Source organism: Lacibacterium aquatile (assembly GCF_042683105.1).
GTDB lineage: Bacteria > Pseudomonadota > Alphaproteobacteria > Elsterales > Elsteraceae > Lacibacterium > Lacibacterium aquatile.
Genome location: NZ_JBHUIP010000014.1, coordinates 57,317 through 114,987, shown reverse-complemented (window position 1 = coordinate 114,987; position 57,671 = coordinate 57,317). Strand labels below are relative to the sequence as shown.

Annotated in this window: 52 protein-coding genes, 1 tRNA gene and 1 pseudogene (1 of these 54 cut by a window edge); 28 read left to right on the top strand and 26 right to left on the bottom strand. The window is 60.1% G+C overall.

Features of this window, described 5'->3' with window-relative positions; translation table 11 throughout:
- The first annotated feature begins 86 nt into the window (after positions 1-86).
- Together ACFSM5_RS17620 and ACFSM5_RS17615 are read left to right on the top strand one after the other, a co-directional pair.
- Positions 87-683, top strand: coding sequence for a TetR/AcrR family transcriptional regulator (locus ACFSM5_RS17620; protein WP_379877847.1), 597 nt, complete (start codon positions 87-89; stop codon positions 681-683).
- Between the two features lie 275 nt (positions 684-958).
- On the top strand, positions 959-1,687 hold the full coding sequence (locus ACFSM5_RS17615) for a class I SAM-dependent methyltransferase (protein ID WP_379877846.1): 729 nt from the start codon (positions 959-961) through the stop codon (positions 1,685-1,687).
- Here ACFSM5_RS17615 and cysC read toward each other — a convergent pair.
- The 6 genes from cysC to ACFSM5_RS17585 form a co-directional block, all read right to left on the bottom strand.
- Positions 1,663-3,453, bottom strand: a complete 1,791-nt coding sequence (gene cysC, locus ACFSM5_RS17610) for an adenylyl-sulfate kinase (protein ID WP_379877845.1) — start codon at positions 3,451-3,453, stop codon at positions 1,663-1,665. The genes ACFSM5_RS17615 and cysC overlap by 25 nt on opposite strands.
- A complete protein-coding gene (gene cysD / locus ACFSM5_RS17605; RefSeq protein WP_379877844.1) occupies positions 3,453-4,352 on the bottom strand; it encodes a sulfate adenylyltransferase subunit CysD in 900 nt (299 codons plus the stop codon). The genes cysC and cysD overlap by 1 nt, the downstream gene beginning before the upstream one ends.
- A 4-nt stretch (positions 4,353-4,356) precedes the next feature.
- Complete coding sequence (locus ACFSM5_RS17600; RefSeq protein ID WP_379877843.1) at positions 4,357-5,121, bottom strand: hypothetical protein; 765 nt, start codon at positions 5,119-5,121, stop codon at positions 4,357-4,359.
- A gap of 70 nt (positions 5,122-5,191) precedes the next feature.
- Positions 5,192-6,250, bottom strand: coding sequence for a glycosyltransferase family 4 protein (locus ACFSM5_RS17595; protein ID WP_379877842.1), 1,059 nt, complete (start codon positions 6,248-6,250; stop codon positions 5,192-5,194).
- An 11-nt stretch (positions 6,251-6,261) separates the two neighbouring features.
- Positions 6,262-7,509 carry an O-antigen ligase family protein gene (locus tag ACFSM5_RS17590; protein ID WP_379877841.1) on the bottom strand — a complete coding sequence of 416 codons (1,248 nt, stop codon included), beginning with the start codon at positions 7,507-7,509 and terminating at the stop codon, positions 6,262-6,264.
- Complete coding sequence (locus ACFSM5_RS17585; RefSeq protein WP_379877840.1) at positions 7,494-8,792, bottom strand: hypothetical protein; 1,299 nt, start codon at positions 8,790-8,792, stop codon at positions 7,494-7,496. Before ACFSM5_RS17585 ends, ACFSM5_RS17590 begins: the two co-directional genes overlap by 16 nt.
- Positions 8,793-8,836: 44 nt before the next feature.
- Between ACFSM5_RS17585 and wecB the strand changes: the two genes are divergently transcribed.
- Both wecB and ACFSM5_RS17575 read left to right on the top strand, forming a co-directional pair.
- Entirely contained in the window at positions 8,837-10,054 is a 1,218-nt protein-coding gene (gene wecB / locus ACFSM5_RS17580) for a non-hydrolyzing UDP-N-acetylglucosamine 2-epimerase (protein WP_379877839.1), read from the top strand.
- A gap of 236 nt (positions 10,055-10,290) precedes the next feature.
- On the top strand, positions 10,291-11,400 hold the full coding sequence (locus tag ACFSM5_RS17575; RefSeq protein WP_379877838.1) for an O-antigen ligase family protein: 1,110 nt from the start codon (positions 10,291-10,293) through the stop codon (positions 11,398-11,400).
- Here the strand turns inward: ACFSM5_RS17575 and ACFSM5_RS17570 are convergent.
- The 4 genes from ACFSM5_RS17570 to ACFSM5_RS17555 all read right to left on the bottom strand — a co-directional run bounded on the left by ACFSM5_RS17570 (position 11,397) and on the right by ACFSM5_RS17555 (position 16,614).
- The gene (locus ACFSM5_RS17570) at positions 11,397-11,945 is read right to left on the bottom strand and encodes a hypothetical protein (RefSeq protein ID WP_379877837.1); all 549 of its coding nucleotides are present in this window, start codon (positions 11,943-11,945) and stop codon (positions 11,397-11,399) included. The two genes, ACFSM5_RS17575 and ACFSM5_RS17570, sit on opposite strands and share 4 nt — an antisense overlap.
- A gap of 40 nt (positions 11,946-11,985) precedes the next feature.
- On the bottom strand, positions 11,986-14,229 hold the full coding sequence (locus ACFSM5_RS17565; RefSeq protein WP_379877836.1) for a polysaccharide biosynthesis tyrosine autokinase: 2,244 nt from the start codon (positions 14,227-14,229) through the stop codon (positions 11,986-11,988).
- A 25-nt stretch (positions 14,230-14,254) separates the two neighbouring features.
- A complete protein-coding gene (locus ACFSM5_RS17560) occupies positions 14,255-15,622 on the bottom strand; it encodes an outer membrane beta-barrel protein (protein ID WP_379877835.1) in 1,368 nt (455 codons plus the stop codon).
- An 86-nt stretch (positions 15,623-15,708) separates the two neighbouring features.
- Positions 15,709-16,614 (bottom strand): metallophosphoesterase, encoded by a 906-nt coding sequence (locus tag ACFSM5_RS17555; protein WP_379877834.1) that lies wholly within the window; start codon positions 16,612-16,614, stop codon positions 15,709-15,711.
- Here ACFSM5_RS17555 and ACFSM5_RS17550 point away from each other — a divergent pair.
- The 11 genes from ACFSM5_RS17550 to ACFSM5_RS17500 all read left to right on the top strand — a co-directional run bounded on the left by ACFSM5_RS17550 (position 16,604) and on the right by ACFSM5_RS17500 (position 27,577).
- Positions 16,604-17,206 (top strand): polysaccharide biosynthesis/export family protein, encoded by a 603-nt coding sequence (locus ACFSM5_RS17550; protein WP_379877833.1) that lies wholly within the window; start codon positions 16,604-16,606, stop codon positions 17,204-17,206. The two genes, ACFSM5_RS17555 and ACFSM5_RS17550, sit on opposite strands and share 11 nt — an antisense overlap.
- A gap of 2 nt (positions 17,207-17,208) precedes the next feature.
- Entirely contained in the window at positions 17,209-18,141 is a 933-nt protein-coding gene (locus ACFSM5_RS17545) for an NAD-dependent epimerase/dehydratase family protein (protein ID WP_379877831.1), read from the top strand.
- Positions 18,138-19,847, top strand: a complete 1,710-nt coding sequence (locus ACFSM5_RS17540) for a WecB/TagA/CpsF family glycosyltransferase (RefSeq protein WP_379877829.1) — start codon at positions 18,138-18,140, stop codon at positions 19,845-19,847. Before ACFSM5_RS17545 ends, ACFSM5_RS17540 begins: the two co-directional genes overlap by 4 nt.
- Entirely contained in the window at positions 19,844-20,782 is a 939-nt protein-coding gene (locus tag ACFSM5_RS17535) for a class I SAM-dependent methyltransferase (protein ID WP_379877828.1), read from the top strand. Before ACFSM5_RS17540 ends, ACFSM5_RS17535 begins: the two co-directional genes overlap by 4 nt.
- Positions 20,783-20,785: 3 nt before the next feature.
- Entirely contained in the window at positions 20,786-22,600 is a 1,815-nt protein-coding gene (asnB, locus tag ACFSM5_RS17530; protein ID WP_379877827.1) for an asparagine synthase (glutamine-hydrolyzing), read from the top strand.
- A 68-nt stretch (positions 22,601-22,668) separates the two neighbouring features.
- Entirely contained in the window at positions 22,669-23,700 is a 1,032-nt protein-coding gene (locus tag ACFSM5_RS17525; protein ID WP_379877826.1) for a nucleotidyltransferase family protein, read from the top strand.
- Positions 23,697-25,043, top strand: coding sequence for a polysaccharide biosynthesis protein (locus ACFSM5_RS17520; protein ID WP_379877824.1), 1,347 nt, complete (start codon positions 23,697-23,699; stop codon positions 25,041-25,043). Before ACFSM5_RS17525 ends, ACFSM5_RS17520 begins: the two co-directional genes overlap by 4 nt.
- A 41-nt stretch (positions 25,044-25,084) precedes the next feature.
- Positions 25,085-25,378: a PqqD family protein gene (locus ACFSM5_RS17515; RefSeq protein ID WP_379877823.1), complete on the top strand. Its 294-nt coding sequence runs from the start codon at positions 25,085-25,087 to the stop codon at positions 25,376-25,378.
- Positions 25,375-25,806 (top strand): lasso peptide biosynthesis B2 protein, encoded by a 432-nt coding sequence (locus ACFSM5_RS17510; RefSeq protein WP_379877822.1) that lies wholly within the window; start codon positions 25,375-25,377, stop codon positions 25,804-25,806. Before ACFSM5_RS17515 ends, ACFSM5_RS17510 begins: the two co-directional genes overlap by 4 nt.
- Positions 25,803-26,744: a hypothetical protein gene (locus ACFSM5_RS17505; protein ID WP_379877820.1), complete on the top strand. Its 942-nt coding sequence runs from the start codon at positions 25,803-25,805 to the stop codon at positions 26,742-26,744. Before ACFSM5_RS17510 ends, ACFSM5_RS17505 begins: the two co-directional genes overlap by 4 nt.
- Positions 26,741-27,577: a sulfotransferase domain-containing protein gene (locus ACFSM5_RS17500; RefSeq protein ID WP_379877819.1), complete on the top strand. Its 837-nt coding sequence runs from the start codon at positions 26,741-26,743 to the stop codon at positions 27,575-27,577. Before ACFSM5_RS17505 ends, ACFSM5_RS17500 begins: the two co-directional genes overlap by 4 nt.
- Here the strand turns inward: ACFSM5_RS17500 and ACFSM5_RS17495 are convergent, their stop codons facing one another.
- The 4 genes from ACFSM5_RS17495 to ACFSM5_RS17480 form a co-directional block, all read right to left on the bottom strand.
- Positions 27,578-29,500 carry an asparagine synthase-related protein gene (locus ACFSM5_RS17495; protein ID WP_379877817.1) on the bottom strand — a complete coding sequence of 641 codons (1,923 nt, stop codon included), beginning with the start codon at positions 29,498-29,500 and terminating at the stop codon, positions 27,578-27,580. It lies immediately after the preceding gene.
- A gap of 25 nt (positions 29,501-29,525) precedes the next feature.
- The gene (locus ACFSM5_RS17490; RefSeq protein ID WP_379877815.1) at positions 29,526-29,687 is read right to left on the bottom strand and encodes a hypothetical protein; all 162 of its coding nucleotides are present in this window, start codon (positions 29,685-29,687) and stop codon (positions 29,526-29,528) included.
- Between the two features lie 65 nt (positions 29,688-29,752).
- On the bottom strand, positions 29,753-30,544 hold the full coding sequence (locus ACFSM5_RS17485) for a hypothetical protein (protein ID WP_379877814.1): 792 nt from the start codon (positions 30,542-30,544) through the stop codon (positions 29,753-29,755).
- Positions 30,545-31,190: 646 nt separating this feature from the next.
- A tRNA-Val gene (locus tag ACFSM5_RS17480) sits at positions 31,191-31,265 on the bottom strand.
- 157 nt (positions 31,266-31,422) lie between these two features.
- Between ACFSM5_RS17480 and ACFSM5_RS17475 the strand changes: the two genes are divergently transcribed.
- From ACFSM5_RS17475 to ACFSM5_RS17455, 5 genes are all read left to right on the top strand, one after another.
- Positions 31,423-32,328 carry an N-formylglutamate amidohydrolase gene (locus ACFSM5_RS17475; RefSeq protein WP_379877813.1) on the top strand — a complete coding sequence of 302 codons (906 nt, stop codon included), beginning with the start codon at positions 31,423-31,425 and terminating at the stop codon, positions 32,326-32,328.
- Between the two features lie 266 nt (positions 32,329-32,594).
- The gene (locus ACFSM5_RS17470) at positions 32,595-34,220 is read left to right on the top strand and encodes a PAS domain-containing sensor histidine kinase (RefSeq protein WP_379877812.1); all 1,626 of its coding nucleotides are present in this window, start codon (positions 32,595-32,597) and stop codon (positions 34,218-34,220) included.
- 3 nt (positions 34,221-34,223) lie between these two features.
- Positions 34,224-34,718 (top strand): GNAT family N-acetyltransferase, encoded by a 495-nt coding sequence (locus ACFSM5_RS17465; RefSeq protein WP_379877811.1) that lies wholly within the window; start codon positions 34,224-34,226, stop codon positions 34,716-34,718.
- 8 nt (positions 34,719-34,726) lie between these two features.
- Positions 34,727-35,383, top strand: a complete 657-nt coding sequence (locus ACFSM5_RS17460) for a LysE family translocator (RefSeq protein WP_379877810.1) — start codon at positions 34,727-34,729, stop codon at positions 35,381-35,383.
- 228 nt (positions 35,384-35,611) lie between these two features.
- Positions 35,612-36,151: a hypothetical protein gene (locus tag ACFSM5_RS17455; protein WP_379877809.1), complete on the top strand. Its 540-nt coding sequence runs from the start codon at positions 35,612-35,614 to the stop codon at positions 36,149-36,151.
- 159 nt (positions 36,152-36,310) lie between these two features.
- Here the strand turns inward: ACFSM5_RS17455 and ACFSM5_RS22205 are convergent, their stop codons facing one another.
- The 4 genes and pseudogenes from ACFSM5_RS22205 to ACFSM5_RS17440 all read right to left on the bottom strand — a co-directional run bounded on the left by ACFSM5_RS22205 (position 36,311) and on the right by ACFSM5_RS17440 (position 39,420).
- Positions 36,311-36,826, bottom strand: coding sequence for a (deoxy)nucleoside triphosphate pyrophosphohydrolase (locus ACFSM5_RS22205; protein WP_417498534.1), 516 nt, complete (start codon positions 36,824-36,826; stop codon positions 36,311-36,313).
- A pseudogene (locus tag ACFSM5_RS22200) lies at positions 36,818-37,273 on the bottom strand (GNAT family N-acetyltransferase); the annotation flags it as partial. The gene ACFSM5_RS22205 and the pseudogene ACFSM5_RS22200, both read right to left, overlap by 9 nt.
- A 10-nt stretch (positions 37,274-37,283) precedes the next feature.
- Positions 37,284-38,516 carry a bifunctional glutamate N-acetyltransferase/amino-acid acetyltransferase ArgJ gene (argJ, locus tag ACFSM5_RS17445; protein WP_379877806.1) on the bottom strand — a complete coding sequence of 411 codons (1,233 nt, stop codon included), beginning with the start codon at positions 38,514-38,516 and terminating at the stop codon, positions 37,284-37,286.
- Positions 38,517-38,556: 40 nt separating this feature from the next.
- The gene (locus ACFSM5_RS17440) at positions 38,557-39,420 is read right to left on the bottom strand and encodes a peptidylprolyl isomerase (RefSeq protein ID WP_379877805.1); all 864 of its coding nucleotides are present in this window, start codon (positions 39,418-39,420) and stop codon (positions 38,557-38,559) included.
- 133 nt (positions 39,421-39,553) lie between these two features.
- Between ACFSM5_RS17440 and ACFSM5_RS17435 the strand changes: the two genes are divergently transcribed.
- The 7 genes from ACFSM5_RS17435 (at position 39,554) to ACFSM5_RS17405 (ending at position 49,626) form a co-directional block, all read left to right on the top strand.
- The gene (locus ACFSM5_RS17435; RefSeq protein ID WP_379877804.1) at positions 39,554-40,999 is read left to right on the top strand and encodes a squalene/phytoene synthase family protein; all 1,446 of its coding nucleotides are present in this window, start codon (positions 39,554-39,556) and stop codon (positions 40,997-40,999) included.
- Positions 40,996-42,162, top strand: a complete 1,167-nt coding sequence (hpnE, locus tag ACFSM5_RS17430; protein WP_379877803.1) for a hydroxysqualene dehydroxylase HpnE — start codon at positions 40,996-40,998, stop codon at positions 42,160-42,162. Before ACFSM5_RS17435 ends, hpnE begins: the two co-directional genes overlap by 4 nt.
- 135 nt (positions 42,163-42,297) lie before the next feature.
- On the top strand, positions 42,298-43,476 hold the full coding sequence (locus ACFSM5_RS17425; RefSeq protein WP_379877801.1) for an efflux RND transporter periplasmic adaptor subunit: 1,179 nt from the start codon (positions 42,298-42,300) through the stop codon (positions 43,474-43,476).
- The gene (locus tag ACFSM5_RS17420; RefSeq protein ID WP_379877800.1) at positions 43,473-46,547 is read left to right on the top strand and encodes an efflux RND transporter permease subunit; all 3,075 of its coding nucleotides are present in this window, start codon (positions 43,473-43,475) and stop codon (positions 46,545-46,547) included. The genes ACFSM5_RS17425 and ACFSM5_RS17420 overlap by 4 nt, the downstream gene beginning before the upstream one ends.
- 49 nt (positions 46,548-46,596) lie before the next feature.
- Entirely contained in the window at positions 46,597-47,658 is a 1,062-nt protein-coding gene (locus ACFSM5_RS17415; protein WP_379877799.1) for a quinone-dependent dihydroorotate dehydrogenase, read from the top strand.
- Between the two features lie 8 nt (positions 47,659-47,666).
- The gene (locus ACFSM5_RS17410; RefSeq protein WP_379877798.1) at positions 47,667-48,800 is read left to right on the top strand and encodes a M14 family metallopeptidase; all 1,134 of its coding nucleotides are present in this window, start codon (positions 47,667-47,669) and stop codon (positions 48,798-48,800) included.
- Between the two features lie 409 nt (positions 48,801-49,209).
- Positions 49,210-49,626 (top strand): hypothetical protein, encoded by a 417-nt coding sequence (locus ACFSM5_RS17405; RefSeq protein WP_379877797.1) that lies wholly within the window; start codon positions 49,210-49,212, stop codon positions 49,624-49,626.
- Positions 49,627-49,657: 31 nt separating this feature from the next.
- Here ACFSM5_RS17405 and ACFSM5_RS17400 read toward each other — a convergent pair whose 3' ends face one another.
- The 8 genes from ACFSM5_RS17400 to ACFSM5_RS17365 form a co-directional block, all read right to left on the bottom strand.
- Positions 49,658-49,792, bottom strand: a complete 135-nt coding sequence (locus ACFSM5_RS17400) for a hypothetical protein (protein WP_379877796.1) — start codon at positions 49,790-49,792, stop codon at positions 49,658-49,660.
- Between the two features lie 119 nt (positions 49,793-49,911).
- Positions 49,912-50,343, bottom strand: coding sequence for a GNAT family N-acetyltransferase (locus ACFSM5_RS17395; protein WP_379877795.1), 432 nt, complete (start codon positions 50,341-50,343; stop codon positions 49,912-49,914).
- A gap of 4 nt (positions 50,344-50,347) precedes the next feature.
- Positions 50,348-51,037, bottom strand: a complete 690-nt coding sequence (locus ACFSM5_RS17390) for an ABC transporter permease (RefSeq protein WP_379877794.1) — start codon at positions 51,035-51,037, stop codon at positions 50,348-50,350.
- Positions 51,037-51,711: an ABC transporter permease gene (locus ACFSM5_RS17385; RefSeq protein ID WP_379877793.1), complete on the bottom strand. Its 675-nt coding sequence runs from the start codon at positions 51,709-51,711 to the stop codon at positions 51,037-51,039. The genes ACFSM5_RS17390 and ACFSM5_RS17385 overlap by 1 nt, the downstream gene beginning before the upstream one ends.
- A 78-nt stretch (positions 51,712-51,789) precedes the next feature.
- The gene (locus tag ACFSM5_RS17380) at positions 51,790-52,539 is read right to left on the bottom strand and encodes a transporter substrate-binding domain-containing protein (protein ID WP_379877792.1); all 750 of its coding nucleotides are present in this window, start codon (positions 52,537-52,539) and stop codon (positions 51,790-51,792) included.
- Positions 52,540-52,663: 124 nt separating this feature from the next.
- Entirely contained in the window at positions 52,664-53,476 is an 813-nt protein-coding gene (locus ACFSM5_RS17375; RefSeq protein ID WP_379877791.1) for an ABC transporter ATP-binding protein, read from the bottom strand.
- Positions 53,477-53,654: 178 nt separating this feature from the next.
- Positions 53,655-54,920, bottom strand: coding sequence for a hypothetical protein (locus ACFSM5_RS17370; protein ID WP_379877790.1), 1,266 nt, complete (start codon positions 54,918-54,920; stop codon positions 53,655-53,657).
- A gap of 152 nt (positions 54,921-55,072) precedes the next feature.
- Positions 55,073-56,077, bottom strand: a complete 1,005-nt coding sequence (locus ACFSM5_RS17365) for an aspartate-semialdehyde dehydrogenase (protein ID WP_379877789.1) — start codon at positions 56,075-56,077, stop codon at positions 55,073-55,075.
- Between the two features lie 277 nt (positions 56,078-56,354).
- Between ACFSM5_RS17365 and ACFSM5_RS17360 the strand changes: the two genes are divergently transcribed.
- A protein-coding gene (locus tag ACFSM5_RS17360) for a DUF1800 domain-containing protein (RefSeq protein ID WP_379877788.1) crosses the window boundary here: on the top strand, positions 56,355-57,671 show its 5' portion. It continues 114 nt past the right edge of the window; 1,317 of the gene's 1,431 nt are visible here — the first part of the coding sequence; the start codon lies at positions 56,355-56,357; the stop codon falls past the right edge of the window.

Genomic DNA, 57,671 nt, shown 5'->3' with positions numbered 1-57,671 from the left:
CATTACTATATCGATAGGTATGAAATTGGACATCGGCTGTCAATGGGTTTAATAATGATCGTTATGAAACAGGAGAAATTCAGCTGATGGGCCGTCCCCGCGCATTTGACGAGGAGAAAGTGCTCGACGCCGCGCTCTGCGTTTTCTGGCGCAAGGGGTACGAGGGCGCGTCCTACGCAGACCTGACCGAGGCCGCTGGAGTGGAGCGGCCCGCGCTCTATTCTGCGTTCGGCAACAAGGAGGCGCTCTTCCGCCTGGCCCTGGTCCGCTATTACGAGCGCTACCTGGACTATGTTCCGAAGGCGCTCGATCTGCCGACGGCGCGCGAGACAGTCGCCCATATCCTCTACAGCGCCATCGACCTGAACACGCGCTACCCCGACCATACGGGCTGCCTGGGCATCAATGGAGTCCTGGCGGGATCGGATGAGGCCGAGCCCGTGCGGCAAGCGCTGGTAGAGGCCCGCGCGGCGGGTCAGGCGCAGCTTCGGGAGCGGTTCGAAAAGGCTAGGATCGAGGGCGACCTGCCCGAAACCGCCAAGCCCGATGTCCTGGCAGCCTTCGTGATGGCAGTGCTGCACGGCATGGCGGTCCAGGCCAAAGCAGGCTTCAGCAGCGATGTGCTGAAAGCCGTGGCAGAGCAGGCACTCGCCTCGTGGCCGACCGGAAGCGCGGGCGCTTGAGTACCCTGATCGGTATCCACCGAGAAGAACTGCGGCTTGCACTGGTGCCGGACAACTCGACCTGTCGTCGATCCTTCTTCCCATTCCGTGAACTGTGAGGAAGAGTCACAAAAAAACTCGCGTTCCACGTTTTGGGGCTGGCTTGTCGCGTGTCAACGCTGCAGCTATAGAAGCCCGCTGCCCCCTATAAGCCGAAGACAGCGATGCATGGGTCATTAAGTCTATGACAACAATTGGACGGGGTCTGCCAATTGGCGCTTCGTGGAAGGCTGGAAATGACGGATGACTGGCGCCTTCGGCTTCGGGCCCTACCGTTTTTCGGAGCACTCCGCCTCTTCTATCATCTGATCAAAAGTTTCGAGACTAGGCGCTCTGCCCTGCTAATGCTGCGGCGACCACCGGGGCTTTTCCAACCCTATGGCAATACTCGGGAAGATCGCTATCCCAAGATATTCTCGCATATCCGCGCCATGGTTGCCGATAGAAGGGAAAATCATATCCTGTCCTTCGGCTGCTCCACCGGGGAGGAAGTCTTCACACTCGCCCACTACTTCAATCAGGCCCACATCAAGGGGATAGATATCGACGCCACCCGCATCAAGGTGGCGCAGCGGCGTGCGGCAGATTTGAACCTTGGTGACAGGATTAGTTTTATCAACACCGCCTCCACCAAGAATGAACAATCATCCTCTTATGATGCAGTCTTCGCTATGGCGGTGTTTCGCCACGGAGCCCTGCAGAATGCTCCGGAAGCCTGCAGCCCATGGCTACATTTCGACGATTTCGAGAGAGCCGTCACCGATCTGGCCCGCGTGATAAAGCCTGGAGGGTATCTGGCCTTGTCTTATTCAAACTTTCGTTTCACGGACACGGCCGCCTCGGCTGATTTTGAGCTCGCCTTTGCGTCCCCACCCGACCCTGCCACTCCGATCTATGGCCGCGACGACCGACGGCACCCCGCTCTGGCGGATGGCGGCATCTATCGTAAATTGCCATTCAGGTAGGAAACGACTCGGTCAGCAAGTTCGTCGGGTGTCCTGCCCACCGTTTGCAGATGGATCTCCGGTGCTACCGGTTCCTCATAAGGAGCGCTGATGCCGGTAAAATGCGTGATCTTCCCCTGTCGTGCCTTGATATAGAGGCCCTTGGGGTCCCTCTCTTCACAAACCTCAAGAGGAGTATCGACAAAGATTTCAATGAAGTCCCCGGTTACCATGCGCTCTCGGGCAGCCAACCTGTCAGCGCGATAAGGCGAGATTAGGCTGACAAGTACAATCAGCCCCGCATCAAGGAACATCCGGGCCACTTCCGCCACCCGGCGGATATTCTCAACGCGGTCGGCTTCACTAAACCCCAGATCTCGGGTCAGGCCGTGACGCAGATTGTCACCATCCAATAAATAGGTAAGCCGTCCCGCTGCATGAAGTCGGCGCTCAACCAGATCGGCCAGGGTGGATTTTCCTGCCCCAGAAAGGCCGGTGAACCACAGAACGCGCGGTCGCTGATCCGTCAGCTTGATACGAGCCGCGCGGTCAACACCCATAGTCTGCCAAGGGATATTGCGCGTACCATGCGCCTGAACAATCACACCAGCGGCGATTGTTTCCGCCGTTATCGGGTCGATTAGGATGAAGCTTCCCGTAGCCTTGTTATCGCAATAGCGATCACACGCGACCATATTTTCGAACGCCAGCCGGCAAAGCCCGATCTCATTGAGGCCGAGGCGATCTGCGGGAGTTTCTCTCCCGCTTTCTGGGTCAAGGCAGCACAAGATCTCGCTTACCACCGCTGTGATTGTGCGAGTTGCAAGTTTCAGACGATAGCGACGCCCCGGCACCAGAGACGCATCACCCATCCAGATTAGAAAGGCATCCACTCCCTGACTGACGGTCGCTGGACTATCAACAGCGCTGATAAGGTCGCCGCGACCGACATCGACTGTTTCATTAAAACTGATGCTGACGGCCTGCCCTACGAAGGCCTCGTTTACTGCCTCCCATCCCACGGCAATGCGCTTCACCTGGACCAGTCCCCCTTGAGGCTGGACCAACACCTTGTCTCCGACTTTCAGATTTCCGCTGCGCAGGCTCATGCCATAGAAGCGGGTCTCATCTGCCCGTCCAACCCATTCGACAGGCATCCGTAGAGCCGCCTGCGCCCTCGATACGTCAGCCACGGCGAGAGCATCAAGCAGGGTTGGCCCCTCATACCACGGCATTTCCGGCGCTGGGTGACGAAGATTACCACCATGGGGCGCCACGGTTGGAACGACCGTCAACCTGCATTCAGGGGTGAGCCAGATCGCCAGCTGCTCCGAAAGCATCGCGAACCGGGCTCCATCATAAGCCACGCGATCCATCTTGTTGATCGCAACCAGGAACTGCCGCACCCCTAGCAAGCGGGCAATAAAGAGATGGCGGAACCCCTGCAGGGTCACACCTTCGGTCGCATCGACGACAAGCAAGGCCAAATCGGCGGTTGAAGCCGCATGCACCATATTGCGGGTATAGCGATCATGTCCCGGAGCATCTGCCAGCAGATAGACCCTTTGCGCCGTGCGGAAAGAGCGGTGAGCGACATCGATGGTGATCCCTTGCTCCCGTTCGGCCAACAAACCATCGGTTGCGCGGGAGAAATCGGGATCGGCCCCCAAATCGCCCAGCCGGTCCGCCTCGATCCCTCCGACTTCAAATAGCAACCGACCAATCAGACTGGATTTTCCGGCATCTACGCTGCCGCAGGCGACCAGTCGCAGCGTATCGGGTCCCATCAGAAATATCCTTCGCGCTTCTTACGCTCCATCGCCCCGGCTCCATCCCGGTCGATCAGGCGTCCTTGACGTTCGGAATATGGGCTGAGGACGAGTTCGCTACGAATATCTTCCACCGTAGAGGCGACCGACTCGATGGCTGCCGTTAACGGGTAACAACCGAGTGTCCGAAAGCGAACCGATCGCATCTCTGGCACCTCGCCTGGTTCAAGCGGCAGGCGAGAATCATCCACCAAAATCCAACGCCCCTCGCGTCGCACAACCGGTCGCAAAGCCGCGAAATAGAGTGGCACCACCTCGACCCCCTCTTCGGCGATATAGTCCCAGACGTCGCCTTCGGTCCAGTCGGAGAGCGGGAAAGCTCGCGCGCTTCCCCCAGGAGGCAGCAGGCAGTTGAACAGGCCCCAGGGTTCGGGTCGCTGACCGCGAGGGTCCCAGCCGTGACTGCGGGACCGTAGTGAAATCACCCGCTCTTTTGCCCTGGCGGAATCCTCGTCCCGCCGGGCACCACCGATTGCACAGGTGAAACCATGGGCATCAAGCGCTTGTCGCAATGCCTGCGTCTTCATCACATCAGTATAGAGTACTGCCCGCTCGCCAAAAGGAGCGAGCCCCTGCGCCAGCCCGTCGGCATTGGTATGCACGATCAACCGCACCCCTGCCGCAGTAACAGCGGCATCCCGGAAAGCTATCATTTCCCGGAACTTCCAAGTCGTGTCGATATGAAGTAACGGAAAGGGCAAGGGCGCCGGATAGAAAGCCTTGCGCGCCAAATGGAGTAGGACCGAACTATCCTTGCCGATTGAATAGAGCAGGACCGGCCGCTCGAACTCGGCCGCCACCTCACGCAGTATCCTTATGCTCTCCGCCTCTAACCGGCGAAGATGGGAAAGCGCCATAAGATCAGGTCGGGCTCGCCTGGTTGCGTTCCGTTTCGATCCGGAGCGGGCTTTCCGATGGGTTGATGGCCCCCGTCGCGCCGTCGTTCAGATTGCGCCGAACATCATCACCGCCCTGCGCCAAGATCTGCTGGATCTGGGCATTATTCGCGGCATTGGCGCTATTGAGCGCATTAGACTGCGAGGCAGTCGATAGAAGCTGGACGACATTGGCCTGCAAATTCGGCACGTTAGCCAGCAGAACGGCAGACTGTGCAACGCCGTAAAGGGCACTCATCGCCTGGATAGCGGCCTGTGGACTTGCCGAATAAACTGTTGGGTTCGCGACGATCTGGGTTGCTTTGACCGTATTTTGGGCCACTTCCTGCGGCGCGACCTGCTGGGCCTGGGGCGCTGCGAAGATACGGGCAGCCGTGGTCACCGTTGTCAGGGTCGCCTGGGGACCGGCTGTCTGCACTGGTAGGGCCGCCACAACGTCGAGCGCTGCCCCGGCCGCAGCCACCGCAGCCTGCGGGTTGGTCGCAAGCAGTTGTTCGGCGCGGGCGACAACAGCAGCAGCCAAATTAGCCGCCTGGGTGGGATTGCCAGCGCTTAAGGTCATGATAGCTTGCTGGATCGCCTGGGCATTGCCCGACTGAACGGATGCCTGCAAGGCCGGAGGAAGCTGGATCTGAGCGGTCTGGGCCAAAACGACCGAGACACTCGAACCGAACGTGGCTGACGCCAGAAAGGCGACCAGCGCCGAATGCCTCAAGACCCGCATCACCATGACAATCCACCCTTCAACTCGATGCCCACCATTGTGAGGGCATAGGACCCGGAAATAAACAGAAAACCGTTCATGCAGGAGGCTCTTTTCCCCGCTGATAGAGCGCCACGATATCTGCCGCTCGCGCCTCCCAGCTATAGAGGGCCAGCAAGCGACTGTGCACCGCCTCCGTGACCGGCAAGGGCAAGGCTGTCAAAGCAGCAGCCCAAGCGGATATATCGCCAAGAGGGACCAAACTGCCCGTCGCGAGCTTCGCTAGAATCGCGCGGGTGCCTGGTATATCGCTGGCGATCACTGGACAACCGAACATCAAGGCCTCGATCACAGCCGTCGGACCACCCTCGCGCTCGGACGGCAGTACGAAAACATCCGCCCCCAACGTCATTCTGGCGGCCACCAAATCGTCGCAGCCGCCATGAAAAACGACCCGATCGCCAACTCCAAGATCAATCGCTTGCTGTTCTAGCTCCCGTCGCGTCTCCCCCTCTCCAATAATATGAAAAATCGTCCCCTCCAGCCCCGGCAAGGCAAGGGCCGCGATGATATCGCCGAGGCGCTTCACCGGAACCAGCCGGCCGATGGATAGTAGAGCCAGGCTCCCGGTCAATTTCCCCGATGCTTCAGCGGGTCGCCGCGCCAACACATCCTCGGCCAGGACGCAGTTCGGTACGATCACGGGATGGGCGACGGGCAGATGACGGGTTGCCAGATACTCCAGCCACACCTCATCCAGCAGGATGGTCGCTCGCGCCCCGATCAGCAACCGGCGCTCGATGATCCGATCCCATATCCGCTTGGCCATCCGCCGTAAAGGCGAGACGCTATCGTAATAGCAATGGGGCGTGTAAAGGAACGGTCGCCCCAACAACTGGGCAAGCAGGCCCGCGAAGGCTGTGATCGGAGTACGTGCGCCATGAAGGTGCAGGACATCCGCTCGGCGCACGGCAGAGATCAGCCCTCGCCAATCGCCGATCGTGATATCGAGCTCCGGATGCCTCGCATGACCTTTCTGGGCATAGACGGCAGCGTCAATACCGAGGCTGCGACTGTGCCGAGCAAGACCATCGATATGACGGGCAACCCCACTGCGGTCAGGATGAAACTCCTTATAGACGTGGAGCACCTTCATGCAATCGCCCTCTACTCGTAGCGCCGGGCGAGCGATAAGCTGGCACCCACTAATAACCAGAAGGGCGCCATGGCGGAAACGCTGAAAATATGTTCTGAGATCACCATGCTACTAGCTGCTCCGATCATCAGGGCAAGCACTGCATAATTGAGATCTCCTGCCTGCCGCCGCGTCTTCAGCAATTGCCAGGCCATAACACTATAAAGGGCGAGGAAAACAATGCCGCCCGGCAGACCCAACTGGTAAATGATAGTAAAGAGGGCGCCTTCACCGCCGCCGGCGATCTCCTCACCAGCATCCGCCGTCACCGCCCCGGCCTCACCCACCCCAGCACCGAAAATCACGACTTGTCCTAAGCCCGCGAGATTGTCTTGCAGGGCGGTCAGATGACCGATGGTCGAGCCATCATCGAGATTGACGGTGTAATCATAGATGAAGCTGATCACTTCCGCCCCCGCCAGTACCAGCAGGCCAACAAGCATCAGGTCGCGGACCGCGCCGCTGACCCGCCGGGTGCTGACGATCAGGAAAGCAGGGATTGCCAACAGCACGATCAACAGCGCCCCGCGTGTGCCGCTCTGATAAATGCCAAAGCAGAAGATACCGAGCGCAGCAACCGCCAGCCAAGGCTGCTTCTCGCGCCATAAAGCAAAAGCCAATACGCCGGCAGTAGCGAGAACTGAACCTTGCGCCAAAGGCGCCGCCACCAATCCCGCAGCGCGGCGAGCTCCTTCAAAACCGAAAAAATTGAAGGGCAGCATATATTCTTCAAGGTAGCCGATGAGAACGCCCTTAACCTCATAGAGATAGCTGCCGTAATCGATGGTCTCCGCCCAGAAATCGGTGTGTCGGATATCCCAGAGGCCAAACAACAAAGAGGTCAGCGCCAGACAAACAATGCTCCAACAAAGGACCATCATCTGACGCGGGGTTTCGATTGCCCCCATAGCTCCGAAGATCAGGAAAATGGGGAAAGCAAGTTTCGCAGCCGAACCTGCAAGCAAGGCCAGGCCCATGTCATTGTTGAAACCAACAAAACTATAAACTGCAATGAAAGCAAAATAGACGCTGGTCAATAATCGCACGCGGGGTGGACAGGGCGCATTGAGAAACCCGGCTATGAACAGCGCGAAGGCGAGTCCTTCGCGGCCAAGGCGCAGATAATTCACCTCCGTCAGGCCGAAAGCCGCATATAGGCTGGCAGCGATAATGTCAGTGAACAGTGCAGAAAAGAGATAAATAATCAGCAACGGGAACATCGCGCCGCCATCCTTACCCATTCTGCCTGCGCAGCGCCAGTCGGCGCGAAACCTTCCTCAACCCAGGCCCGCCCCGCCTTCGCCAGCCGAGCCCGCGCAGCTTCGGAGGCTTGCAGTTCCGACCAAAGCTTTGCCAAGGCATCGACGTCCGCCACACGTGTCGGTGGGCGCGCGACCAATTGCGCGGCCAAACTACCGGGCAGATCACCTGCCAGCCCAACAACATAATGCCCGGCGAACGCCGCCTCGATCAGCGCAGTGCTGGAGAGCGCCAGCACCAGCTTGGGCGCGCCGACGACTGTTTTGAGACCTGGGTGCGGCGCCGCTCTGGCTGACAGATAGGGGCCAGCAGACGGCGCTTCAGCGGGGTGCAGCCAGATCGAAAGCGGCAATCCGCATGCTTGAATGTCTGATGCCCAAGCAAATAGCTGCCTCTTAATATCGACACCATAAAGATCAGTGTGTGTCTGAGACAAAAGCACAATTTCGTCCGGTGCCGCCGCCGACGTTGATGGCGGCATCCGCTCTATCCGCCCAAGCCCATCCATCAATAAGCGCTGGCTAGGCAAGAGTTGAGGCTTGAAGGCGGCAGCGCTGGTCTTCCCCCAGACCGCCTGAATTTCGGCGCTGCATGGGAAAAACTCATCGGTGGGCACGCCGTGTTGTATGACCATGCACGGCAATCCGCTTGCGACTGCAGCAGCCCCCATTAGATCGAAGTCATTATGCAGGACCAAGGCTGCAGGATTTTGCAGCGCCAATCTCCGCCAAGCCGCTCTCCACAACTGACAGCGCGCCACACTCACCGCCGCAGCCACAGAGCCCACTGTCGGATGTCGTCGACGCAAATAGGGCAACCCGGAACGCAAGGCCGACCAGAGTTCCCCCAATGACGGCCGTGGCAGCCAATAGACGGCAACCTGCCCCACCGGATCCTTCCGCCCTACACGAGGATGCCAGAGGGCAGCGACTTTCATCTGAGCTGCCTGCGCCTGATGCAGCAGTGGCCGTAGGGATTGCCACCCATTGTCTCCAGGCAGGCTCGCGACCAGGAAACCATCGTACTGCCGATCCACCCGGCGCGGACCGGGGCGCAGCATGAGATCAAAGATCGTCAAGGCAAGGGCCGAGAGCGCCCGCAAAGCCTGCAAGACTTTGGGCTGCCATTTTCCCTGACGCCGGGCCGTGAAATAGAGTTCGTGCCGCACGCCCAAGATTTCGAGACCAAACTCTGCCGACAAATCGGCCTGGAAATCTCGAAAACTCTTTTGATCGTTCATCATATGACGGAATTAAGGCTTGCCCAGGATGCACCCGCCATAACATCATGCCCGGGCGTAGAAACAAGCGTGTAAGATCTGCTAAATCGCTGGAAAGTCAAAACCTTATCTTGACCGAGAAATTTCTGATAGTCATCGGGACACGACCAGAAGCAATTAAACTGGCCCCCGTGGTGCGCGCTTTGATGCGGGTGCCGGCCTTCAAGGTCCAAGTTTGCCTCACCGGCCAGCATCGCCAACTACTGTCTCAAGCTCTTTCCGCCTTTGATATCCCTGTTGACTGGGATCTAGATCTCATGGCGGAGAATCAAAGCCTTGCAAGCCTTACAAGCCGAATTCTTGCAGACCTTGGCAGCCTTCTGGCCCGAGAGGCCCCATCCTTGGTCATTGTTCAAGGCGATACTACCACCGCGATGGCGGCGGCCCTCACCGCGTTCCAGATGCGTATTCCGGTCGCCCATGTGGAAGCGGGCCTGCGAAGTGGCGATATCAATCAGCCCTGGCCAGAAGAGATGAACCGTCGGCTGGTCGCAAAGATCGCGGCCTACCATTTCGCCCCGACCCCGCGAAGCCGCCATAATCTCGAAGCCGAGGGGATCGATCCGGCGGCAATTGTTGAAACCGGCAACACTGTAATCGATGCGTTAAACGATGCCCTCGATCGGGTCCGCGAAACGCCAGAACTGATCAGTCCCGTGAACGACCTGCTTGCCGAGGTTGAAGGCCGCAAACTGGTTCTGGCCACCGTGCATCGCCGCGAGAACCTCGACCGTCGCCTTGAAGAGATCGGTGCGGCGCTCGTTCGGCTGGCCGAACGCCAAGACACGCTGGTGGTCTTTCCAGCCCACCCCAATCCACAAGTGATGCAGTTGGCCGACCGACTGCGCAACAATTTCAGCCCGGTACGGGTCATAAAGCCACTGGACTATTTCCCCTTCATCGCCCTGATGCAGCGTGCCGACCTGATCCTAACCGACAGCGGCGGCATCCAGGAAGAGGCGGCCGCTCTCGGTCGGCCAATCCTGGTTCTGCGCGAACGCACCGAGCGGCCAGAGGTGCTTGACGGTGGCAACGGACGACTGGTCGGCACCGATGGCGACGCCATCTTTGAGGCTGCCAATAATCTCTTGGACGATCACGCAGCCCGCAGCGCAATGGCTCGCAAGCATGCTTCCTTTGGCGACGGCAAGGCCGCCGAACGAATCGTCAACAGCCTGATCAGCACCTTGCTGCCATCGACATCACCGGTTGTCCCAAGCCCCTGATGACCGGCAACGACCTTCTTTTCAGGCTGCTCGTGGGGCTTCTGATCTTAGTGCCGATCCCCTTTGCCAGTCATCGCCCCTGGGCCTGGAGCCTATTGGCGACAGCGACCGGCGTTCTGCTGCTGCTCTGGGGGTGGCTTTGGGCCAGCGGTCGGGTGCGGCTTCCTGTCGGATGGCCGCGCTTATGGGGGACACTAGCCCCCTTCGCGCTCCTGATAGGGTGGATCGTTGTACAGATGGCCAGTTGGACTCCCGTCTCCTGGCATCATCCGCTGTGGGCGGAAAGTGGCGCATCTAGCGGTGCGATTAGCCTCGATCCCGCCGCTACACTCACAGCCCTGATGCGCCTGCTGGCCTATGGTGGGGTCTTTTGGCTAGCGCTACAGGTCGGTCGAGACCGCAACCGTGCCCGTAACGGTCTAAAGGCAGTCGCTATCCTGGCGATTATCCAAGCAGCCTATGGGCTGGCGCTCTATTTCATCGGCTCCGATACGATCCTCTGGTTTCAGAAATGGGCCTATATCGGTGACGTCACAGGGACGTTCGTAAATCGCAATGCCTTTGGGGCCTATGCTGGCCTCGGACTGCTAGCTTGCCTGGCCGTTGCAGCTGGCACCATGGCGGAAGAACGGGGACGTCGACGAGGCGCCCGCGATACCGCGGAACTGCTGCTGAACCGCACCGCTCCCTATCTTGTTGGGTTAGGGCTTCTCGGTACTGCTTTGCTGCTCAGCCATTCGCGTGGTGCCTTTCTCGCTACGGCAGTCGCGATCCTGTTCTTGTTGGCGCTGTTCGGCTTCGGCCGATTACTCTCTGCGCGAGTGGCCTGGGGGCTGACGACCATAACCCTGCTGGTCGGCGGGCTGGCGGTTGCTGTCAGCGGTGAGGCGACTCTCACCCGCCTGGCCGAAAGCACGGAAATCCAGGGTGATCGCGGCCAGCTCTATCGTCTAAGCCTCAATGCGATCGCCGAAGCCCCACTAATGGGTCACGGTTATGGTGCTTTCGAGCAAAGTTTCAGACTTTATAGAGATACCAGTTTGCCTCGCCCGGTAATCTATGACTTTGCCCATAACATCCATTTGGAAGTCTTGGTCGGCCTCGGAATTCCCGGTGCGATGCTGCTCTATGCTGCGATCCTGATTCCGCTGAGCCTCTGCTTGAAGGGGGTCATCACCCGGCAGCGTGACAAGGAATACTCAGCGCTCGCCCTAGCCGCAGCGGTGCTGCTGGCAGGTCACGGACTGGTCGATTTCAGCCTGCAGATCCCGGCCATCGCGGTGCTGTTTGCCTTTCTGCTAGGGCTTGGCGTCGCACAATCCTGGAGTCGCAGCGTACAGGCCTAATCCTGTTCCGTTCCTAATGCCTGGGTCAGGAAACCAGTCAATTCCGGACGCTGTATCAGTGATATGATCGGCTTTGAATCGATCTTCCAGGCAAGCCGGACCTGCCGGGCTGTCAACTCAAGCATCTCACCGTTCATCCCATCGAGCAGAGAGAGGGCAAGTTCCAAGCGCCCGGCCATCAGCTCCGGCACAACCGGCCCTGTAAGGAATGATAGTCGCAAAGCGCGGACCGCACCTGGAACATCTCCCTCACTCCGTAGCAGGCTCGCAAGCAATGCCCAACCTTTCGGGTTAGCCAGACTATGGCCCAGGGCCTCCTGCAGTATTGGGATGATTTCCGAAGGCGGCCGACCCAAGCGCAGTTCCAGAGCGGCCCGCTCAATCATCAATTCACCGTTCGGCACAAGACTGGTCGCCCGATTCAGGGCCCGCACAGCAGCGGCCATATGGTCGGCGCTTGCATCGCCGGCATTTACCTCCAGCGTTGCCAGACCCGACATCAACCGGGGCACTGCCAACGCCAGCAATCCGACCCCCGCCAGCATCGCTACGCCCCCCACCCACAGTCGGCCGGGCGCCCGATTTTTAGTCTGCGTAATAGGCGCCATAGCGACCGTAGTGTTGCCCATAATCGCCATAGCCATAGCGGGCGTGTTTACGGGGGTCGACCTTGGAAAGCGCAACGCCAACCAGCGGCGCGCGCGACTCGCGCAAGAGCTTGATGCCGGCTCGCACCGCATCGCGGGGGGTTTTATTCCAGCGAATCATGTAGAGCACACGGTCGGCCATACAGCCCAACAAGCGAGTATCCGCTACAGCCAGGGCCGGAGGCGCGTCCAGGATGATACGATCATAACGCTCACGCAATTCGGTTAGCAGCTTTGGCATGGCCTGATCGTTGAACATTTCGGCCTGCTGGGCAGCCGGCGCCTTACCAGCCGGTAGAAAATCCAACTCGCCTACGTTATCCCGCACCACGGTTTGATCGAAGGGGACTCCCATGCCGAGGACCTGGATCAGGCCAATCTCGCCAGCCAGCTTCAGCGACTGGTGCAAGCGCGGGCGGTGCAGATCGCCGTCAATCAGGAGCACCTTCTCACCGGACTTGGCGAAGAGGCGCGCGAGACTCAATGCCGTAAAGCTCTTACCCTCTTCAGGGACCGAGGAGGTTATCATCACCACTTTGGCATCGGCGACAGAATCAGCGCTGAGAACAAGGCCGGTGCGCAATGTGCGAAATGCATCGGCAAGGGCTGAGCGTGGCCGCTGCACCACCTCGTCTTCAATCGTTTGATCACCCTTCTGGCGGCGCAGCGGAATGGCGGCAAAGACCGGAAGTCCGGTCAGATCCTCGGCCTCGTCGCTGGAACGAACGGCCCTATCCAGCTTTTCCAGCAAGAACAGAAGGCCGGTGCCAAGAGCCAGAGCCAGCAGGAAGACACCGATCAGGATCGAGGGCTTGCGTGGATAGGAGGGCGCAGTTGGCACGGTGGCAGGCGATAGCACACGGGCGTTGGCGCGCTGGATACGCTCCTGTTCCGCATCGCGCTTGAAGCGGGCAAGGAAACTTTCATAAAGCTGGCGACTGGTATCGGCATCCCGCTCCAGCTCGCGCAAACGTATTTCCGCTCCGCCGGCACTATCGGACACCCTGCGCAGGTCCCCAATCGACCGCTCCAAAGTACGGACGCCGGTCGCCGACACCTCCAATTCATTGGCAATCGACGCTGCGATCTTCTCAATTTCCTGTGCGATACGGGCGTGCATCTCCTGAACATCGGCACGCAAAGCGATTAGGCGTGGGTGCCGGTCGCCATAGGTCTTCAACGCTTCCGACATCTCACGCTGAAGGCTGACCTCCTGTTCACGCAGACGCTGAATTAAGGGCGATTGCAGTACATCATAGGCGGTCTCAACATTGCCGCGGCCTCTCGCCAACGCTCGAACTTGCTCGAGACGCGCCTGCTTCTGGGCCATATCTGCGCGGCCAAGAACCAATCGGGAGTTAAGCTCTGTGAGTTGCTGATCGCTGATCGTGCCCTGACGTTCATTCGTGCGGCGCAGGCCATTGGCGGCACGATAGGCTTCCGCCGCCGCCTCGGCGGCCGAAACGTCGCGGCGCAGTCCTTCTAAACGTTCGCCAAGCCAAGAGGTGATGCGGCGAGTTTCGTCGAACCCTGCCTCCAAACGATCAAGCACATAGAGCTCGGCCAACGTATTGACAATTCGGGTGGCTTTCTCACGGCTTTCAGAGACGAATGTCACCTCAATCACAAAAGACCGGCGCTGCGGACGCACGGTAAGACGCGAGAGGAAAACCCCGGTGATGCGGGCCTGCTCGACCTCCGCCCGCGCATCAGGGGACAGATTCGCCTGATCCGCCGTAGAAGCGCGCCATTCCTCGGGCAGCCAACTGACAGGATTAAGCCATTGGATCGTCTGATCGAAGCCTGTCGGCTTACGCAGACGGGCATTGAATTCGGGATCTTGCGCCAGCTGCAGCTTCTCAATTACCCGCCGCACCAACGGAGTAGAGGCAAGCACCTGCGATTCGGTCAGAATCGAGGCATCACTTAGGCGGGCCCGGCCAAGACTATTCCTGTCCAGCAACGTATCAGCGCCATCCGGCGCCTCGATCAAGATCTCCGCTCCCGCCGTAAATTGCGGCCGGACCTGCTGAAGATAGACGAAAGTAGGTACAAGCAGTAACAGCAGGACAGCAAGCAGCAGCCCCTTGCCACGCCAAAGAACGCCGCGCGCCCATCTGACCTTGTCCGCGATCTGATCCGTCCGCGCCGACGGCGCCTTCACGGCCTCTTCCTGTGCCACGCTTTTCGACCTATTTGCGACCAACCTAGAGCTGTAAGCCTAGCCGCACACCAATGAAGTTTTGGTCAAAGCTGCGAGCCGGAAAATCGCTATCCTTCGACTTGTGACCTATTTCGCCGCTGACAAACACATTCTCCGTGAAGGCGTAGGTCAAGCGAGCCTGGATTTCCCAAGTCAGGGCATCCTGGCTAACACCGCTATATTCGTCGAAATAAAGACCGCCATAGACGGTAGCCAGGATATTCCGGGCCAACTCGTGACGCACCATCAGGCTACCCGAAGTGCGCACCACGCTTGATGTACCGGCGATGGTTGTTTCCATGACCGACCGCTCAAGCGATGGAACCACCAGCGTCATACGCGACGGCGTCCAATTGAAGGTCGCTCTGAGAGCGAGCCCCTTGGGGTCTTTCAACCCCGGATCCTCGTACTTCTGCGAGAGATAACCGATCAGGAAATCACCGCGAATCAGCTGGCTGATATCGATACCGACACCACCTTCAACGCGGTAACCCTTGCTGTCGCGCTCGAAACCATTATCGTCGAATTTATCGTCGTAAGTACGTTTATTTCCGGTTACGGCGATCACCGCAGCATACCCCGGAAAGAACTCGTAACCGCCACGCAGAGTCCCGACCATCTCGATCCGGTCGCGGTCGGCATTATTAATTTGGGTGCCGAGAGACGTTGTAACGTCATCATAGACTCGGCGATCCAGGCTGCCTTCAGTCGAGAAGGTGAAGCGCCCCGCCTGGGTCTTGCCGCCTAGCTTGAAAAGACCGCTCCGAGCCGCAGTCGGCTTCTCGCCGTTGACATCATCATCTGAACCACGTTCTTCGTGATAGGCGTTGAAGTCGGCAAGGCCGGTAAGCTGAGTCGTTCTCGACAAATCATAACGCCCATCAGCCGTCGCCCGGCCATTGATCGTATTGTCGTCATTATATTTGGCGTAGCGATTGCCTTCGAGTTCGCCGAAAAAATTTAGAGCGTGCTGGGGCAACTGCGACTGCAGCCGGAACGAGGGGCGCAACGAGGTGATAAAGTCGGAGTTCTTGCCGTTTTCTTCGGCGTATATATTGTCATTGAACGTCTCATCCAACTCAACCTTGGGTAGCAGCAAAAAACTACCTAGGTTTATGCCCTTGGGTTGGTAAGACTGGCTCAGGTCGTCAGCGTCCTGAGTCTGGTCGAGCTTGGTCGATGTATTGGGCTGCGTCACGATACGCGCCCCATCTTGGCGGCGCGGATCGGCTGAGGGAGAGGTATTTACGGCCGTCTGTGCAAAAGCGCCGCCCGACATCATCAACAGAGCAGTAGACAAAAGAAGAATCTTCGAACGCGACAGCTTGGCGTCGTTTCGTGCTGTGAGGCCACTCGCCTGTTCCCGACTCACGCTTTTCTTCTCCCTGACCCGACCGCACCCGTGTGCAGGCTCCTGCTATGAATGCATTTTTTTGTCACGGCACGAAACCGTTAATTTTAACGACTTAACCCTGTCTGAAAGAAAGAACGCTGATTTCCTTCAAGCCGTAGCGCCGTCAACACACCGCTGGCATAAGCCCCCGTATCGATCCCGATCCGATTTGCCCGTTCGTCTGGCTGATCGGTTACCGTGTGTCCATGAACAATCATTGCCCCGTGCCATTGGCGCGATTCGAGAAAAGCCCCGCGAATCCAGCAGCAATCGTCCGGCACCTGACGATCCAGCGATACCCCTGGCCTCACACCAGCGTGGACGAAGAAATAATCCCCGATTCGGTGATAGGGAGCGAGACTCTCGAAGAAAACTCTATGGCTTTCCGGCATAGCCTCCGCCATACGCTCCGCCAGTTCCTGCCGCCCCCGACTGCCGACCGCGCTGCGCCGTACCCCATAACTCGCCAAAGTTTCCATCCCGCCGAAATCGAGCCAATGGGGATTACTCTCGGGCGCCTGCAGGAAGTCGAGCATCGCCTGTTCATGATTGCCGGTTATAAATATCCGCTCTGCCCCGGCTATCGGCGAAGGGCCGAGTAGCGTCCCGATCACTCCTCGGCTATCGGGCCCCCGGTCGATATAATCACCGAGATAAACAATGGTGCACCCCTTCGCCGACGCCAGTTCCCAATCGGCTGCGAGACGGTCATGAAGGCGCTCCAATTCGTCGCGGCACCCATGGATGTCGCCGATGACATAGACACGCCGCCCTATCGGGACCACACATTCCCGGACAGATTCTTGCTTCGGCCACAAGCGTCTTAAACGCTCAAACATTGCCCAGGTTTCCTCCAGTTTCCCTGTCAGGATTTCCAAATCATCCATTATTTCTGGATACTTTCCATCGCGAGGCTGTAAGTCTTCACGAACGGCAAAACAAACATAAGGTCGCATGGCAATGGCATCCAAGCTTTCCGTTCTCCTGGGCAAGGCCCGTGTTACGATGCTGACGCTGTGCCTGGGCGCCGCGCTAGCGGCCTGCGCGAACGGCCCTTCGATGCCAAGCGAAAACGCGCCGATGACCGCCGCAAACCCCGCTGAAGGCTATCTGCTGGAGCCGGGCAACCGTGTGCGCATCATGATCTTCGGCGAAAGCAACATGTCGGGCGACTTCCTGGTCGACACTGTCGGAACCATCTCGATGCCACTCATCGGAAATATTGCGGCCAGCGGCACCACTGTGCAGGGGCTTTCAAAACGCATCGAGGAAAAGCTTAAGCAGGACGGGTACCTCAAGGAACCGCGGATCAATGTCGAAATCCTGACGTTCCGCCCCTTCTATGTGCTGGGTGAAGTGCGCCAGCCCGGCGAATTTCCTTACAGCAACGGCATGACCGTGCTGTCCGCCATCGCCCGTGCCGGCGGCTATGATTATCGCGCCCGCCAGAGCGATGTCGTGTTGGTGCGTATGGTGAACGGCCAGCAGAAGGATTATCGCGCTACCGAACGCACGCCGATCCTCCCCGGCGATATCGTTCGGGTACTGGAGCGAGCTTTCTAAATATGAGACGTCCCTATTTGGTAACAGGCGGTGCCGGCTTTATCGGGCGTAATGTGGTGCAAACTCTGCTCGAGCGTGGCGAGACGGTGACGATCATCGATAACGGCTCGGCAGGTCTGCCCCTGCCTGCCGCCAGCGGACGACTGACCGTAATCCACGGCGACATCCGTGATCCGGCGACCGTTGAACAGGCAATGCCGCAACAGGCCGATATCGTCCATCTGGCAGCGCTGCATCATATTCCCACCTGCACCGCTGACCCCAGCCGCACGCTCGCGATCAATGTGTTGGGAACTCAGATATTGCTCGACGCCGCGACTAAAGCAGATGCGCGACGTTTGGTACTGGCCTCGAGCGGTGCAGTTTACGGTTGGCAGGATATCGCACTTAGCGAAGAAGCGCCTCTTGGTCCAACCGATATCTACGGCGTCAGTAAACGTACCAACGAGGAACAGGCACGCATATGGTCGCAACAGAGCGGGGCTAACCTACGTATCGCTCGCATTTTCAATGCGATCGGCTCCGGCGACCCTCACGGTCATCTGATCCCGGATATTTTGACGCGCCTGGAGCAATCAGACGACGTGTTACCGCTCGGCGCCCTCTCGCCCCGCCGGGATTATCTGCATGTCGAGGATGTCGCTGCCGGCCTGGTCGCACTTGCCGATGATCCTGCGTCGGATCTCGCCGAAACCTATAATCTCTGCAGCGGAACCGCACTTTCCGTAGAGGATTTAGCACGACGCCTCATGACGCTCGCCGGACGCAACCTGCGCATCGAAAGCCGGAGCACTCTGCAGCGCCCGTTTGATCGACCGCTGCTATTGGGCGATCCCAGCAAGACATCCGAGCGCCTAGGCTGGCGCGTGCGACGCCCCCTAGAAGAGGCGCTGCGCGCCATCATCGCCAGTCACCCGGCCAGAGTTCTTTCATGAAACAAAGGACCAACTGGCGCCTTGAGCAAGCCAAGGGCTGGTGCCGGGTCTGCGGAGCAACAATTCATCAACGCGCCGTCGCACCGGAACAGATCGCCCGCACAGGCCAATGGTTTCACCGTTGCGGCTGCTGCGGCAATGGCTATCTCGCCCCGGACCTGGGGCCGGATGAACTCGATCATTTTTATCGCGAAGAATATCGTCGCCTTTTTCCAGTTGAGGCTGCCGACCGTTATGATGAGGCGTTCCTCGCCTCCCTTAAAGCTCGCCAGATCGCACGGCAACGTGCCGACCGCCTTGGCCGCGATCTACCTCCAGCCGCTCGCATCCTTGAAATCGGCTCCGGCTTCGGGACTCTACTGGCAGCCCTTCATCAAGATGATCCAACTCGCATGTTGGTTGCCGTTGAGCCGGATGCAAATCACCGAACGGCCGGGCTCAATGGAGCGCCGGTCCAGTTCCTGAACCTGAAGGAAGCCCTTGCTGCAGGCCCCTATGACCTGGTCTTGCTGTTCCATACATTGGAACATGTCGTCGACCCGGCCGACTTATTGCGCAACACCCATTCAGCCCTAACCGCCACAGGCCGACTGGTGATCGAAGTGCCGGATGTTGGGGCCGATTGGTCAGGCTGGCAGGACGTGCATCTCGCCCATCTCAGCTATTTCACAGGCCCCGGGCTTGACCGGCTAACCGCCCGCTGCGGTTTTGAAACCATGGAATCCGCTTCCCATCTTCCAGGTACCCTCTGGCGTTTGCTCATCGCCGGCAAGGTCACCCAACCGATTGCCGCCCAACCGGAAGAGATTGCCGCCTTCGACAAGCATCTCGCACGATATCCCTGGCGTAGGCGCGACAGCCTCAAGCGGTTTTTAAAAGGCCTCGCGATCAAGATCTTCAGCGCGGAAACTGTCGGCGGCTGGGTACGAGCCCGCCGCCCGCCCCGCCTGCCACAAGAAGATAGACGCGCTTTGATCCTGGGGCATGGGGTAGACCGCCTGACGTTCCCTGACGCCTTAGAAGAGGCTTGCACGGCGATGCGCGCCAATCGCCCCTGCCGCTATGCGGATCTAAATGTCGCAAAGCTGATTCAGATGAGGAAGGATCCTCAACTCGCGGCGGCTGTTGCCAGCGCGGACCGCGTCTGCGCCGACGGAATGGGCATCGTCTGGGGACTGCGCCTGCTGGGCCGTCCGGTACCGGAACGGGTGACCGGGATCGATTTGATGCAGTCTCTGTTGCAGCGGTGCGCCAAGGAAAACTTCAAGCCTTTCCTCCTGGGCGCAACGCCGGACGTACTGGCTGACGCCTCCGCCAAACTAACCGCCAGCCTGCCTGACCTCACACTCGCCGGCCAACATCATGGTTATTTTTCGCATGCCGAGGAAGCCGAGATCGTCGCCCGGATTAGGGCCAGTGACGCCGATTGCCTCATCGTCGCCATGGGATCGCCTTTGCAGGAGTTGTTTCTGGAGCGCCATCACGCGGCAACCGGCGTGCCTTTTGCCATGATGGTAGGGGGATCGCTTGATGTAATTGCGGGTCGTTTTCGACGTGCGCCGCTCTGGATGCAGCGGGCCGGCCTTGAATGGCTCGCACGGCTGTTGCAAGACCCACTGCGTCTCGGACGTCGCTACTTCGTCAGCAATAGCCTTTTTCTGCTCCTACTGGTCGGGGCGTGGATCCGTCAAAAGGTCCGGCCATGAAGATCGTTGATCTGTTTGAACTTGTCCGCCTGTCCCGTCGGCTTCAGAAACGCCCTTGCCCGATTTGCCGATCTGAAGCCGGCCGTCCGTTGCTACGCTATGATCGCTATCTGCTGCCTTCCAATATCAAGGAATGCGAGCGCTGTGGTCTGATCTATTGCGCCAACATGCTGTCACCGCCGGAGTTGGAGCGCTTCTATACGTCTCTGTATAGCGCCCTAATGGATTTCAAGGCGACCGAGGCTCAGATCGCCACCTACCAGTCAGTCGCAAGGGAGCGGGTCACCAAGATCTCAGCCCGCCTCGGCCATTTGGATCAGCTTTTGGAAATCGGTGCCGGCTACGGATATTTCCTGGCCGCCGCCCGTCAAGCCGGCGCGCGGCATCTGTATGGAATCGAGCCTTCGACGAGCGGCGTCCGCCACGCGCAAACTTCCCTGCATCTTGGCGATCAGATCGTCGAAGCGCCATTCCTTGAAGCATCGCCGCCCCCCTTCGCCCCCCAAGTTACGGTGCTATTCCACGTGCTGGAGCATCTGGTAGATCCCGGCGCTGCCCTTGATCGTCTGGCAGCCTGGATCCCAGAGGGCGCTTCGCTGGTCATCGAAGTACCAGATACGGCGGCAGATTGGTCATCGATGGGGTTAATCAATTTCCACATCTCCCACGCCAGTTATTTCCGCGCCGAAACCTTAACCGACCTTCTGCACCGGCATGGCTTTGCACCGTTCGAAGTGGAAAGGGAAGCCGACGGCATCTATCCCGGCAATTTGCGGGTCTACGCCCGACGAGACAGCAGTTTTTCAGAGATTCGCCCCTTCTTGGCTCCGCCGTCGCTCGCCAGCCATGTCGCCGATCTGGTGAAACCTTGGTCGCTGAAGAACGGCTACCCGCGTGCCGTGCTGCGACTGCTGCGGCATCTGGCCCGGGGATAGCGTATGTGCGGCATCCTCGCCCTTTTGGATCGAACGGGTCCAGTTGCCGAGGCCGCAGCGTTGGCAGCTTTGGCCGGGATGGCGCATCGAGGGCCCGACGGTGACGGCAGTCGTATCGACTGGGATGGCCGCCTGTTCCTTGGCCATAGACGTCTTGGCATCTTCGACCCCGGCGCTGGGGGACATCAGCCAATGCCGGATCCCGAGACAGGTAATTGGCTTATCTTCAACGGCGCGATCTATAATTATCTTGAGCTTCGGGTCGAACTGGAAGCCGCTGGCCACCGCTTCACCTCGCACAGTGATACCGAGGTGCTGCTGATCGCTTGGCGTCATTGGGGGAGCAGCGCCTTACAGCGCTTTAATGGCATGTGGGCCTTTGTGTTGTTCGACGCCAAGGACGACAAGCTTTATGTCAGCCGTGACCGACTGGGCGTAAAACCGCTGTTTTGGGCTGACACAGGAAAAGCAGTCGTGTTCGGCAGTGAATGTACAGCCCTAGCTCAGGCAGCCGATGTGCCCCTCATTCCCGATCCGGTGGCGGTGCATGATTTTCTGACTCTTGGCCTAACGGACCATCGGTCGAACTCTTTCTTCCAAGGCGTCCTCTGTCTACCGCCGGGGTCGATCTGGTCGGTCGATCGCGCTGGCAACATCAGCCGCAATCGTTTCCACGACTGGTCCACAACTCCCGCCCCCGCGACACCGCTCAAAGATCTGATTGTCGATGCTACGGCCCTGCGCCTACGCGCCGACGTGCCAAGTGGACTGCTATTGTCTGGCGGGCTCGACTCCACCATCGTCGCCTGGGCAGCGGGGCAAGGCGACAGCGGCAAGCCGGACCAGATCCTGACCTATGGCTATCGGGAGAAAGGGCCGCATGATGAGACGGATAGGGCCGAACGCACAGCCAGATACCTTGGGCTGTCCGAGCGCTTGGCACGGGTCGCCGTCGATCCTACCCCCTCTCGAGCTTTGTTGGATGATGTGATTGCCCACCAGCAGCAGCCCTTCAATACGCCTTCCATCGTCGCCTCTTTCCGCCTCTATCGAGAAATGAGGGCCCACAACTGCACCGTCGCCTTGACAGGTGAAGGCGCCGATGAACTGTTTGCTGGTTATACTCGCCGCTATATCCCGCTCGCCCTTCGGGATGCCCTCAAACGTGGCGAATTCCTCAGCGCCTGGAAATTACTGCGTTCGCCTCATGGCCGCCTGCTAGCCCGCCGCCTGATTTGGGAGGCGCCAACAGCCGCCATTCGCTGGATCATGCGCAAACGGCGTCCCCATATCCGCAGCATTGCAGGCCGCTTTTGGCATGACGGTCGTCATTGGTTTGCTGAACGTGTTTCAAAACAGCGGTTACCGCTGGACGCCGCGCTGCAAGCCGACCCCGTCACGGATCTGCTGCCCCAGCCATTACGATATGCCGATGCCAACGGCATGGCCTCCGGCGTTGAAGTGCGCTCACCTTTCCTTGATTGGCGGGTCGTCGCCACCGCGCTTGCACTCGCCCCCACAGAGAAGGTGTCCTATCAGGGCGGTAAGCAAATCCTTCGAAAGCTGTTCACGGGCGATCTGCCGCCTGAGATTATCTCGGCTCCGAAAAGTCATGGCCTTGGCATGGCCGAGCAATTCGCTGTCGGCGCGATCGATCTCTCTGACCTTTTCGACCATCCACCGATCATTGCAAGCGACTTCCTAGACCTGAGCCAACTCAAGGCCGAAATCGCGGTGCATCCCAACGATCCGACGCTCTGGTGGCCGGTCTGCCTCCTACTCTGGCTGCGATGGCTGGAGCGCGAGACGGCGCGATGAACTGGCGTAACCGAATTGACCCCGAGACACGTTGGCTCCTTGATCTCGCGGGCAGGCATCAAGTCCCGATGCCTAGCGAACTGGACGCCGGCCGTCTGTTCGCGCGGCTCGTCCATCACCGGCTCCTGCTGGCGCTCGCCCCATCGCTGAGGCCACATCTGCAAGAGGCAGACGCGCGAGAACTGACCGACATGGAACAGCGGGGCCTCAAAGGATCCCTAGGCCGGATCGGGGGAATGCTCCAACTCTTGGGAAGTTTCAAGGAATCCGCCATCCCCGTGCTGACTTTTAAGGGAGCCGCGTATGGCGCCCAGATCATGGGGGATCCCGTCCGGCGTGGCGGGATCGATATCGATCTGCTGGTACCGCCCAAGGAAGGCAATCGTGCCTCCGATCTGCTCCTCAGCCTCGGCTACCGCCCGGCCGGACCTGCAGAATGGAAATCTCAAACCTTCGTCTCATCCGCGATGCCCCAGGTAGATCTCCATACCCATATTGCCGCGCAAGCAGAAGTTCTGAGCGCGCTTCACCCTTTCGAGCATATGACGTTCGTCAACATCGCTGGGATGCAAGTCCCAACCCTGGCGCCAGAAGACGCGATAGTCTATGCCGCCTACCATGGTATCCGCCATGCCTGGGCCCGTCTGCATTGGGCCTTTGACCTGGCAGTAGCGCTCGATAATCCCGCTGTTGACTGGTCTAAGGTGTCGACACGAGCCCATGCCTTGAGGTGCGAACGGCACCTCGCAGCAGCCCTCGGCTTTGCCGCCGCAACCTTCAATCGCAGACAGCCGCCTGGCTTCGTTGCCATGACTCCCTTGACCTCCGCAGTGAGGCCTGTGGTCGAAGCGCACCTTGCTCATCTTGCGCAGCCACCGACCGAGCGCGGCATGCGCGAAACGGCACCGCTGCGTCATCTTCTTGTCGAGATGCGGCTACATCGCAGTTGGCGGGAACGCTGGCAGATTCTGAGTGCTCACATCGCTCCGGCCGAGGAAGATTTGGCAACTCTGCATCTACCGGCAGGGCTCAGGTTTCTTTACCTCCCGGTAAAGGTGCTGCGCATCTTAAAGCGAAAGCACCGGCTTCGGCGGCCATGACCCTTGCTCGCTCCATGCTGCATCCCCTGAGCCCTGTTGCCGCACAGGCGACCAGTCATGCCGTCAATTTTCTAAGCCAACTTGCGCTGCTTCATGCCTATGGTGCCGAAGTTTATGGCGAACTTGGCCTAGGTCTCCTGGTGGTCGCAACTCTGACGTTTCTGGGCGAACTTGGCCTGCCAACCTTTCTGCTACGGCAGGCCGCATCTGATACTACATGGCCAAAGACTTGGCGCATTGCGGTATTTCACCGGCTGTTGGCGATCACTCTGATGACAGTAGTCGCCTTCCTGTGCTGGGGCCTCTGGTGGGGGTTTGAGCGGCCCGGCGTCCAGCTTCTTCTAACCGCGGCACCGGGACTTTTGCTTTCTGCCTGTAATCTTGCCCCCATTCTTTACGGCCTAAACAATCCGCGCCGTGCCGCCCTGGCAAGCCACGTGCGGTGGACCGCCTATGGCATCTTCACAGCGCTGATCGCCATCATGACACCTCCTGACAAGGCCGCTCCCCTACTAGGCTTGGCTGTCAGCGCAGGCTGGATAGCCCAGCATATTCTGCTGCGCAGTGCTCCTGGAATGCCGACAGATCTCTCGCCGAACCGGGGGCGATTGCAAAGCGATATACGGCAAGGGGCGATCAGTCTCACCTCCATAGGTATCCTGGCCCTGCTTCATGGCAGGGCCCTGCCCTTTCTGCTGGCGGCCCAGGCCCCGACACTTCTGGCTCCCTGTTTACTCAGCCTTCAGATTCTCCAGGGGCTGAGCAGCCTGTTCGGCCAGACCGACCGGGTACTGCTGCCCACGATGCTAAAGACAAGCGATACACGCCAGCAATTAGCGCCCCTTCGTCTGCTGATCCACGCCACTGGTATAACCACAAGTCTACTCATCCTAGGCACAGTCGCTTGGTCGTTCGCCTATCCAGGAAGCCTGGAAAAACTTGGCGGCTGGATGATTTTGGAATGGAGCCTGACTCAATTGGGGTTCGCTGGATATCTTGGAGTGGTGGCTCAGCGTCGCGAACGAACCATGTTGGTCCGCCATGGCATCCTGCTGCTGCTATTACTGTGTCTTCAGGCCTTTGCCTTCGCTTTCCCTCCGCCAACAGAACTGCTGCTGGCAGGACGTGCCCTTGCCGCGGCCGCTTTGATGGGAATTGCCCTAGCGCCCCTTACCTCCGCCCCTTTCAGTTCCCTCTTCAGAACCGGCGCATTGGTGTGCCTGACATGTCTTTCCGCGCTCTGGCTTCCTGTTGCGATAACTCTCACAATCGCCGTGGTTGGGAGCTTTTGGGAGGCATTAAATCTGCGTCGCTCCGCTCAAACCGTCGGTATTGCCGGGTGAAGCAGCAGATCTGATGTGCTAGATACGGGTATGCTTCCTCCATGATTTGTGAACAGATGATAACGCGCGATACGGTCATTTCCCGCAAGAGCGACATCCTGACGGCCGAGGTTGCTGGGGAAATCGTCTTGATGAGTGTTTCCCACTGGCGCTATTTCGGTCTCAACGCGATGGGGAGCGAGATATGGAAACGCCTTGAAAGCTCTCAGGCGGTATCGGAACTCTGCATAAGCCTCGCGATCGACTACGAGGGGGATGCACAAGAGATTGAGCGCGATGTCATTGATCTGCTCATTCAGCTCGATGACCGTAATCTGTTGGAGAAGGCAGCTTGACTCGCACGCGCCATCGCCTGCGGGTCATCGAAGCAGGTTATCTGCTGACCTTGTATCCTTTGGTTGTTCGCATTCTGCCGTTAAAATACCTACTGGCGTTAGCTGGCATTCAGGTTGTGTCTGGAATATCGGACCCTTCCCCAACCCAAGCAACTGACGGCATTGCCGTCGGCAAGGCTGTCGCGGCGGCTGCGAAGCGGCTACCTTGGCAACCGCTTTGCCTTCCCCAGGCGACCGCAGCAGGCCTGATGCTGAGGTTAAGGGGTCATCGTCCGTTGATGTGTTTCGGCGTAAGACGGACGGAAGAAGGCCTATCGGCTCATGCCTGGTTGATCCTTAATGGACCACTGGGTGGTATGGTTTGCGGCGGTGATACAATCGAATCCTTTACCCCTTTCCGCGCCCTTCCGGAAGTTCAACCGAAGTGACACCCAGACTGGAGCTATGCGGCTGGCAGATAGAAAGCTCCCTGCCCCTTCCCGAACTTTTCCTTGCCAAAGGGCCACTGCGGCCAAAGCCGGATTTTGTCATCTGTCTCGGCGGAATTCCGTCAACCCTGCCCGACCTCATCTACAAGGGCACCCTGCTACAGCTCAGTCGCGACGGTAGTTGCCGCCTCACGATACCTGACGTCGCGACCTACATGATCGACGCTCAAGGCTCTCAGATCACGATTGCCTCGGACCTGCCCCCTGAGTCTCCTGCCATCCGGGCCTTTCTGTTCGGCACGATCTTCGCTCTATTGTGTCAGCGCCGTCAGGTCGTGCCACTGCACGCCGCCTGCATCCGATTTCCACGGCCGGACGGCGATGTCGCCATAGCAATCACAGCACGCTCGGGAACCGGGAAATCCACCCTTGCCTCGGCCTTTGCAAAACGCGGGTTTCAACTACTGGCCGATGATCTTACAGCCCTGTCGCATTCGTCCGACGGCGTCTGGGCATTGCCTACTGTCCCCCGGTTGAAGCTGTGGCGCGACACAATGGACGCTTTCAAATTCCCGCCCGACTCCTTCGAGCGGGTTAGGATTGAAATGCAGAAGTATTTGGTCCCTCTCACAGAGAGCTTCGCGCGCAGTCCATGCCGCCTTACCGCTGTCTACCACTACTCGAGGGTGGAAGACGAGCGCCACGCAATCCTCCAACCTGTGAAGGGCCTGGAAGCGATCGCCAACTTCTCCCAGTCGCTTTATCAGAACGCAATTCTAGCCCGCGCCACACAAAACCCATCGGGCTATCTTGGCCAAGTAACTCGCATGGCGGGCGCCATACCATCCCATTGGAAATTAACTCACGCCAGCGGCCTCGAACGGCTCGATAAGCTCATCGATCGCATTGCCCATCAGCAAGAAAAGATCGAAGCGTGAGCGGTTTCTTTTGGCTAGCTTCTTATCCCAAATCCGGGAATACGTGGCTGAGACTCGCGCTCCTTTGCCTGAAGCAAGGCAAGCCGATGGATTTCGCCAGCAGGCCAAGTTTCGCCCCTATCGCAGCAAATCGGCATGCTTTTGATGTTTCGCTGGGTGTAGCCTCATCCGACCTGACCCCTGCTGAAATAGCTATTCTGCGTCCGCGCAGTTATGAAGAGCAGGCGCGGGACACTCGGGAGCCGCTATTCTGCAAGGTTCACGACGCTTGGCAGATCACGCCGGCTGGCGAGCCGCTTTTCCCTCCCGCGGTGACGCTCGGCAGCCTTCATATCGTGCGAGACCCCCGGGATGTAGCGATTTCCTGGGCACATCACGCCGGCATCACGGTCGATGCGGCCATCACCCATCTGAGCAATCCGCAAGCCAGCCTCGCCCAGCAATCCAACAAGCTCGCGGATCAGTTGCCGCAGCATCTCGGCAGTTGGTCGGAACATGTGGCCAGTTGGCTTGACGCCCCCGGCATCCAACCCAGCCTGCTGGTGCGATACGAGGACATGCATACCGATGCGCCGTCAGAGCTGCGTCGAGTTGTGGATTATATCGGCTGGTCAGCGCCCCCTACCGCCATCACCGAGGCACTAGCGGCCACGCGGTTCGACAGGCTGCGCGCAGCCGAGGACGATAAAGGCTTTCTCGAGCGACCAAAAACAGCCGAGCGATTCTTCAGACAAGGTCGTGCTGGAGGATGGAGGAGTGTTCTGACCTCCGAACAGGCGATGCTGATCGAGGAGAACCACGGCCCGATGATGCGACGGCTGGGTTATCTCTAGTTAGCTATTCCCACCTTCGATCCATCGCAGAAACTGGCCAAAATGTAGGCCGCGATGCAAGATGGCCATATATTCCGGCCCTGCCGCCGCGTGATCGGCAGGCCATCGATCCAGCAACTCTTTAAGCCGCGGGACATCTAGCAGACGGTTGGCAACTGCAGATCTCTCGAGCGCCTCCACCCCTTCGACTATGGCCGCCCGTTGCAATGACATACGGTGGAAATAATCTCCGCCCTGCAAGCCCCTTAGCCGATTGTTCACGACCTCGGGCGGCAAACGGTCTGCCAGAATACGCCGGGCCAGGGAGCGAGTGACACCACGTTGCAGATACTGTGTGTCCGGCACGGCAAAACAGAACTCCAGCAGACGCCTGTCCAGCGTCGGATCCCGAGTTTCCAGGCCGTGAAGTGCCCGCCCCAGGCCCACCACTTCAAAAGCCGCCTGCTGCATCGGAAAAAACCGGCGCCGAATATCCGCCGAAGACGTCGGTGGACGCCAGAAGCGCCTAGCCTCCTCCTCAAGCCCCAGGCGACGCGCGAAATCGGGCTGCACTGCTGAAAAACGCAGCCAATGATTGGGGGTTTCCCGCCCCCGAAGCCGATCTAACCGTCCGCGAAGTCCTGGCGGCATCATCGGCGACAGCACGCTGCGCCAGAACTGCCGTGCAGAAGAAAGACCGCTTGACCTGGACAAGGCCCGCACCTCACGTCCGACATACGCCCATTCCCCATTGCGAAACGAAGCGGGCAATCCCTCGAGTCCAGACCATGAAAGCGTAATGTTACCACCTCCACCGGAGAGCAGAACATTGGCCCCGAGACTGCGCGCATGATCCCGCGCGGGGCCAAGCCAAGCGAGGTTCATCACATTGCGCCAGGGGATACCAGTCAATAGGAACAGGTCGTTCCAACGCTCGTCCCAGCGATGCAAACCGCTTCCTGATACAAATGCTGGTGCAAGCCCCGGATGTTGCCTTGCAATCGCCTCGACCAACGGCGTTTCGTCAGCGTATTTCCCAGTCAGATCTGCTGTTGGCACGGAATGGACGGCTGTCACGGTATCGAGGCGTCCCGTCGGCAGCGACTTGAGTGCGGTGACCGCAACGCCCGAGGAGTCAAGCCCACCGGTTATTGCCGATACAGGAGTGCCCTCGATACGTAGGCAAGCCCTGACCGCACGATCCAGAAGCTCCCGACCTCTCTCGACATAATCCTCATCTCGTCTGAAACTCAGACGCTGCTCGTAATCGGGGCTCCAATAGCAGCGCACCTCGATCTGGCCACCAGATGTCTTGGCCTGATGCCCCGCAGGCAGCGACCGTATAGAGGCATAGTAGCTGCTACCAACTTCACCAGGGAGATCGAGGAGAAGACGCGCGAAGCGATTTTCGTCCACGGCCCTGGGCACCTGCGGAAGGGCCAGCAGAGCCCGGGGTGTTGTTGCAAAGGCAATGAAATCATGCCCCTGATGGTAATAAAGAGGCCGCTGACCGATCCCGTCGCGCGCCAGCAGCAGGCACCTCTCCCGATCATCCCATAGGGCAAGGGCGAAATCCCCCAACAGGCGGGATGGCGCTTTTTCACCCCACCGCTCCAGCGCCGCCATTACAAAGGCGCTGTCGGGCCACCCCTGGGCTTCGAGCGGTAACGACAACCCTTCGGCGAGTTCATCCCGGTTGATGAGGTAGCCATCGAACAGCAGCACGAAGGGAGAGTCGTTTCCCTGTCTCGGTTGCCGGTCACCTATATCCTGCGGCGCGGTTATGCGCTGCCGGTGAGTCAGGACAATGCCATCGCCGGACCAGGACTTCGCCGCCCCTATTCCAGGGGCATCGAGAGCTTGAGAAAAAGCGGAGGATATCGTGCGGTCAGAATAACGGCCTATAGCCTCGCCAAAGGCCAACCAACCAGCAAAACCACTCATTCCAAATATTTCATCTGAAGAAAAATCAGGAAATGCTGGTCACACTAGGGGTGCCGTCGTTACCGCCAAGAGCATAGCAACAGGCGGTCACTTCATCGATAGAGATTTCGGTCAAGGCAGGCTTCTGCCAAGCAGGCCGTGAAGTCTCGATCTTTTCCGTCACAACGGCTTCGGACTTTTCATTCATTACAACTGACCCGCTTCACCAACGTCTAAAATTCCCCGATAGCTTAACAAAACAGGTTCGTTGGATCAATCCTGGGATAAGGCCGCACCGGAGTTCGGATCGTAGGCAACCGTCGCAGGATAGAGGCGACGGCCATCGGTAAAATCGCGATAGGTGTCGTCACCGACCTGATAGGCAACCTGGATCCATCGCATGAATACCGCCTGATGCGGCTTAGGGGTTATGGAAGCTGCGTTGAGTGGACGCAGCCGCGACAGAAGGAAGGCCTCAACGGGCTCCAGCTTCTGATCGAAAGAGAAGCGATCCGAAGGTCCACAATGGACCTCATATTCCGTGCAACCGCGTTTGATTGCCACCGGGACATCTGGGCCTAGTTTTGGCGTCCGATCGACGGCGTCGCGAACAACCTTATAGACTGACCGCGCCTCTTCCAGGCCGTTCAGATAAAAGAGAGCGGAATAGACGCCTGAGTGATATTGCGCGCCCAACCCTGTGCCCGCCTTCGACGCATGCGGCACGGACTCAAGGATCGGCAAAGTCGCAGACAGCTCCCGAAGAGTGCGGGGCTTGATCTGCACCTTGTAACAGGTCCGGCATCCGAGCGGGACGGCGCCGTGACCATAGGCATGACGAAAGAGAAAACCGATCAACTTGCCGCAAGGAAAAGGAGGTGGCCGCCCACCAAACCGCCAATTTACGGTAGCGAAGGGGTTAACCAGAACCTCCCAAGTGCCATCTTCATGAAGAGCGACATCTCCATGAGCCAGCGCCTTACTCAGATTTTCACCGATGGTTGCCGACCTCACCCGATAGGACATCGCGGCTTCCATCGACCGAATATTTTCTTCCGTAGCCATCCTGCCAGCCTAACATATCCCGCAACCAACACGACAGCCGCTATGAAATCGGAAAAATCTTATAGCATTGGGGAAATGGATCACCATTCAAAACTCCAGCACCATCAAAAATTAAAAGCAATTATTTTAACAAACACCCACTCACCAGGTTCCGGCATCAGTAAATAACACTTAAAATCAACTCACGAACCGCCGACTTATTCAGCATAATATATCTAAATATTTGAATGCGACTGCCGGACGCATCCGGATTTAACGGGACTGACGGATCAAGCACCCAAAGGCCATGCGCGATAAATCCGGCCATTCATATCGCACACGCTCCGTCCAATCCCCAGACCAAGGAAGGAAAAGCCAAGCCCTTGCGGCAAAGATCGCAAACGCGTAGCGCCCGATGCGGCGCTTATGCCAAGACAGGTATTAACAACGTCATTCATCCGCATGTTGATATCGGCGTCATTATTGACGTAGCGGGTCTGGACCGGAGCGAAAGCCCCCCCTTTGCCGCCACAAATATCGAGCAGTTCAGAAAAAATAGGGCACAAGCCTAAGAGATTATTTTCTGGCGCTTCCCCGGAGGTCCGGGCTGGGCCTAGCCCAGAAATGGCGAAGGCCAGGAACCCGTTGAGGTTCCTGGCCTTCATAATGGTGGGCGCGACAGGGATTGAACCTGTGACCCCTACGATGTCAACGTAGTGCTCTCCCGCTGAGCTACGCGCCCATTATCCGCTGTCCAGAGCCTGTCGGCCACCGTCGGCGTGGGCGGGGTTATAAACGAACCAAGAATGGATGCAAGGGAAAAAAACACGCGGGCCTCATCACCCTTCCTGTCAGGCGACACGTGACAGGGCGCGCGTCATCGCCTAACTCTTTCTTTCATGAACGGCGATGAATTTCCCAATAAGGGGACGGCGCCCGCGGCATCGAGCGGCACCGCCCTGTCCATCGAACGGCCAGACGTCCAAACTGTGCCGCTGGTCTTCTCGTCCCCCCATTCCGGCCGCGCCTATCCGCGCGATTTCGTCGCGAACTCGCCCCTGGGCGCCCTGGCTCTACGCCGGTCGGAGGATGCGTTCCTGGAAGGGATCTATCAGGACGCCCCCCGCCATGGCGCACCCCTGCTGCACGCCCTGTTCCCCCGCGCCTATATCGACCCCAATCGCGAGCCGTGGGAACTGGACCCCACCATGTTCCGCGACCCTCTGCCCGCCTTCGTGAATGCCCGCAGCCCCCGGGTGGCCGCAGGCTTCGGCACAATCGCGCGGATCGTCTCCAATGGGGCCGAGATTTATCGGGCGCCCCTGCCCTTTGCCGAGGCCGAGGCGCGGGTGCATGGGTGCTACCGCCCCTATCATGATGCGCTTGAGGGCCTGCTCAGCGAGACACAGAAGGCCTTTGGCCTCGCCCTGCTGATCGATTGCCATTCGATGCCCTCCATCGGCGGGCCGACTGAAAAGGACGCTGGTCGCCGCCGGGTCGATTTCATCCTCGGCGATTGCTTCGGCACGAGTTGCGCATCAGGCGTCGGCGCAGGTGTCGCCGAGTGGCTACGCGGCGCCGGATATAGCGTGCTGTTCAACGAGCCTTACGCAGGCGGCTTCATCACCCGGCACTACGGACGACCCGTCGACAGGCGCCACGCGCTGCAGATCGAAGTCAATCGCAGCCTGTATATGAACGAGCAGACCGTCGAGCCGAATGAAGGCTTCGGGCGCCTGCGTCAGGATATGGACCGGATGATGGGGTTCCTGGCCGCCGAGGCGGTCAATCTGATGCGCCCCTGAGATGCAGCCCAGAAAGCCAAAAAGAAAAGGGCCGCAGAAGCGGCCCGAGTTCAGGGAGGAAACGCTCAAGAGCGTATGCGTGATGAGGATCGCTCATGACGCACTGCAAAATTAATCTCGCAGTCGCACAATGTCAATCCCTCTTTCCGCAGTTTATAACCGAGACAGGATGTCGCACCGCACATCACGAAGCGACTAAAATGCAAGAAATTGCCCCTTTCGACAGGAGGCGCCTATAGTGTGCACCTACAAAGGGGAGCGGTGCGGTGGAGTATCTTCACACAGCGGTAGTGCCAGTATGGATCGCGTTTCCGGCAGGGTTGATCCTGGTGGCCTTGACCGCTATCGCGCTGACACGCTGGCGGCAGATTAGCGCCCGCTATACCGAAGAACGCGCCCGCCATCAGGCTTTCATCGCCACCGCCTCTGACTGGCTATGGGAAACCGATGCTCAGCACCGGTTCGTCTGGTTCTCCGAAAATGCCCCAACCCGCTTCGTCACCCGTCTGCCAGTGTCGAAGAAGCGGACCGAACTTGCCGTCGGAACGCTGGAAACCGACCAATGGCAGCAGCATCTGGCTGATCTGCAGGCCCATCGCCCGTTCCAGGACTTCATCTATCAGGCCCGGGGCAGCGAAGATGAGATCATGGCGGTGCGGGTCAGCGGCGTACCCGTCTTTGACCGGCTGGGACGTTTCACCGGCTATCGCGGGACCGCCTGCAACCTGACTACCGCTTGGCGTTCCGGGCAAGGCATGTCCGGGCGCGACGAGATGCTGCGTCAGGCCCTGGAGCATATCCACACTCCCATCATGGTGCTGGATCCCTCGCTGAATATTCTGGTCTGGAACGAACAGATGGAGCGGCTGTTCGATCTGCCGCCCGGCCTGGTCGAAGTGGGCCGCCCGATCCGCGATATCGTCATGTTCCAGGCTCGGCGCGGCGATCTGGAGGGCGATGCGTCGGAAGAGAATGTCGACCGCATCCTGCGCACCATGCCGCCGCTCGGGCCAGAAGTGGTCATTGCACCGCGTCCCTGGGGTAAAGTGATCGAGGTGCATCGCCGTCAGGTACCGGACCTGGGCTATGTCCTTTCCTATGTCGACATCACCGAGCGGCTGAAAAACGAGACGCGCCTGCGCGACGCCATGCAGGAAGCCCATGCCGCCAACCGCGCGAAATCGACGTTCCTCGCCAATATGAGCCATGAGCTGCGCACACCGTTGAATGCCATCATCGGCTTTGCCGAGATCATGGAGGGCCAGCTGTTCGGCCCCCTGGGCGGCGAGCGTTATGTCGAGTATGTCCGCGACATCAAGGATAGCGGCAGCCATCTGCTGGACGTGATCAATGACATTCTGGACCTGTCCAAGATTGAAGCAGGCCGCATCGAACTGGTCGAGGAAGAGGTTACTGTCGAGCGGATCTTGGCCGCCGCCGAGCGGCTGGTGCGGGACCGCGCAGCGCGGAGCGGCCTCAACTTCGTACGCAGTTGCCCGCCGACCATGCCGCGCATCTATGCCGACACCCGCTTCCTGCGGCAGATGCTGCTGAACCTCCTGTCCAATGCCATCAAGTTCACTGGCGAGGGTGGAACTATCACCCTGGCCGCCGATCAGCGTCCCAGCGGCGAGATCACCCTGATCGTCTCCGACACGGGCATCGGCATGGACCCTGAAGACCTGCCGATCGCACTGGCGCCGTTCGGCCAGCTCGACAACGCCTATTCCCGGAAGTTCGAAGGGACGGGCCTGGGCCTGCCCCTGGTCAAATCCATGGCCGAGATGCATGGCGGCCGTCTGGAGATAGAAACGGCTCCAGGCCAAGGCACACGCGCTGATATCATCATTCCCGTGGAGCGGGTACGGGCGAACAGCGAACCGGGCCTTTAATCCATGCCATCAGATCTCCACGTGCGCCTTGCCGTACCTTCTGACGCTCCGGCCCTGACGCGGTTGATCAATCCGATCATCAAGGCCGGCGGAACAACCGCCATCGAAGAAATCCTCTCCGACGCCGATCTGTCGGACTATTTCATCGCTGGTAGCGAGGTTCTCTTCTGCCATCTCGTCGAAGCGGAGGGTGAGGTCGTCGGATTTCAGGCCCTGTGCCGTGACAGCGACCTGCCTGCGACGTGGGGAGATATCGCGACCTTCGCCCGCCTCGAGCACAAGATCCCGGGTGTCGGCACCGCGCTTTTCAGCCGTACAATCCAGGCAGCCCGCGACCAGAGGCTGACAGCGCTGAACGCCCAGATCCGCGCGGACAATGTGCCGGGCCTCGCCTATTATACGAAGATGGGGTTCGTGACCTATCGGACCCTGGAAGCCGTTCCGTTACGCGATGGTCGCCCGGTCGACCGGATCCTGAAGCGGTACGACCTGACATAGGACACGCGATGCCCGACGCTTCGGTCTTTCTGACGTTTCTCGTGGCCCTGGCGTTGCTGGAGATCACGCCGGGACCCGATATGATGCTTATCATCGCCCGGGGCGTCGGCCAGGGTCGGAAGGTCGCTCTTCTCACGATGGTTGGCATGATTTTCGTGGCTGGAGCGATCCAGGTGCTGCTGCTGGTGCTTGGGTTGGCCTCGCTCGTCGCCGCCTACCCTGCCGCCCTGACTATCCTCCAGTGGCTGGGAGCGGCCTATCTCCTGTATCTGGGCGGGAAGATGGTCTGGGGCAGCTTCAAGCAGCAATCCACCAGCATCGCCAAGGCTCAGCCCATTTCAAGCTGGAAAGCGGTCCGGGAGGGTACGATCAACAGCCTGACCAATCCGAAGTCGCTGCTGTTCATGTTCACCTTCCTGCCGCTCTTCGTCGATCCGGCTGCGGGGCCGGTGTGGTTGCAGTTGCTGGTGCTGGGATCGATCCAGAAGCTGGTTGGCGTCTTCTCCCTTGGCGGTGTCGCGGTCGCGTCGGGCTCTGTGGGCCATCTGCTCCACCGCTGGCCGAAGCTGCTGGCGTGGCAGGAACGCTTTACCGGAGCCGTGCTGATCGCCTTAGGGATCAGGCTCCTGCTGTCCGGAAATATCTCTCCGGCACCCAGCCGATAGCTCCCCTGTATGTATTACCGGGGTCAGCGTTTCTGTAGGGCGCACCCTCCGGCCTCAAAGGCAGCAGCTGCCTGGATTTGCCCCTCCTCCGCCTCGGCATACCCGGTATCACAGCTGTGACACTTGACGAGATTCTCATTCAAGACCAGTTGACAAGGCACTGCTTCGTAAGCAATTCTCCGATTGCAGGTTCGTTCTTTGTTCCAGTTTCAGCAGGAGGGCTTTTCCATGGAATCCCAATTCGACCGGGACCGTCTGGTAAAGCTGCTGGCACGTCTGGACAGTGACAGCGACGCCGAAGTTCTGGCTGCCGCCAAACTGGCCGTCCGCCATCTGCGTGAGAACGAGATCGGCTGGGACGAAGCTGTTTCGACCCATGCCCGGGGTGGCTTGAAGTCCTGGTTCGATGGCTGGGCTGGCTTTATCGCCGAAACCCGCCGCCGGATTTCAGCCGAACGTGCCGCCGAACAATGGCAGAGCATTGCCCGCCGCTTCGAAGAGGAATTGGCCGCTCAGAAGGCGCAGCCGGTTCAGGCGACCGCCACCGCAAAGGCTACGACCCGCAAGGCCGCCGCAAATGACGCAGCCGCCCCCTCGGTCGAGCGGACCGGCAACGAGCTGATCGACCGACTTCTGGCCTCGCCTCGTCTCGACGCCATCTCCCGCGCCCGCGTCGAAGCCATCGCCAGCTGGTTCCGCCGCACCCATGAGCTGACGGGCGCCGAGATCGCCGATCTGGAGCAGTTTTCCCGCTCGGTTGCGGCGTAGAGCTTCTTTTCCAAAGTGAACTCAATGATTTCGTCATCCCGGGACTTGATCCCGGGATCTCGTCCGAGCGTGTTTCCGCACCATTTCAGGAAGAATTGGCTAAGTTCCCGGAGGAGATCCCGGTGTCGAGCACCGGGATGACGGCAAAAACAGAAAAGCCTACAGCAGATCCCGCAGCATCGCGATCAGCGGTTTGTCGGCCGCTGGCATCGGATATTTCGCCATCTCCTGCGGCGTTGCCCAGGCCAGCACCTGACCTTCAACCGGCTTGGGATGGCCTTCCCACACCCGGCAGACATAGAGCGGCATCAGCAGGTGAAAATCCGCGTAGGTGTGCGAGGCGAAGGTGAAGGGCGCAAGGCAGGAAGCGGAAACATCGATATCCAACTCCTCCTTCAACTCGCGGATCAGGGCAGCTTCCGGCGTCTCACCAGGGTTGAGCTTGCCGCCTGGAAACTCCCATAGCCCCGCCATGGCTTTACCCGGTGGACGCTGAGCCAGCAGCACGCGACCGTCCTCGTCGACCAAAGCGACCGCCACCACGGTCAGGCTGCGGGTAATCGTCTCTGCCGCCTGGAAATCCGCCCGCCCGACCCGGCGTGCCACCGCCGCCCAGTCGCTGTCCGGACGATGCAGATCGAGGCCATCGCTGGGCTTCAGCCCCAGCTTTTCCATCACTCGGATAGAGGAGGCATTTTCCGGCCGCGCCCAGGCACCGACGGCATCGAGCCCTAGATCGCCAAAGGCATAGCGCAGGGCCAGACGCGTCGCTTCAGTCGCAAAGCCCCGGCCCCAATAGTCGCGGCCGATCCAATAGCCGACCGTCGCCACGGTCTTGCGGAGCGGGTTCAGCGTCAGGGCGATGGCGCCGACGATTTCGTCACTGGCGAGATCGGAGACCGCCCAAGTGATTTCCTCGCCCCGTTCTGTCGCGGCCGAGGAATAGGCAAACCATTCATCGGCATTATTGCGATTGTACGGATGCGGAATCGCGACCGTCATGGCCGAGATATGGGCATCATTCGCAAGCCGGGCGACCCGATCGAGGTCGCCCACGGCCAGAGGACGGATCCGGACATTCGGTCCGGCGAGCGTCGGGACGGTCAGCGCAGGGCGCGCCATCGCCACCGGATCAACTACGGTAGCTGCCATTGATGTCGATATAGCGGTGGGTGAGATCGCAGGTCCAGACGGTCGCCTTGCCACCACCGATACCGAGATCGACGGCGATGCGAACGTCGCGGGTCTTGAAATGAGCGACGACCGGGGTTTCGTCGTAGCCTTCGAGGCGCTGACCATTGATCGCGACCTGATGCCCGCCGAACCAGATCGACAGCTTGTCGCGGTCGGCCTTTTCGCCGGACTTACCGACGGCCATCACGACGCGACCCCAATTGGCGTCCTCGCCCGCAACTGCCGTCTTCACCAGCGGCGAATTGGCGATGGCGAGGCCAACCTTGCGGGCGGCCTTGGCAGAAGCCGCACCACGCACCTCGATGGTGATCAGCTTCTCGGCGCCTTCACCATCCTTGGTCACATCAAGGGCGAGGTCGGTCAGGACCTTTAGAATCGCCTTCTTCAGGCTGCGCGCACGCGGATCGGACGCGCTGGTGATCGGCGCATGGCCGGCAGCGCCAGTCGCGCAGAGGGTCACCGTGTCGGAGGTCGAGGTATCGCCATCGACCGTGACGCAATTGAAAGACTTATCGACCGCCGGGGTCAGCATCGCCTGCAGTGCCTCGGGCGAAACCGCAGCGTCGGTGAAAAGGAAAGCCAGCATGGTCGCCATGTCCGGGGCAATCATGCCCGAACCCTTGGCGATACCATTGACGGTCACCTTGACCCCATCGACCGTCGCGGTCGCGGTGGAGCCTTTGGGATAGGTGTCGGTCGTCATGATCGCCTTGGCGGCTTCGAACCAGGCATCTTCGGCCAGCTTCTGCCGGATCGCGGGCAGACCGTCCGTGATCTTATTGTCAGGCAGCGGTTCGCCGATGACACCGGTGGAGGCCACGAAGACTTCCGTCGGCTTGCAGCCCAGCAGCTTGGCAGCGGCTTCCACCGTGCGCTTGACCGAAGCCTCACCGACCGATCCGGTGAAGGCATTGGCATTGCCGGAATTGACGATGATGGCGCGGGCCGAACCACCCTTCTGGGCCTCTCGGCACCAGTCAACCGGCGCCGACCGGGTCAGCGAGCGGGTATAGCACCCCGCAACGCTGGTCCCGGCGGCCAGTTCGGCCAGCATCACATCGGTTCGCCCCTGGTATCGGACCCCAACCGCCCCGGTCGCCAGGCGAACGCCTTTGATCGGGGGAAGGGTCGGGAAAGTCGCGGGAGCCAGCGGCGAAACCGGGTGAGCCATCGTGTCGGTCCTTGGAAGAGAGCGTGTCAGATCTGGGAGATTACGGCTTCGGCGCGCCGAGCGGCTTGCCGTCGATGTCGAAAGTTTCGACCTTCACGCCCTTGCGCAGATCGCTGACGACCTCGCCGATCTTCTCCTGGGTCATGTCGGCGGTCAATTCGCCTTTCACTTCCTCAAGGCTGGGCGGATTGGCCATGCGGCGCTGTTCCAGCTTGATCACATGGAAGCCGAACTGGGTCTTGACCGGCTCCTGGGTGAACTCGCCCTGCTTCAGCAGGAAAGCGGCATCGGCAAATTCCGGCACCATCATATCCTTCGTGAAGAAGCCGAGATCGCCGCCGTCGTTGGCTGAGCCGTCCGAGGAATTGGCCTTGGCGAGAACGGCGAAATCCTCGCCCTTCTTCAGCTTCTCGATCAGTTCCTTGGCCTTCTTGTCATCGGCAACCAGGATGTGGCGGGCGCGCACTTCTTCCTGGGGCGGGTTCGACTTCAGGAATTCCTGATAGCGCTCGTTGAGAGCCTTGTCGTCGATCTTGGCCCGGACCGAACGGTCCAGGAAGACTTCCTGCAGGACACGATCTTCGAAGTCGGCCACGCGGCGCTTCACGTCCGCATCCTGCTGCAGATTGGTCTTGCGGGCTTCCTTGGCGATCAGCTTGCTGTCGATCATGCGCTCGATCAGAACCGGATAGACTTGGCCCATGGGCATCTGCTGAACCTGCGGCGGCAGGCTTTCCAGCGTCTTCACGATATCGGAGCGGCGGATCTCGATCGTGTCGACCTTCGCGACGACGGGATCATCCTTGGGCGCGGGGCCCTTCAAGACGTCGCCAATGGTCTGAGCGTTGGCGGAACCTGCGGCCAGCATGGCCACGAGGGAGACAGCGACGACGAAACGGGACATAGAAAATGTTCCTTCAAGAGAGGCGAGCGCGTGACGCACTTCGCGCTGCATAGTGCATACTGGCGCAAGTCACACAAGTCTTCACGGCATAAGGATGGCAAGTCGCACGTGAGGCGGCTAGGGTTGAACAATCATGGGCGCCAGCAAAACACCCCGAAACGAGGATTTTCCCGTCGCGAGCCTGTTCCTGGCACCGCACGTGCGCCAGGACGTCTCCGATTTTTATAAGATCGCGCGCGCAGGCGACGACGTTGCCGATGCCAGCGATCTGTCGGCGGACGAGAAGATCCGCCAGCTCGACGATCTGCGCGCCGGCTTCCGTGCCGTTCCCGGCGGTATCGGGCCGCTGTCCGATCTCTGGGCCGGGTTCGAGCGCGATGCCCAAGGCTGGACACCGCCCGACATGGCAGCGCTTGTCGATCAATGCCGCCTGACCGCAGCCCCCGTCGCCCGCTACCTGCTGGATCGCCACGGGGAGCGCAGCTTTGCCTATCCGGCAGGCGAGGCACTGGCAATTGCCCTGCAGCTTCTCAATCATATCTCCGACCGCAGCGCGGACGAAGCTGCCGGACGGCGCCGACTGCCCGCCCGCATCTCCTCTGCCGAGGTGCTAGGTGAAGCTCTGATATGGCTGGAGCAGGCCCGCCCCCTGCCACGCCTGCTGCTGACCTCGCGCCTGCGGCGGCAAGCCGCCATGACCTGGACCGTGGCGCGGATCCATGCCGCCCGGCTTGCCGCGGGCCGCAAGCGCCCTGGGCTCGGCGCTTGGCTGTCCGGGCTCTGGGCCGGATTGCGACCGCTGGAGCGCATGCCTCTGCCCCGCTCCTCCTTCGCCCTCGCCATCGCCAGCCTGAAAGGCGAGCAGCGGCGCGGTTTACAGGCCCTCTATGGCTATTGCCGCGCCCTGGACGATCTCGCCGACGGCGAGGCGAGCGGCGATCTCATGCCCACCGTCCGTGCGCTCACGGCTCTGGAGTTCGGCGTCTGGCAGGAACCGCTGTCCGCCGACCTCGCCTGGGCGTCGGCGCGCTTCAACCTGTCGATGGCCGACCTGCGCGCCGTGCTCGACGGGGTGGCCATGGATGAGGGCGCACCGATCCAGGCCCCGGACGAGGCGACGTTCGCGCTCTATTGCGACCGGGTCGCGGGCGCCGTTGGGCGGTTGACTCTAGCGATCCTTGGCACGCCCCATCCGCGTCTCGCCAGCACCCTGGGCCGGGCGCTGCAACGGGTGAATATCCTGCGCGATCTGGCAGAGGATGCCGACCGCGACCGGCTTTATCTGCCCGACAGCCTGCTGGCCCGTCACGATATCCCGCCCATCCCGGCCGAAGCCCTGGCCCACCCGGCCATGGCGGCAGCCGCGCAGGAGTTTGCCGATGAGGCCGAGCAGGAGATGATCCTGGCCGATGCCTGGATCGCCGCCCTGCCCGATCCCACCGCCCGTCGTCCCTTGCGCCTCATGCTGGCGGCCTATCGGCTGCTGCTGCCCGAGATTATGGCGCAACTGCCGACCCCTGGCGTCAAACTGCGCCGCCGGGACAAGCTCAAGCTGCTAATGCTCGCCCATACGCCATGACTGTCCATATCGTGGGGGCTGGGATCGCCGGTCTTTCGGCAGCCCTGGCGCTGTCCGAACGCGGTATCCCTATTCTTTTACACGAAGCAACTCCCCAGGCGGGCGGGCGCTGCCGAAGCTGGCAGGATCCGACGCTCGGCATTCTCGACAACGGGACTCATCTGGTCCTGTCGGGCAATGCTGCCGTCACCCGCTATCTGGAACGGGCAGGCAGCACGGCTGAGATGCCCGCAGAAACACCGGTCTTCCCTTTTGCCGATGTTCGTAGTGGCAAGCGCTGGTCCGTAGATCTGCGCCGCCCCTGGCAACTCGGCCTTGGTGCGCTGGGAATGCTCAAGCCCTTCCTGACCGGTGCCGATACCAGCGTTTCAGAATGCCTGGGGCACAACCGCCTCTGGGAAACGCTCTGGCGTCCCCTATCTGTCGCAGCCCTGAATACCGAGCCGGAAGCCGCCCGCGCGCGCAGCCTCGCTGCCATCTTGCGCGCCAGCCTGCTTAAAGGCCCCGGAGCCTGCGCACCCCGCCTTGCCCGCACCAGCCTTGCCGCCGCTTTCGTCGATCCCGCCTTGAACAGACTACCTCCGGTCCGCCATCGCCATCGATTGACCGCCCTGGAGATACAGGATGACCAACTCACCGGACTGCGGTTTGCCGACGGCGAGTTTATCGAGACCCGAAATGCAATCCTGGCACTACCCGCCTGGGAGGTCTCCCGCCTGCTGCCGGATCTGATGGTCCCTGACGATCACCGGGCGATCATCAATCTTCATGTACACTGCAAGACCGCAGGGCCGCGCCTGCTGGGGCTGATCGGCGGGACAGGTGAGTGGCTGAGCTGGCGGGACGGCGTCGCCTCCATCACGGTCAGCGCCGCCGACCGCCTGCTCGACCAGGATGCAGAAACCTTGGCCCGATCGCTCTGGCAGGAAGTCGCGGGCGTCTTGGGAGCCACGCCGGAACTGCCTCCCGGCTGGCAGATGATCCGGGAAAAACGCGCAACCTTCGCCGCGACATCCGCCCAGGAAAAACTCCGCCCATCTACAACGTCGGGGCCAAGAGGTCTGACACTGGCCGGAGACTGGACTGCAACCGGTTTGCCCGCCACCCTGGAAGGTGCATGCCGGTCCGGGGAAGCTGCGGCTCGACAATTTTTCCGTAATTAGCTCTTGCCTCATCGAGGGTATGCCCCCATTCATATTGCGTCGCAATAATGGCGGTTACAGCGCCCAACGAACGACAAACAAAGATATATGCGGGCGGGAAACACCGTCCGTCAGACTCTCCGAAGGAGCGGGACTATGGGCGCTGGCGCCAAACTTGTTGGGGGAGCGATGGTTGTCGCCATCGTCGCCGGGGCGGGCTATGTGACCCGCGACCGCTGGCTGCCGCTGGTCGGCGTCAAACCCGTTGCCCCCCAGCAGGCAGCGGCACCTGCCGCCCCCAAAGGCCCGCAGATGGGCATTCCCGTGCGCGCCGAGAAGGTGACGCTGCTGGACTTCGTCCCCGTCATTCCCGCGACCGGCAGCCTGCGCGCCAATGAAAGCGTGACTATCGCCCCGGAAATCAGCGGGCGACTGTCGGAGTTCCGCGCCAAGGAAGGTCAGCCGATCAAGAAGGGCGACGTCATCGCCCTACTGGACACCACCGTGCTTGAGGCCGAACTGGCCCAGGCCCGCGCCGGTCTTGCGCTCGCCCGTGCCAACGCCTCCCGCGCCAACGAACTTGCTGCCCGCAATTTTGGCACGCAGCGGTCGCGTGACGAAGCACTGGCCGAACTGCGCACCACCGAAGCCGCCATCGCAACAGCCGAGGCGCGCCTGCAGCGCTCCAAGCTGGTGGCACCCTTCGATGGGGTTCTGGGGCTGCGCAATATCTCCTCGGGCGATTTCGTCAATGCCGGTTCCGCACTGATCACGCTGGAGCAGGTCGATCCGCTGAAGATGGACTTCCGGGTTCCTGAAACCCAGCTGTCGCGCATCGCAGTCGGCCAGACGGTCGACGTCGAAGTTGATGCGCTGCCGGGCCGCAAGTTCACAGGCACCGTCTATGCCATCGATGCCTCGGTCGAACCCGGCGGGCGCTCGCTTCTGGTCCGTGCGACCTTGCCGAACCCCGAACGCACGCTGAAGCCGGGGCTTTTTGCCCGCATCCAGATCAATCTGGCCGTCCGCAAAGACACGATCATGATCCCCGAGGAAGCGGTCGTCCCGAGCCCGCAGGGCGCCATCGTCATGAGCGTCGTCGACGGTAAAGCCCAGATCGTACCGGTGAAGCTGGGCGACCGGCGCAATTCCCAGGTGGAAGTGATCAAGCCGACCCCGCTGACGGCCGATAGCGTGATCATCACGCAAGGCCAGACCAAGGTCTTCATGACCGGCGGCAATGGCGCGCCCGTGACCGTCCTGCCCCCGCCCGGAACCGCGCCGCCTGGCGCCGCCCCGGCGGCAGCTCCCAAGAAAGAGGGAGCTCCGTCGTGAGCATCACCGAGCTTTGCATCCGCCGTCCGGTCTTCGCGACCGTCCTGAACATTCTCGTGGTGCTGCTCGGTGCGGTTTCCTATCAAAATCTGTCGCTGCGTGAATATCCGAACATCGACACCCCGACGGTAACGGTCGAGACGGCTTATCGTGGTGCCTCGGCCGAAATCATCGAAAGCCAGGTCACCAAGCCGCTGGAGGAAAATCTCTCCGGCGTTGAAGGTATCGACTATATGAAGTCGATCAGCCGGGCCGAACGCAGCCAGATCACCCTGACATTTCGCCTGACCCGTTCGGCCGATGACGCCGCCTCGGACGTGCGCGACCGTGTGGGCCGTTCGCGCGGCCAGATGCCGGACGAGATCGACGAGCCGATCATCCAGAAGGTCGAGGCTGACGCCCAGCCGATCATCTATCTCGCCTTCTCCTCCGACCGCCATTCGGTCATGGAGGTCAGCGATTTCGCCTCGCGCCTCGTCAAGGATCGCCTGCAGGTGCTGCCCGGCGTCGCCCAGGTTCAGGTCTTCGGCGAGCGGCGCTATTCGATGCGCGTCTGGGTCGACGCAGCCAAACTGTCCGGCTACGGCCTGACCGTCCAGGATGTCGAAACATCCTTGCGCAAGCAGAACGTCGAAATCCCGGCAGGCCGTATCGAAAGCCGCGCACGTGAATTCACTGTTGTCTCGGAAACCGATCTGCGGACGCCCGAGCAGTTCGCCAGCATCATCCTGAAGGATAGCGGCGGCTATCTGGTGCGCCTGGGGGATATTGCTCAGATCGCCATCGGCCCGCGCGACGAGCGTGTGGTAACCCGCTTCAACGGCAATACGGCGATCGCACTCGGCGTGATCAAGCAATCGACCGCCAATCCGCTGGAAGTCAGCCAGGCGGTCGAAGCGGCTTTCCCCGAGATCAAGGCGCAGGTGCCCGAGGGCATGAGTGTCACGATGGCTTACGACAGCTCGATCTTCATCGCGAAGTCCATCGATGCTGTCTATAGCACCATCGGCGAGGCGGTTGCCCTTGTGGTGCTGGTCATCCTGTTCTTCCTGCGCTCCTTCCGCGCCGCGCTGATCCCGCTGATCACCATTCCGGTGTCGCTGATCGGCGCCTTCGCGATCATGTCGGCGTTGGGCTTCACCATCAACACGCTGACCCTGCTCGCCCTGGTGCTGGCCATCGGCCTTGTGGTCGATGACGCCATCGTGATGCTGGAGAACATTTACCGCTATATCGAAGAGGGCATGAACCCGGTCACGGCGGCGATCAAAGGCTCGAAGGAAATCACCTTCGCCGTCATCGCCATGACTGTAACTCTGGCCGCCGTCTATGCCCCGATGGCTTTCAGCAGTGGTCTGACGGGTAAGCTTTTCACCGAGTTTGCCCTGACGCTGGCAGGCGCCGTCATCGTCTCCGGCTTCATCGCCCTGACGCTGACGCCGATGATGTGCTCGCGCCTGCTCAAGCATTCGGACAAGCACAACTTCGTCTATAATGGCATCGGCGCATTCCTTGATTATTTGGATCGCGCCTATCGCTGGGGCGTGACCTGGAGTGTCCGTGGGCGCTGGGTGTCGGTCGCGTTGGGTCTGTTCGTCGGCATGTGCACGTGGCTGATGTTCACGACCATCAAATCGGAACTTTCCCCGACAGAAGACCGCGGCTTCATCATCGGCTTCATGCTGGCCCCCGAAGGCTCGACCATCGGCTATACCGAGAGCAACGCCCGCGGCGTCGAAGGCATCCTGCGTAACGTGCCGGAGACCGATAAGGTCTTCATGGTCGCAGGCTTCCCGACCGTCTCGCAGTCTCTGATCTTCGCCTCGATGAAGGATTGGGAGCAGCGTGACCGCAAAGTGACGCAGATCGTGCCGCAGATCAGCCCGCAGATGTTCGGCGGCGTACCCGGCCTGCTGGCCTTCCCGATCCTGCCCCCCTCCCTGGGTCAGCAGGGTCTGAACCGCCCCATCGACGTGGTCATCATGACCTCGGGCGCCTATGAGACCCTGGCAGTGACTTCCCAGGCGGTCATCGGCAAGATGATGCAGAGCGGCATGTTCGCCAATCCGCGCTCCGATCTGGAACTGACCAAGCCCAAGCTGGCGGTGCAGGTGGATCGCGACAAAGCCGGTATCCTGGGCGTCGACATCGAGGCCATCGGCCGCACGCTTGAAACCATGCTGGGTGGCCGTCAGGTGACCCGCTTCAAGCGCGATGCCGAACAATATGACGTCATGGTCCAGGTGGCGCAGGACGCGCGCCGCAACCCGACCGACCTGACCCATATCTATGTGCGCGCCCGGTCCGGCGACATGGTTCCGCTCTCGAACCTCGTCAAAGTGACGGAAACCATCGCGCCCAAGGAACTCAACCACTTCAACAAGCTGCGCGCGGTGAACATCACAGCCGAACCGGCCCCCGGCTACACGCAAGGTCAGGCGCTCGACGCGATTTCGCGCATCATCCGCGAGGTTCAACCGGATGCGATCACCGACTTCGGCGGATCGAGCCGCGAATATGTCGCCAGCGCCAAAGCAGGCAACTTCGTTTTTGTGCTCGCCATCGCCTTCATTCTGCTGGTGCTGGCAGCGCAGTTCGAAAGCTTCATCGATCCGTTGGCGATTCTCCTGACGGTGCCGCTCGCGATGGCTGGCGCATTGGGTGCCCTGCTGATGACAGGAGGGACGATGAACGTCTATAGCCAGATCGGGCTTGTGACATTGGTCGGGCTCATTACCAAGCACGGCATCCTGATCGTGGAATTCACCAAACAGCTGCAAGAACGCGGCATGGCGCTGAAAGAAGCTGTGATCGAAAGCGCGGCCCTGCGCCTGCGCCCGATCCTGATGACCACGGGCGCCATGGTGCTGGGTGCGGTGCCGTTGGCTCTCGCGACCGGGGCCGGTGCCGAGAGCCGCCAGCAGATCGGTTGGGTGATCGTCGGCGGCATGTCGGTCGGTACGCTGTTGACGCTGTTCGTTCTGCCTGCCATCTACACACTGGTGGCCAAGGAACGTGGTGTTCATGCCAAGGCGCCGGAGGCCCCTCCGGTTCACGCCCCGGCAGAGTGACCAAACGGCCCCGCCTAAAAGACGGGGCCGTTTTCATAAGGACTGTAGCTTGTTCGATTATTTCCCGGCGCTTCGACCCATCCTGCATCGCCTCGATCCCGAAGAGGCCCACCTCTGGACCTTGCGAGCACTCGAGCTCGGTATCGTCCCGACCCAGCCCCTGATGCTGGATGCGGCGCTCCGCACCACGATCTTCGGCAAGAGCATCGATAATCCCATCGGCCTTGCTGCTGGTTTCGACAAGAATGCCCGTGTCTTCCACAAGATGTACCGCCAGGGTTTTGGCTTTACCGAAATCGGCGGCGTCACCCCCCGCCCCCAGGCCGGTAACCCGCGGCCGCGCCTGTTCCGTCTGGCCGAGGATGAAGCGGTCATCAACCGCATGGGCTTCAACAACGATGGGATGGAAGCCGTGCGTGGCCGTCTCGTCGCCCATCGTACCGCCGACATGCTGGTCGGTGTCAATCTGGCGGCCAATATCGACAGCGAGGATCCGGCAGACGATTTCGTGACGCTGGCCCGCCGTTTCTCGCCCCATGCCGATTTCCTGACCCTCGATATCTCCTGCCCGAATACGGCCAACGGCAAGATGTTCCTGTCGCCCGGCCCGCTGCAGGATCTGCTCGACCGCCTGAGCGCGATGTATGGCGATCTGTCGGCGCCCAAGCGCCCAGCGCTTGCCGCCAAGATCGCCCCGGACATTGAAGAAGAGGAACTGGACAAGATCCTGGAGGTTCTGACCGGTTTCGGCATCGATGCAATGATCCTGTCGAACACCACCATCGACCGCCCCGAAGACGTGCGGGGCGCGCAGAAGGACGAGCGCGGCGGCATGTCCGGTCGACCGCTCTTCAACCGCTCCACCGCCTTGCTATCGAAGGTCTACGCCAAGACGGGCGGCAAGCTACCGCTGGTCGGTGTCGGCGGGGTCTCCTCGGCAGCAGATGCCTATCTCAAGATCCGCGCGGGCGCTTCGGTCGTGCAACTTTACACTGCGCTTGTCTTCCAGGGTCCGGCTATGGTGACCCGGCTCAAGCTCGATCTCGCCGATATGCTGCGGCGGGATGGTTTTCAGAATGTCGCCGAAGCCATCGGCGCAGATCATCGGTAGGAAGTCCTATGTCTCTCGTCATCGACACCAACTTCTACGGCGGCGCCATCACGGTCATCGAGGCCAAGGACCCGCGTAATGTGACGCTGGCCCTGCGCCCCGACACCGCCGCCCCCGATATCGCCCAATGGTTCCACTTCCGGCTCTATTCGACCCCCGGCGTCGCACTGACCCTGAAGATCGTCAACGCAGGCAAGAGCGCCTATCCGGGTGGTTGGGAAGATTATCGCGCCTGCGTGTCGCCCGATGGCGGCATCACCTGGCAGCGGACCGAGACCAGCTATGACGGGTCGGTGATGACCATCTCCTACACCCCAGTTTCGGGCGTGACGGAGTTTGCCTATTTCGCCCCCTTCACCGGCGAGGATACTCAGCGGATGCTGGGCAAGGCGCTGCAGGACCCGCGCGCCAGCCTTGATGTGCTCGGCCACTCGATCCAGGGCCAGCCGATCCAGCGTCTGCTGGTGCGGGAAGGCAGCGCAAAGAAGACCCCGGTCTGGTTCACCGCGCGCCAGCATCCAGGCGAAAGCCAGGGTGGCTTCGTGCTGCAAGGCTTCCTGGGACGTCTGCTGAATGCCGCCGATCCCGTCTCGCGCGCCCTGCTGGGCGTGGCGGAGTTCCATGTGGTTGCCGACATCAATCCGGACGGCACCCGCGCAGGTAACCTGCGCACCAACGCCGTCGGCGCCAATCTCAACCGCGAATGGGAGGCCGCTACGCAGGAGCGCAGCCCGGAAGTTCTGTGCGTGCGGGAAGAGATGAAGCGTACCGGCGCTTCCGTCGTCATGGATCTTCATGGCGACGAAGCTCTGCCCTATGTCTTCATCGTCAATCCCGGCGATGTCCCCGGCATGACGAACGAGCAGCATGACCGCCGTCAGCGCTTCGACAAGGCGCTGCTCGGCCTCAACCGCGATTTCCAGACCGAATATAACTATCCGCCCTCGCGCCCGGATCATGCGGCGGTAAAGAAGCTCAGCCCCTGGGCGACGGTCAACCTCGGCGCCCTGGCCATGACGGTCGAAATGCCCTTCAAGGACAACGCCAACCTGCCCGACCCGACCGAAGGCTGGTCGCCGGACAAGTGCCGCCGTCTCGGCTACGACTTCGTCGCGGCCCTGGCCAGCGATCTGGTGAAGTAAAAAAGGGCGCCGAGAGGCGCCCTTTTCCATTCTTCGACGTTAAGGCTTGTAAGGCCCGACCTTGAACTCGACGGACCATGAGCACTCTTTACCCGCGTAATGAAATACTGTCCGGTCCGGGTTCCCTGCCCCGCCCACAACCGCATGATATCTTCCGGTTTTGTCTTGCGCCTCTAGTGAGGGTAAGGCCCGACCGATCAACGATCCGTCACGCAAGAAGAACGAGATCTCTCCATCAGAACAATCTTTCAGCGCGGGCATCTCGGCCGGGTCAATTTTCAAATACACACCCGGCCCGGTCCCCGGCGGACGATTGCTCCATTCCAGCGGCACCAACCATCCCGATGGCGTACGGAAAGGCGTCGGCTCATTCTGACAAGCCGTGAGAGAGAGGAAGCAGAAAAGGACCGTGCCTGACTTTATCAGCTTTGAGGTTGGCTTCAGGTTATACGCCATCGCCAGTTCCATCTTTTTCGCAGCTAGGCTCGCCATTCGCAGGAGCATCGCAGCGTCCAACCTCTCCAGGCCCGAGGTCCATGTTCGCACAAACGCCATTATTGCAGGCTTCAATGCTCCCCGGCCCGACTCCCTCGATACTATGACCTTGGCCTTTAGTACCACTCGTCTGCCCATCTTGAGCATTGCCATGAACATAGTTTCCGCCAGGTTGAAAATCCCCTGCCGCCATAAACTTCGCATTATTTTTCGCCACAACCGCCGCTTTGGCAGCGGCAGCAGCCTTCGCGGCGGCAGCTTTCGTAGCTGCTGCTTTTTTCTCTTTTTCGATAGCAGCGGCCTCTTGGGCGGCTTTGGAAATTATGACTGATAGAGCTGGTCCGAAGCTGATTGGCGAAGATTTATTCGCGGCTGAAGCGTTTTTTTCCTGAAGATTTTACCGTCTGTTCCTTACCAGCAGCGGCGGCTGCGATAGTAATATTTTTCACCAGCGTCTGCAGCATTTGAGCGGCAGAACCTGTAACGGGTTTTGTCATGTTTTGAGCCTCCTAGAAAGCCCCCCAAAACCAAAAATACTACCCAAATACCGCCAAATCAACTTTAAGGTGTTTTGATAGAATATAAATCAATCATGAGTATAATTTTTAGGGAGATATCAATCGGCCTCCCGGATCTGAAATCCGGTCTTGGACTGTTCGAACCCCGCGCCCTTGTAGAAATCGAGGGTCGCGGGGTTTTTTGATCCGGTCAGCAGCATGACCTTGTAGCAACCCGCCTCCCAGGCCTTTGCGATAGCAGCCTGCAGGATGGCGCGGCCATGTCCGTGCTTGCGATGAGCGGTCAAGGTCACAACATTCTCGATCAGCGCATAGGGCGCTCCGCCGCGCGTCAGATTGGGAATCACCACCAGCGTGCAGGTGGCAACGCCGCCGTCGGCCAGCAGGATGCCGCTTCCGGGATAGCGGAGAAGCTGACGCAGCCGCTCCCCAGCCTCAGTCAAGGACAGCGGCGCCTCTTCAGGATGCAGTTCGGCACAGAGAGCCAGCAGAGCAGGCAGATCCGCCTCGGTCGCGAAGCGGATCGCCATGGGCCTAGAGCCGCACGTACTGGAACTTGTTGTAGCGCTTTTCTAGCCGTTTGAAGACCATGCCGATGATCCAGACCAGCACCAGGTAGATGACGGCGACCAGATACAGCGGCGTGGTGTCATAGGTGCGGGTGTAGATGTTCTTCGCCGTCCCCATGAGGTCCAGCATCGTGATGGCGGAGGCCAACACGGTGGACTTCATCAGCAGGATCACTTCGTTCGACAGGGCAGGCAGCGAAAGCCGGATGGCGCGCGGGATCAGGATCCGCTTGTACATCACCATGGGCGACATACCACTGGCGACAGCGGCTTCGCGTTCCCCGTGGGGAACAGCTTTGATACCGCCCCGGATCAGTTCGGCCATATAGCCCGCCGTATTCAGGCTGAAAGCAAAGAGCGCGCAGAAATAGGCTTCCCGGAACAGCGTCCAGAGGAAGCTCTCCCGCATCCAGGTGAACTGCCCCAGCCCGTAGTAGATCAGGAAGATCTGCACGAACAGTGGCGAGCCCCGGAAAACCAGGGTGTAAATATAGGCCGGAACGGCGATCAGCGGATTCTTCGACAGCCGCGCAACCCCGATGGGAACTGCGAGCACAAAGCCGAAGATGGCGGCGATCACCACCAACTGGACGGTGAGCCACAGGCCTTTCAGAAGGTCCCAGCCGAAGGTCGCGATGATATTGACCATCTGCATTACGCCACCCGCACCCCGCGCTGCGCGCGTTTCTCAAGCAGATGACCGATGCCGGTCGAAACCACCGTCAGCCCGATATAAATGAGGCCCGCCAGCGAATAGAAGGTAAAGGGCTCGCGCGTGCCGCGCTGGGCGATCACCGATGCCCGCATCAGTTCCTCAAGCCCGATCAGCGAGACGAGCGAGCTATCCTTGATCAAGACGACCCAGAGGTTGGAGAGGCCAGGCAGCGCAAAGCGCCACATCTGGGGCAGATGGACACGGCGGAATACCTGAAGGCGCGTCATGCCAAAGGCGCGCGCCGCTTCAAGTTGCCCTGCGGGCACCGCCAGAAAGGCGCCCCGGAAGGTCTCCGATGCATAGGCGCCGAACACCAGCGCCAGCGCGATCGTACCGGCGCCATAGGGATTGAGATTGACCGAACCTCCCGTCAGCCAGGACAACAACTTCGGCAGGTCGTAATAGATAATGTAGATGATCACCAGTTCCGGCACACCGCGGAACACGTTCGTCACGCCATGGGTAACCGTCGGCACGAAGCGGCTTTTGGTGAGTTTACCGGCGGCACCGATCAGCCCAAAAACGATCCCGAGCGCCAGCGCCGACAGGCCGACACGCACGGTCATCCAGAGGCCGTCTAGCAGCAGCGGCGTATATTTCAGGATATTATCCATGGCACCGGGCAGGTAGGAACATCAGCAGAAAGAAAGCCCCTCCCCCAAGAATTGGGAGAGGGGCGTATCCAATTTCGATTACGGCTTCACGCTGTAGTCGAAATACTTCTTCGAGATCTTGTCGTAGGTGCCGTTGGCGATGATAGCGGCCAGCGCGGTGTTGAATTCACCGAGCAGAGCGGCCTCACCCTTGCGGATCGCGATCGCGGCGCCGGGGCTGTCCATCTTAATCGGCTCGCCGACCAGCTCGTACTTGTCCTTTTCCTTCGAGGTGAAGTCGTCGATCACCGGACCATCGGCCATGACGGCATCGGTACGTGCGCCGAGGTCGACGTTGGCTTCGTCCTGGGTGCCATAGGCGACGATTTCGATGACGCCGGTGTAGTGCTGCTTCAGCCAGGCTTCCTGGATGGTTTCACGCTGCACGCCGACCTTCTTGCCCTTCAGGCTTTCGGCCGTGTTCTTCAGGCCCTTACCCTTGGGCTGAATGATCTTCGACGGGGTCGAGCTGTAGGGCTTCGTGAAGTCGACCTTCTCGGCGCGGTCCGGACGGATCGACATCTGGGCGATGATCGCGTCGAACTTCTTCGCGTTCAGGGCCGGAATGATGGTGTCCCATTCGTTGGCAACCCATTCGCACTTGCGCTTCATTTCAGCGCAGAGGGCATCGCCGATTTCGATATCGAAGCCGACGAGTTCCTTCTTTTCGTTATAGAAGTTGAACGGCGGGTAGGCACCCTCGGTGCCGAGCTTCACCACGCCCTGCGCCATCGCGCCCCCCGACGACAGCATCACCGCAGCAGCAGCGGCCAGGATCAATTTTTTCACAGCAGAGCACTCCCAGTTACGTCAAGCCGGAGTTCCGGCAGTTTTGGGTTACGAGGCTGACGCCCCTTCCCCTTAATTATGCAAATGCGTCGTCGCGGATTTTCATCCGCTCGGGATTTGCGGTTCAGCCTTTCAGCGAGCTCGACAGGAACTGTCGGCAACGCTCGGACTTCGGGTTGCCCAGGACTTCCTCGGGCGTCCCTTCTTCCTCGATCTTGCCCTGGTGCAGGAAGATCACGCGATCCGACACCTCCCGGGCAAAACCAATTTCATGGGTGACCACCAGCATGGTCCGGCCTTCATCGGCCAGCACACGCATCACCTTCAGCACTTCCCCGACCAGCTCAGGATCGAGCGCAGAGGTAGGTTCGTCGAACAGCAGCGCCGTCGGCTCCATCGCCAGCGCCCGGGCAATCGCCACGCGCTGCTGCTGACCGCCCGACAGTTCAGCCGGGTAGGCATTGCGCTTGGCAGCGACACCCACCTTGTTCAGCATGGCCTCGGCCCGCTCGATCGCTTCGGCGCGCGGGATACCGAGCACATGGATCGGCGCTTCGATCACATTCTCCAGCACCGTCATATGGGCCCAGAGATTGAACTGCTGGAACACCATCGACAGGCTGCGGCGGATACGCTCCACCTGCTTACGGTCGGTCGGCTCCAGGGTGCCGCGACGCTCGCGCATGCCGATCAGCTCGCCCTTGACGGTGACCTTGCCGGAGTCCGGCACTTCCAGAAGATTGATGCAACGGAGCAGCGTGCTCTTGCCCGACCCCGATGACCCGAGAATCGCGATCACATCATGGTCATAGGCCGTGAGCGAAACCCCCTTGAGGACCTCTAGCTCGCCGAAGCGCTTATGCAGGTTATCGACGACCAGAGCCGGAGTCGTATCCCGGCCACGCACCGCGCCGACCGCCTCAATTCCGCTTTGCACGAACCGCACCTCATCCATGCTTTTAGTGAATATCACTATTCTTTAGCCCAGCGATGGTTATCAGCGAAACGGTTTTTATGTCAGTTTCGCTCAAGAAAATTTATCGCTGCGCGCAGGTAAATATCACGCAAAATCTGCGCCACCTGCACGGCCGAACAGCTTTTAATGCGCCCAGCGACTAGCCGGTTATTTTCTGCCAGAGCTTGCGGGCGCCGTTCTGGATGCCACCGCCGACCGTATAGCCGACGTTCTGCACTTCCAGCAGCTTCCGGCGGGCCTTGAACTTGATCTTGCTCGGGCCGCTTTTCACATAGGCCGCCAGCTTGGTCTTGAGGCTACCCTGCACTTCATATTTGCCAACGAAGCTGCCCGGCTTGATCACAGGTTCGATGCGGCTACCTGCGATCATCTTGAAGGCAGCCTGCTTCATTTTTGAGACCGGCTTGGCATAGCGCTTCTCGAAGTCGGACATGAAATGCGGGTTGGCCCGCACGTCCTTCAGCATAAAGGCGGCCAGGGTGGAGCTTTCGAGCAGGGTCACGACCCAGGCGCCGAGCGCAGGCGATTCCTTGAACATTTCCGAAGCGGTGATCTTGCCCTTGGCGATCAGCGCATTGACGGCCCGGCATTCCATGAAGGCATCAAAAAGCTCCTTCAGCAGTGCGCCGAACGCATAAAGCGCGCGACAGGCGGCCATCACGGGTCCACCGATGGCCGAGAGCGCACCGGAGCCACCAGCGGCATCACCCGCCGCAAGCCCAATGCCGACAATCCCCTGCACCGTGTCCAACGTTGCCGTCAGCGCTTTGTCGGCAACCGAATCGTCCCAGAGCTTGAGGACAGCGTTGCAAGCGGCAGACACATCGCCAGCACGGATCAGCACCATGTTTTCCGACATCTTATGGCCCTGGTAAGCGAGATACCCCGCCTCGACAAAGCCGACGACGCCCGTACCCAATTTCATGATCGGTCCGACGAACGGGGTGACCGCTTCCGTGAATTCCGCCAGCGCCTCTGCACCGATATGTTTCAGGATCTCGACCACGATATTGTCGGGGAAATCCTTGAAGACGTGCTGGACGGCCTCGATGATCTTGCCGCCTGCCAGGTTGTTGCCCAGCACCTTGATGAAGTCGTCGCCGCCAACCTCTTTAAGGCCAGAAAGGATCTTTCCCGCTTCCTTGATGCCGCCATGGACGTCCTTCAGAGACGATCCCAGTTCCTTGACACCAGAGGCGATATCGAAGGCCGTACCGAAGCCCTTGACCTGCACGCGCTTGATCTCGTTCAGCACGTCAATGACGCGGCTATCGACCATGCTCTGCATATAGGCAAGCGCCTGGACGGTTTCGGCGTCTGCAATCTCCTGCCGAATGGCCCTTACTTCCGGCGTCAGACCAACAACGGCGTTGCGGCGGGCGCGACCCTGGGGGTGCTGAGTCATGTCAGAAGTCTCCGGCGGGGAGTAAAAAAGGCGCTTAAGACTCAGCCCTCGGACAGCAAATTGTCAATAACAACCACATGACAGAAGGTATTACGCGGGCAAAAGAAAAGCGGCCCATCCGCAAGGAAGGGCCGCTTTCTACTTTAGGTAGCTCAGATAAAAAGCTGCGCGATCTGTACAGCGTTAAGCGCCGCACCTTTCAGAAGCTGATCGCCCGCTACGAAGATATCGAGACCATGGTCGCCAAAGACAATGCTCTGACGGATGCGGCCCACTTCGATATTGTGCTTCTTCGTGGCATTGACCGGCATCGGATACTGCTTGGCCTCCGGATTGTCGACCAGATCGACCCCCGGTGCATCCTTCAGCACGATACGAGCCGCACCCGGATTGACCGGCTTTTCGGTTTCAATCGTGATGGCTTCGGCATGCACACGCAGGGTCGGCACACGCACCGCCGTGCAGGAGATGGCGATATCCGGGGCACCGAAGATCTTCCGGGTCTCCCAGGTCACTTTCATCTCTTCCTTGGTGTAGCCGTTTTCCTGGAAGCTATCGATGTGCGGGATGACGTTGAAGGCGATCGGGTGGGCGAACACCTTGTGACCGGCTTCCTCGCCGCCCAGCACGCGGCCGGTTTCTTCCAGCAGCTCGTTCATGCCTTCGATACCGGCGCCGCTCGTCGCCTGATAGGAGGAGACGATGACCTTCTTCAGTCCGAACTCCTTATGGAGCGGCCAAAGCGCCATGGCGGCAATCGCCGTCGTGCAGTTCGGATTGGCGACCAGCTGATGGTTGCGACGCAGCTCCTTAACCGCCTCGCCGTTGATCTCCGGGATCACCAGCGGGACATTCTCGTCCAGGCGGAAGGCCGACGAATTGTCGATGACAATCGTCTTCTCGGCCAGCAGCGGGGCATACTGCTTGGCGAATTCACCCGAAACCGCGAGGAGAACGATGTCCATCTTCGAAGCGGCTTCGACGCTAAAAGTCTCGATCGTTTTTATGCCGAAGGGGGTAGTCACGGTTTTGCCCGCCGAACGCTCGGAAGCGAACAGATGGAGCGAGCCGACCGGAAATTTCAGATCGGCCAGCACCTGGATGAGTTCGGCGCCGACGGCTCCCGTCGCGCCAACAATCCCAACGGCCTTGGCCATAGTATAAGAGTCCCTTCAGACATAACCCCCACCGCCCTATGCGAAGGGGGACGCCATGGTTGCCAAAAAGACGGCAAACCAGCAAATGCGAAAACGTAATGCCCCTATTGCGGATAATTCTATTACCCGAAAGATTCTTGCTCGCTTCGAAAGATCCCACTCGTCACCTAAGAACCGGCGCCAGATTAATAATCCGTAATACAGCCTCTGGTCGGGGATGTTTCATAGGCCCACCGCCAAACCACCTCCCCTGAACCGTTGCATGGGAGAGCGCGCCATGAAACTTGAGGCCCTGATATCATTCGGAATCGCACTAGGCACTGTCCTGACCGGCCTGACGCCAGTTGGCGCATTCGCCTTATCACCCGAAGAAACCCGCCATTTCATGGCCCGCACCAGCTTTGCGGCGACGCCCCGTGACCTCGAAACCTTTGCGAAAATAGATCGCAAGGGCGCGACCGAGCGCGTGATCGAAACCATAAACCTCGCCCCGGAAGCGACGCTTCCCTATCCCGCCTTCCTGAAATCGATCCGCCCCACTCTCGAAGAGTACGATAATCCACGCAAACGCGGGCTGGACGAAACCCAGGTGGAGGCCTTCAAAAAGCAGCGCTATCAGGAAAACCAGCAGATCCGCGCCTGGTGGCTGTCGGAGATGATCGCCAGCGAAGTGCCGTTGCGCGAACGCATGGCGCTGTTCTGGCATGGGCATTTCACCAGCACCGCCGGCGAGGCGAGGCTGCCGGAAGTGATGTGGCAGCAGATCCAACTGTTGCGCCAGAACGCGACCGGCAATTTTGCGAGCCTGCTGCGCGCCGTTTCGCGCGACCCCGCCATGTTGCGCTATCTGAATGGCGCCAGCTCGAAGAAAGAGCAGCCCAACGAGAATTTCGCCCGCGAACTGTTCGAACTCTTCACCCTGGGCACCGGCAATTATACCGAGGATGACATCAAGGAAGCGGCCAAGGCCATGGTCGGCTGGCGCGTCAACCGCGACACCCAGACTGTCTCCTTCCAGGCCAAGGAGGCCGTTCCCGGCGACAAGCAGGTGCTGGGCAAGACCGTGCAGGACATGGACGGCGTCATCGATGCCGTCCTGGCCCATCCCGCCACGGCCCCTTTCATCGTCCGCAAGCTCTGGGTCGAATTCATTTCCCCCACTCCCGATGAAAAGGAAGTGGAGCGACTTGCCACCCTATTTCGCGACGGCAATTGGGAAATCGCGCCGCTCCTGAGCGCTATGTTCCAATCTGGCGCCTTCTGGAGCGAAACCAACCGCGGCACGCTGGTGAAGTCGCCGGTCGACCTGATGGTCGGCGCGGCGCGCGGGCTGGACATCCCCGTCGACAAGCCGCTTCAGGTCGTCAATATGACCCGGCAGATGGGGCATGAGTTGCTTAACCCACCGACCGTCAAAGGGTGGCCGCAGGGCATGGGCTGGCTGACATCCGACACCTTGCTGGCCCGCCGCGATGCCCTGGTCCGCCTCGCCAAGGGTGATTTTTCCTATCCCTATCCGCGCAATGTTCCGGTGACGGCAGGATACCGCGGTCTGTCACGCTATCTCGAAGATGATCCGGGCCGCGCCGATCAG

Excerpts from the sequence above, each read along its gene's own strand:
- ACFSM5_RS17620 (WP_379877847.1), top strand. The coding sequence starts at position 87 with ATGGGCCGTCCCCGCGCATTTGACGAGGAGAAAGTGCTCGACGCCGCG.
- ACFSM5_RS17615 (WP_379877846.1), top strand. The coding sequence starts at position 959 with ATGACGGATGACTGGCGCCTTCGGCTTCGGGCCCTACCGTTTTTCGGA.
- cysC (WP_379877845.1), bottom strand. The coding sequence starts at position 3,453 with ATGGGACCCGATACGCTGCGACTGGTCGCCTGCGGCAGCGTAGATGCC.
- cysD (WP_379877844.1), bottom strand. The coding sequence starts at position 4,352 with ATGGCGCTTTCCCATCTTCGCCGGTTAGAGGCGGAGAGCATAAGGATA.
- ACFSM5_RS17600 (WP_379877843.1), bottom strand. The coding sequence starts at position 5,121 with ATGGTGATGCGGGTCTTGAGGCATTCGGCGCTGGTCGCCTTTCTGGCG.
- ACFSM5_RS17595 (WP_379877842.1), bottom strand. The coding sequence starts at position 6,250 with ATGAAGGTGCTCCACGTCTATAAGGAGTTTCATCCTGACCGCAGTGGG.
- ACFSM5_RS17590 (WP_379877841.1), bottom strand. The coding sequence starts at position 7,509 with ATGTTCCCGTTGCTGATTATTTATCTCTTTTCTGCACTGTTCACTGAC.
- ACFSM5_RS17585 (WP_379877840.1), bottom strand. The coding sequence starts at position 8,792 with ATGATGAACGATCAAAAGAGTTTTCGAGATTTCCAGGCCGATTTGTCG.
- wecB (WP_379877839.1), top strand. The coding sequence starts at position 8,837 with ATGCCCGGGCGTAGAAACAAGCGTGTAAGATCTGCTAAATCGCTGGAA.
- ACFSM5_RS17575 (WP_379877838.1), top strand. The coding sequence starts at position 10,291 with ATGGCCAGTTGGACTCCCGTCTCCTGGCATCATCCGCTGTGGGCGGAA.
- ACFSM5_RS17570 (WP_379877837.1), bottom strand. The coding sequence starts at position 11,945 with ATGCTGGCGGGGGTCGGATTGCTGGCGTTGGCAGTGCCCCGGTTGATG.
- ACFSM5_RS17550 (WP_379877833.1), top strand. The coding sequence starts at position 16,604 with ATGGCATCCAAGCTTTCCGTTCTCCTGGGCAAGGCCCGTGTTACGATG.
- ACFSM5_RS17545 (WP_379877831.1), top strand. The coding sequence starts at position 17,209 with ATGAGACGTCCCTATTTGGTAACAGGCGGTGCCGGCTTTATCGGGCGT.
- ACFSM5_RS17540 (WP_379877829.1), top strand. The coding sequence starts at position 18,138 with ATGAAACAAAGGACCAACTGGCGCCTTGAGCAAGCCAAGGGCTGGTGC.
- ACFSM5_RS17535 (WP_379877828.1), top strand. The coding sequence starts at position 19,844 with ATGAAGATCGTTGATCTGTTTGAACTTGTCCGCCTGTCCCGTCGGCTT.
- asnB (WP_379877827.1), top strand. The coding sequence starts at position 20,786 with ATGTGCGGCATCCTCGCCCTTTTGGATCGAACGGGTCCAGTTGCCGAG.
- ACFSM5_RS17525 (WP_379877826.1), top strand. The coding sequence starts at position 22,669 with ATGCCTAGCGAACTGGACGCCGGCCGTCTGTTCGCGCGGCTCGTCCAT.
- ACFSM5_RS17520 (WP_379877824.1), top strand. The coding sequence starts at position 23,697 with ATGACCCTTGCTCGCTCCATGCTGCATCCCCTGAGCCCTGTTGCCGCA.
- ACFSM5_RS17515 (WP_379877823.1), top strand. The coding sequence starts at position 25,085 with ATGATTTGTGAACAGATGATAACGCGCGATACGGTCATTTCCCGCAAG.
- ACFSM5_RS17495 (WP_379877817.1), bottom strand. The coding sequence starts at position 29,500 with ATGAGTGGTTTTGCTGGTTGGTTGGCCTTTGGCGAGGCTATAGGCCGT.
- ACFSM5_RS17490 (WP_379877815.1), bottom strand. The coding sequence starts at position 29,687 with ATGAATGAAAAGTCCGAAGCCGTTGTGACGGAAAAGATCGAGACTTCA.
- ACFSM5_RS17485 (WP_379877814.1), bottom strand. The coding sequence starts at position 30,544 with ATGGCTACGGAAGAAAATATTCGGTCGATGGAAGCCGCGATGTCCTAT.
- ACFSM5_RS17475 (WP_379877813.1), top strand. The coding sequence starts at position 31,423 with ATGAACGGCGATGAATTTCCCAATAAGGGGACGGCGCCCGCGGCATCG.
- ACFSM5_RS17465 (WP_379877811.1), top strand. The coding sequence starts at position 34,224 with ATGCCATCAGATCTCCACGTGCGCCTTGCCGTACCTTCTGACGCTCCG.
- ACFSM5_RS17460 (WP_379877810.1), top strand. The coding sequence starts at position 34,727 with ATGCCCGACGCTTCGGTCTTTCTGACGTTTCTCGTGGCCCTGGCGTTG.
- ACFSM5_RS17455 (WP_379877809.1), top strand. The coding sequence starts at position 35,612 with ATGGAATCCCAATTCGACCGGGACCGTCTGGTAAAGCTGCTGGCACGT.
- ACFSM5_RS22205 (WP_417498534.1), bottom strand. The coding sequence starts at position 36,826 with ATGGAAAAGCTGGGGCTGAAGCCCAGCGATGGCCTCGATCTGCATCGT.
- argJ (WP_379877806.1), bottom strand. The coding sequence starts at position 38,516 with ATGGCTCACCCGGTTTCGCCGCTGGCTCCCGCGACTTTCCCGACCCTT.
- ACFSM5_RS17440 (WP_379877805.1), bottom strand. The coding sequence starts at position 39,420 with ATGTCCCGTTTCGTCGTCGCTGTCTCCCTCGTGGCCATGCTGGCCGCA.
- ACFSM5_RS17435 (WP_379877804.1), top strand. The coding sequence starts at position 39,554 with ATGGGCGCCAGCAAAACACCCCGAAACGAGGATTTTCCCGTCGCGAGC.
- hpnE (WP_379877803.1), top strand. The coding sequence starts at position 40,996 with ATGACTGTCCATATCGTGGGGGCTGGGATCGCCGGTCTTTCGGCAGCC.
- ACFSM5_RS17425 (WP_379877801.1), top strand. The coding sequence starts at position 42,298 with ATGGGCGCTGGCGCCAAACTTGTTGGGGGAGCGATGGTTGTCGCCATC.
- ACFSM5_RS17410 (WP_379877798.1), top strand. The coding sequence starts at position 47,667 with ATGTCTCTCGTCATCGACACCAACTTCTACGGCGGCGCCATCACGGTC.
- ACFSM5_RS17400 (WP_379877796.1), bottom strand. The coding sequence starts at position 49,792 with ATGACAAAACCCGTTACAGGTTCTGCCGCTCAAATGCTGCAGACGCTG.
- ACFSM5_RS17395 (WP_379877795.1), bottom strand. The coding sequence starts at position 50,343 with ATGGCGATCCGCTTCGCGACCGAGGCGGATCTGCCTGCTCTGCTGGCT.
- ACFSM5_RS17390 (WP_379877794.1), bottom strand. The coding sequence starts at position 51,037 with ATGCAGATGGTCAATATCATCGCGACCTTCGGCTGGGACCTTCTGAAA.
- ACFSM5_RS17385 (WP_379877793.1), bottom strand. The coding sequence starts at position 51,711 with ATGGATAATATCCTGAAATATACGCCGCTGCTGCTAGACGGCCTCTGG.
- ACFSM5_RS17370 (WP_379877790.1), bottom strand. The coding sequence starts at position 54,920 with ATGACTCAGCACCCCCAGGGTCGCGCCCGCCGCAACGCCGTTGTTGGT.
- ACFSM5_RS17365 (WP_379877789.1), bottom strand. The coding sequence starts at position 56,077 with ATGGCCAAGGCCGTTGGGATTGTTGGCGCGACGGGAGCCGTCGGCGCC.